Source organism: Actinomadura graeca, from assembly GCF_019175365.1.
Taxonomy (GTDB): Bacteria; Actinomycetota; Actinomycetes; order Streptosporangiales; family Streptosporangiaceae; genus Spirillospora; species Spirillospora graeca.
In genome coordinates this window covers 8,713,571-8,771,241 of record NZ_CP059572.1, presented here as the reverse complement: position 1 = coordinate 8,771,241, position 57,671 = coordinate 8,713,571, and the positions used below count along the sequence as shown (strand labels likewise).

Below are 57,671 nucleotides of genomic sequence, written 5' to 3'. Positions count from 1 at the left end.
GACGACCAGTCGACGTTGCGGGTCGGCTCGTCGACGTTGAGCGAGGCGGGCAGCGTCCCGTGCCGCATCGCCATGACCGTCTTGATGATCCCCGCGACGCCGGCGGCGCCCTGGGTGTGCCCGATGTTCGACTTGATCGAGCCGAGGAGGAGCGGACGGTCCGCCGGCCGGTCCCGGCCGTAGGTCGCGAGGAGCGCCTGCGCCTCCAGGGGGTCGCCGAGCGCGGTGCCGGTGCCGTGGGCCTCCACGGCGTCGACCTCGGACGCCGAGAGCCCGGCGCCGGCGAGCGCCCGCGCGATCACCCGCTGCTGGGCGAGCCCGCTCGGGGCGGTCAGCCCGTTGCTGGTGCCGTCCTGGTTGACCGCCGAGCCCCGGACCACGGCGAGGACGCGGTGGCCGTTGCGGCGGGCGTCCGACAGCCGCTCCAGCAGCACCAGGCCGGCGCCCTCGGAGAACACGGTGCCGTTGGCCGCCTCCGCGAACGGGCTGCACCGCTCGTCGGGCGACAGGACCCGATGCCGGGAGAACTCGGTGAACATGGTCGGCGCAGGCATCACCGTCACCCCGCCCGCCATCGCCAGGTCGCACTCCCCCTGGCGGAGGGCGTGGCAGGCCAGGTGCACCGCCACCAGGGACGACGAGCACGCCGTGTCCACCGTCACCGCCGGGCCCTCCAGGCCGAGCGCGTAGGAGATCCGTCCCGACAGCACGCTGAGGGCGTTGCCGGTCGCCAGATGCCCCTCCACGTCGCGGTCGGCGTGCGAGGTCCCGAACCCGGGGACGCCCGCGCCCGCGTACACGCCGGTCAGGGTGGACCTGAGCGAGGTGGGGTCGATGCGGGCCCGTTCGAGGAGTTCCCACGCGACCTCCAGCAGCACCCGGTGCTGCGGGTTCATCGCCTTGGCCTCGCGCGGGCTGATGCCGAAGAACGCGGCGTCGAACTCGTCGGCGTCGTACAGGAAACCGCCGCGCCGCACGTAGCTGCCGCCGGGATGGTCGGGGTCGGGGTGGTACAGCCCGTCGAGGTCCCAGCCCCGGTTGGACGGGAACCCGCCGATCGCGTCCCGTCCCGAGGCCACCAGGTCCCACAGGTCCTCGGGCGACCCGACCCCGCCGGGGAACCGGCAGGCCATGCCGACCACGGCGACCGGCTCGTGGTGCCGCTCCTCGGCCTCGCGCAGCCGCTGCCTGGCGCGGCCCAGGTCCGCCGTCACCCGCCTCAGGTACTGTCGGAGTTTCTCTTCCGTACCCGGCATCAGTCCTCACTTCCGTTCGAGCGGGTCACAGTTCGCGGTCGATGAACTCGAACATCTCCTCGTCGGACGCGCCGTCGAGGAGGCCGTCGCCGGTCGCCCCGGCGTCGGCGTCGAGCGTGGCCAGCAGCGCGGTGAGACGCCGCGCGACCCTCTCGCGCGCGTCCCCCTCGACGGGGAGCGCGGTCAGGGCGCCCTCGATCCTTCCGAGGTCGCTGAGCAGCGGGTCGGCGGCGTCGCCGGGCGCCGGCGCCTCCCCGCCGGGTGCCAGCTCCCGCCGCAGGTGGGCGGCCAGGACGGTCGCCTCCGGGTAGTCGAACACCAGCGCGGGCGGCAGGCGCAGCCCGGTCGCCGCGGCGAGCCGGTTGCGCAGCTCGACGGCCGTCAGCGAGTCGAAGCCCAGGTCCTTGAAGGGCGTCCCGGCGCTGACCGCGGCCGGGCCGGAGTGCCCGAGGACGGTCGCCGCGTGCGTCCGCACCAGTGCCAGCAGCACCCGCTCCTGTTCGGCGGGGGGCAGCCCGGCCAGCCGTCCGGCCAGGCCGCCGGGCCGCTCCCCCGCCGCGGCGGCGGACGCCCGGGACCGGCCTGGGCCGTGCGCGGCGGCGAGGGCGCGCAGCGGCGCGGGGACGGTGCCGGGCGGGCCGGAGGCGAGGACGCGGGCGTCGAGGTCCACGGCCAGCAGGTGCGGCCGGCCGTCCCGGCGGGCCGCGTCCAGCAGCGCGAGCCCGCGCTCGTCGCCGAGCGGGGTGAACCCGGTGCGGCCCATCCGGGACAGGTCGCCCTCGGTCAGGTGCCCGGTCATCGCGCTCGCCGACGCCCACAGCCCCCATCCGATCGACTGCCCCGCCAGCCCGGCGGCGCGGCGGCGGGCGGCCAGCGCGTCGCAGTAGGCGTTGGCGGCGGCGTAGCCGCCCTGCCCCGGGCTGCCCGCCGCGGCGGCCGCCGACGAGAAGATCACGAACAGGCCGAGGCGCAGGTCCGCGGTCGCGGCGTGCAGGTTCGCGGCGGCCGCCGCCTTCGCCGCCCAGACGGGGGCGAGCCGCCCGGGGGTGAGCGAGGCGACCGTCGCGTCGTCCAGGACGCCGGCGGCGTGCACCACGCCGGTCAGCGGGTGCGCCGGGTCGATCCCGGCGACCGCGGCGGTCACGGCCGCCGCGTCGGTGACGTCGACGGCGGCGATGGTCACGTCCGCGCCGAGCGCCTCCAGCCGGGAGGCCAGTTCCGCCGCGCCGGGGGCGGCGGGGCCGCGGCGCCCGGCCAGCAGCAGCCGCCTGACGTTCCAGGTGCGCACCAGGTGCTCGGCGACCAGGCCGCCGAGGGTGCCGGTGCCGCCGGTGATGAGCACGGTGCCGTCGGGGTCCAGCGGCGCGGGCACGTCCAGGACGAGCTTGCCGGTGTGCCGGGCCTGGCTCATGTGCCGCAGCGCCTCGCGGGCCCGGCCCAGGGGCCACGGCTCCACCGGGAGGGGGGCCAGCGTCCCGTCACGGAAGAGGCCCGTCAGTGTCGTGAGCATCTCGCCGACCCGTTCGGGCCCGGCGTCGCCGACCAGGTCGAACGAGCGGTACCGCACTCCCGGACGGTCCTCGGCGATCCGCGCCGGGTCGCGCAGGTCGGTCTTGCCCATCTCGACGAACCGGCCGCCGTCCGCCAGCAGCCGCAACGACGCATCGGTGAACTCACCCGCCAGGCTGTTCAGCACCACATCCACACCACGCCCGCCCGTCGCACCACGGAACCCGCCCTCGAAATCCAGATCCCGCGACGACGCACGGTGCGCGGCGTCGATGCCCATCTCCTCCAGCACGCCCTGCTTGCCAGGACCCGCCGTCGCATACACCTCCGCCCCCAGATACCGGGCGATCCGCACCGCCGCCATCCCCACACCACCGGTCGCCGCATGCACCAGCACCGACTCACCGGCACGCAGACCACCCAGGTCGACCAGCCCGTACCACGCCGTCAGGTACGCCACGGGGACGCCGGCCGCCATCCGCGGGGTCCATCCGGGCGGCACCGGCACCACCATCCGGGCGTCCGCCACCGCGACGGTGCCGAACGCACCCTCGAACAGGCCCATCACCAGGTCCCCCGCCGCGAGGCCGGTCACGCCGGGCCCGGCGTCGAGGACCGTCCCGGCGCCCTCGCTGCCCGCGAACACGCCGTCGTCCGGGTACATCCCGAGCGCGATCAGCACGTCCCGGAAGTTGACTCCGGCGGCGTGCACGGCGACGCGCACCTGGCCGGGGCCGAGGGGTTCCAGCGCCTCCGGGCACGGCACGGGCGACACGTTCTCCAGGGTCGCCGTCCCGGCGGCGGCCAGCCGCCAGGCGGACTCCCCGGCGGGCGCCGTCAGCTCCGCCGGCGGTCCCGCGGGCGCCCAGCGCGGCACCAGCAAGGCGCCGTCACGCAGCGCGGCCTGCGGCTCGTCGGCGTCCAGGGCCCTGGCCACCGCGGCGGCGGCCTCCTCCGGCACGGCCCCCGGCCGGGGGTCCAGGTCGAGGAGGACGAAGCGGCCGGGATGCTCGGACTGGGCGCTGCGGACCAGGCCCCACACTCCTGCGCCGGACGGGTCCGCGTCGCCCTCGGCCGACACCGCTCCCCTGGTCAGGACCACCAGCGTGGCGTCGGCGAGCCGCGGCTCGCCCAGCCAGCCGCGCAGCAGCTCCAGGACCGTCTCGACCACCGCGAGCCCGGCGTCGCCGTCCTGCGGCCCGGCCTCGGCGAAGACGAGCGAGGGTGGCGCGGCGCCGGCTTCGAGCGCCGTGACGAGGGCGCCCAGATCCGCGTGGGCGGTCAGGCCCCAACCGTCCGGCGCCGCGCCCAGCACCGCCCAGCCGCGGGTGTCCGGCGGGACGCCCGCACCGTCGGCGGGCGCGGGAACCTCCGTCCATTCCACGACGTAGAGACCGTCCGCCGGGCGTTCCCCGGCGGCCCTGAGCCGCTCGGCGTCCGCCTGGCGGAGCACGACGGACTCCACCTCCAGCACCGGAGCACCGAGCGGATCGGTGATGGTCATCCGGACGCCCTGGTCGAGTCCTTCGCCGAGTGGAGACAGCCGGACGCGGACCGACGTGGCCCCCACCGCGTGCAGGGTCACCCCGTTCCACGTGAACGGAAGCCAGGCCCGCCCGTCGCCGAACCGGCCGATCAGCAGCAGGGCGTGCAGCGCGGCGTCCACCAGCACCGGATGGACGCCGTACCCGTCGCGGTCCTCCACCTGCTCGGGCAGCTCGATCTCGGCGAGCACGTCCCGGCCGTCCCGCCACACCGCGCGGAGCCCCTGGAACGCGGGCCCGTACCCGTAGCCCGCCGCCTCGGTGCGCTCGTAGAAGCCGTCGACGCCGACCGGCTCGGCTCCCGGAGGCGGCCACGCGGAGTCCGGGGCCCCATCATTACCGTCCGGTGTGGCGCCGATCGGCGACGCGCTGAGGATGCCGGTCGCGTGCCGCGTCCAGCCCGCGGCGGCGCGCGAGTAGACGCCCACGTCGCGGCGGCCGTCTTCACCGGGCTCCCCGACCACCACCTGAACGCTCAGGCCGCCCTGCTCGGGCACCACCAGGGGCGTCTGGAGGACGAGTTCCTCCACGGCGGCGCAGCCGCTCTCGTCCGCCGCCCGCAGCACCCATTCGAGTTGCGCCGCCCCCGGGACCGGCACGCTGCCGAGGACGACATGGTCGGTCAGCCAGGCCGGCCGCTGCCGCGTGACACGTCCCGTGAGCACGTGCCCGTCGCCGTCGGCGTGCCGCATGGCGGCCCCGAGGACGGGGTGGCCGGTCGGGTCCAGCCCGAGGTCCGCGACGTCCGGTGCCCCGCTCTCCCCGGTGAGCCAGAACCGCCGGCGTTGGAAGGCATAGGTCGGGAGATCGACCGTCTCCGGGCGCGGGCCGGCGGGGAACCAGGGCCGCCAGTCCACATCGGCGCCCGCCACGAACGCCTCGGCCAGCGACAACCCCACCCGGGTCAGATCACCCTCGTCACGGCGCAGCGTGGGCACGGCGGCCGCGGTCACCCCGGCCCGCTCGAAGCACTCGCTCATGCCGACCGTGAGCACCGGGTGTGGGCTGGATTCAATGAACACCCGGTGCCCCTCGGCCAGCAGAGCCTCGATCGCCTCGGCGAACCGAACCGGCTCGCGAAGGTTGCTCACCCAATAACCCGCATCCAAACCACCGGGATCAAAACGGCCACCGGTAACCGACGACACAAACCCCACACCGGTTGGCAAAGGCCGGATCCCGCCCAGGTCCCGCAGCAGCCCACCGGTGATCTCATCCACCTGCGGACCATGCGAGGCATAATCCACATCCACCAGCCGCGCCCGCCACCCCCCGCCACGCACAGCCGCCACCACCGACCGCACCTCATCCGGCGGCCCCGACACCACCGTCGACGACGGCCCGTTGATCCCGGCGACCACCACACCGTCCGCGCGGTCGCCCAGCCGGGAGATCAGCGCAGTGGCCTCTTCCCGCGAGACCCCGAGCGACGCCATCGCGCCCCGGCCCGACAACCGCCGCAAAGCCTTGCTGCGAACAGCCACCACACGGGCGGCGTCCTCCAGGGACAATGCGCCCGCCACGCACGCCGCGGCGATCTCACCCTGGCTGTGACCCACCACCGCCGCAGGCCGCACCCCGAACCCCTCCCACACCGCAGCCAACGACACCATCACCGCCCACAACACCGGCTGCACCACATCCACCCGCCCCAGATCGGCCGCACTCACCCCACCCCGCAACACCTCCGACAACGACCAATCCACGTACGGCGCCAACGCCCGCTCACACTCACCCACACGCCCCGCAAACACCGCCGACGACCCCAGCAACCCCGCACCCATCCCCACCCACTGCGAACCCTGACCCCCAAACACCAACACCACACCACCACCACCACCGGCACCGGCACCGGCACCGGCACCGGCACCGGCCAGCACACGACCCGACACCACCGAACCCCCCACACCACCCCCACCCAACCCAGCAACACCCCCGCACAACACATCCCACCCACCCACCACCACCGCACGATGCTCAAACACCGAACGCGCCGACACCAACGACCACCCGATCTGGGCGGCCGTGACGTCGTCGGCGCCGTCGACGTAGTCGCCCAGGCGTCTTGCCTGGTCGCGCAGTGCCTCGTCGCTGCGCGCCGTGAGGACCCAGGGCATGACGCCCTCGGCGGGTTCGGGGACGGAGGGCTCCGGTGAGGGGGCCTCCTCGGCGGGCTGCTCGATGATCACGTGGGCGTTGGTCCCTGAGAAGCCGAACGAGGAGACGCCCGCGCGGCGGGGACGACCGTCCCCGCGCCACTCCACGGGCTCTGTCAGCAGCCGCACCGCACCCGCGTTCCAATCCACATGCGGAGACGGCTCATCGATGTGCAACGACGCAGGCAGCGTCCCGTGCCGCATCGCCATCACCATCTTGATCACACCCGCCACACCCGCAGCAGCCTGCGCATGCCCGATGTTGGACTTCACCGACCCCAGCCACAACGGGCCACCATCCCCGCGGCCCTGTCCATAGGCCGCCAGCAACGCCTGCGCCTCGATCGGGTCGCCCAGCCTCGTCCCCGTCCCATGGGCCTCCACCGCGTCCACCTCGCTGGGCGGCAGGCCCGCGGCGGCCAGTGCGGCGCCGATCACGCGTCCCTGAGCGAGTCCGTTCGGGGCCGTGAGGCCGTTGCTCGCGCCGTCCTGGTTCACCGCCGAGCCGCGGACGACCGCCAGCACCCGATGACCGTTGCGACGCGCGTCCGACAACCGCTCCAGCAACACCAGACCCACACCCTCCGACCACCCCGTCCCATCCGCACCCGCCGCGAACGCCTTGCACCGCCCATCCACCGCCAACCCGCCCTGACGCGAGAACTCCACGAAGGTGTTGGGGGTGGACATGACGGTCACGCCGCCCGCGAGGGCGAGGGTGGATTCGCCCTGCCGCAGCGACCGGCACGCCAGATGGATCGCCACCAGCGACGACGAACACGCCGTGTCCACCGTCAACGCCGGACCCTCCAGACCGAACGTGTACGCCACGCGGCCGGACGCGACGCTGGGCGTGCTGCCGGGCATGAGCCGGCCCTCGACGCCCTTGGGGATGCGGCCGAGGAAGCGGGAGCCGTAGTCGTCGTACATGACGCCGGTGATCACCGCGGTGGGGGTGCCGCGGAGGTCCGCGGGGTCGATACCCGCGCGTTCGAACGCCTGCCAGGCGGTCTCCAGCAGCAGCCGCTGCTGCGGATCCATCGCCAGCGCCTCGCGCGGGCTGATCCCGAAGAATTCCGCATCGAACCGGTCGGCGTCGTACAGGAAACCGCCTTCGCGGGTGTAACTGTGGCCTTCCCTTTCGGGGTCGGGGTCGTAGAGGCCGGCCAGGTCCCAGCCGCGGCCCGCGGGGAACCCGCCTATCGCGTCCCGTCCCGAGGCGACGAGCTCCCACAGGTCCTCGGGCGAGGCGACACCGCCCGGATAACGGCAGGCCATCCCGATGATCGCGATCGGCTCGTCGGCGTCGGCCGCGGTGCGCGCCACGGCCGGGGACGGCCGGGCCGCGGCCTCGCCGGTGAGGCGGGTGCGCAGGAGCCGGATGAGGGCACCGGGGGTGGGGTGGTCGAAGACGACCGTACTGGGCAGGCTGACCCCGGTCGCCGCGTTGAGCCTGTTGCGCAGTTCCAGTGCGGTCAGCGAGTCGAATCCGAGGTCGTTGAACGCGCGTGCCAGGTCGAGGGTCTCCGGTTCGGGGTGCGCGAGGACGGTGGCGACCTGGTCGCGCACGACTCCGCCGATGATCCGGTCCTGCTCGGCGGGGGGCAGCCCGGCGAGGCGTCCGGGCAGCGACGTGGCGGCGGGGCCGCGCGCGGGGGTGCGGACCTGGCCGCGCAGCACCGGGGGCAATGTGCCCGCGGCGGCTTGCTCGCGCAGCGAGGCGCGGTCGAGCCGGACGGGCACGAGGACGGGGTGCGGGCCGGTGAGCGCGGCGTCGAGGAGGGCGAGCGCCTCCTGGTCCGGGAGCGCGGCGACGCCGGAGCGGGTGATCCGGGCCAGGTCGGCGTCCTCCAGCCCGGCGGCCATGCCGCCGGACGTCTCCCACAGGCCCCAGGCGAGCGCGGTGCCCGGGAGGCCCGCGGCGCGGCGGTGCTCGGCCAAGGTGTTGAGAAAGGTGTTGGCCGCCGCGTAGTTGCCCTGGCCGCCACCGCCGAAGACGGACACGGCGGAGGAGAACAGCACGAACGCCGCGAGGTCGTGGTCGCGGGTCAGCCGGTGCAGGTTCCAGGCCCCGTCCAGCTTGGACGCCAGGACGGCGTCGAGCCGCCCGGGGGTCAGCGCGGTGACCACGCCGTCGTCGATGATCCCGGCGGCGTGGACGACGGCGGTCAGGGGGTGCTCGTCGGGAACGGAGGCGAGGAGCGCCTCCAGCGCGCCGGGGTCGGTGACGTCGCAGGCGGCGACACGGACGTCGGCGTCCAGGTCGTCCAGGCCGGGGTCGCCGCCTCGGCGGCCGGTCAGCAGCAGGTGCCGCGCGCCGTGCCGCGCCACGAGGTGCCGGGCGACGAGGCGGCCGAGCGCCCCGGTGCCGCCGACGATGAGGACGGTGCCGTCCGGGTCCAGCGCGGGCGCAGCGGTGTCGGCCTCCGCGGGCACGCGCACCAGTCTCGGCACGAGGACGGTCCCGCCGCGCACCACGGCCTGTGGCTCGGCCTCGGTGACGAGGTCCCGCAGGACGTCGCGGGGGACGTCGTCCTCGTCGGTGTCGACGAGGAGGATCCGGCCGGGGTGCTCGGCCTGCGCGGCGCGCACCAGGCCCCAGATGGGCGCGGTGGCGAGGTCGGCGGGCGGGTCGCCGTCGGCGGCGGCGACCGCTCCCGCGGTCACGATCGCGAAGCGGCCGCCGTGCCCGCCGCCGGACGGCTCACCGGACAGCCGGTCCTGGAGGAGGGCGAGCGTCCGGTGGAGGGCGGCGCGCGCCTGCGCGGGCACGCCGCCGTCGTCTTGGCCGCGCGGGCACCGCAGGATCTCGATGTCGTCCTCGTCCGGGGACGGGCCTTCCTCCGGCGCGTGCCCCGCCCGCGCGGCGAGCGGCCGCCATTCCACCCGGTAGAGGGAGTCGCCGGTGATCGCCTGGGCGGAGCGCCACCGCTCGGCGGAGACCGTCCGGAGGCCCAGTGCGTCGATGGTGAGCGCCGGTGCGCCGTCCTCGCCGCCCAGCGCCAGCCCGAAGGTCCCGGCGTCGCCGGGCGTGAGGCGGGCGCGCAGCCGGGACGGGCCCGCCGCGTGCAGCCGCACGCCGCTGAACGAGAACGGCAGCCGCACCGTCCGGTCGTCGTCCTCGCGCAGCTCCCCGATCACGTGGAGCGCGCCGTCGAGCAGGGCCGGGTGGATCCCGTACCCGGCCGCGTCCTCGCGCTGCTCCGGTGCGAGCGCCACGTCCATGACGACCTCGTCCCCGAGGCGCCACGCGGACCGCACGCAGCGGAAGGCGGGGCCGTAGCGGTAGCCCTGGTCGGCGAGGCGGTCGTACATGGCCTCGACGTCGATTTCCACGGCGCCGGGCGGCGGCCAGGCGGCGGACGGCGCCGCCTGCGGAGCGGGGGCGCCGGTCGTCTCGGCGAAGGTCCCGGCGGCGTGCCGGCGCCAGGCCGGCGCGTCGCCGGATTCGCCGTCGGCGGCGGGACGGGAGTAGACCGTGACCGCGCGCCGTCCGTTCTCGTCCGGTACCGCCACCGCGACCTGGATGTCGGCGGCGCCGGTTTCGGGCAGCGGCAGCGGCGTCTCCAGCGTCAGGTCCTCGATCAGGTCGCAGCCGGCCCGCTCCGCGGCGGCCAGGGCGACCTCCAGGAAGGCGGTGCCGGGCAGGGGGACGGCGTCGGCGACGGCGTGGTCGGCCAGCCAGCCGTGGGCACGCCGCGACAACCGGCCGGTGAGCAGGAGCTCACCCGTGGCGGGTTCGACGGTGGCCTGGAGCAGCGGGTGGCCGGCGGGCCGGACACCGGAGGCGTTCACCCCGGCCCCGTCCGGGACGGGCCGCCAGTAGCGGCGCCGCTGGAACCGGTAGGTGGGCAGCGGGACCATCCCGGCGCCCTCGGGCAGCGCGGCGGCGAGGTCGGCCTCGGCGCCGTCGACGTGCAGGGCCGCCACGGCGGCCAGGAAGGTGCGGGCCTCGTCGTGGTCCCGCCGCAGTGCGGCGGCGAAGATCGGCGCGCCGTCCGGGGCGGGTCCGTCCTCTCCGGCCGCGAGGGCGTCCTGCGCGATGGCGGTGAGGACGGGGTCGGGGCCGAGTTCGAGGTAGCGGACGACGCCCTCGCCGTGGAGGGCGCGCAGGCCGTCGTGGAACCGCACCGGCTCGCGGACGTGCCGCACCCAGTACTCGGGGTCGGTGAGCCGCGCGGCTTCGGCCGTCCGCCCGGTGAGGTTGGAGATGACGGGGATGCGGGGCGCCTCGTAGGACAGGCTCCGGGCGACCTCGCGGAAGTCGTCGAGCATCGGCTCCAGGAGGTGGGAGTGGAAGGCGTGGCTGACGCGGAGCCGCCGCGTCCTGCGCCCCCGGTCCCGCAGCCGGTCCGCGATCTGCCCGACGGCGTCCTCGTCACCGGTCACGACGACGGCCGCGGGCCCGTTCACGGCGGCGAGCGAGGCGCGGCCGCCGGTCTCGGCGAGCAGCGGGACGACCTCGTCCTCGGCGGCCTGGACGGCGGCCATCGCCCCGCCGGGCGGCAGCGCCTCCATCAGCCGCCCGCGCGCGGCGACGAGCGCGCACGCGTCGGGCAGCGACATCACGCCCGCGGCGTGCGCGGCGGCGATCTCGCCGACGGAGTGGCCGGTGAGATGGCCGGGGACGAGCCCGAACGCCCCGGCCAGCCGGAACAGCGCGACCTCGACCGCGAACAGCGCGGCCTGGGTCACGCCGGTCCGGTCGAGGTCGGCGGCGTCGGCGGGCTCGAACACCAGGTCGCGGACGGAGCGTCCGAGCAGCGGGTCCAGGTGCGCGCACGCCTCGTCGAACGCCTCCGCGAACGCCGCGTAGCGCTCGTGGAGCCCGCGGCCCATGCCGGGTCGCTGGCTGCCCTGCCCGGTGAACATGAACGCGGTGCCGCCGGGTCGCGCCGGGCCCGCGGCGCGTGTCAGGCCGGGATGGTCGCGGCCGCCGGCCAGCGCGTCCAGTCCGGCGCGCAGGTCCCCGCGTCCGGAGCCGAGGATCACCGCGCGGTGCTCGAACGCCGTCCTGGTCCTCGCGAGCGACCAGCCGACGTCCGCGACGGGCAGGTCCGGGTGCGCGTCGAGATGCGCGGTGAGCGCGGCGGCCTGGGCGTCGAGCGCCTTGGGCGTGCGCGCCGACAGCACCCAGGGCACCGGCCCGGCGGCCGGTTCCTCCGCCCGTTCCCCGGGGTCCGCGCCGGGCGGCTCCTCCAGGATCAGGTGGGCGTTGGTGCCGGAGATGCCGAACGACGACACGCCGGTCCGGCGGGGGCGGGCGCCGCGCGGCCACGCGACCGGGCCGGTGAGCAGCCGCACCGCCCCGGCGTCCCAGTCGACGTGCGGGGTCGGCTCGGCGGCGTGGAGGGTGGCGGGCAGCCGCCCGTGCCGCATCGCCATGACCATCTTCATCAGGCCGGCCACGCCCGCGGCGCCCTGGGTGTGCCCGATGTTCGACTTGACCGACCCCAGCCACAGCGGCCGGCCGGGCGCGCGGTCCGCGCCGTAGACGTCCAGCAGCGCCCGCGCCTCGATCGGGTCGCCCAGCCGGGTGCCGGTGCCGTGCGCCTCCACGGCGTCCACGTCGGACGGCGACAGCCGCGCCGCGTCGAGGGCCTGGCGGATCACGCGCCGCTGCGACGCCCCGCTGGGCGCGGTGAGGCCGTTGCTCGCGCCGTCCTGGTTGAGCGCCGAGCCGCGGACGACCGCCAGCACCCGGTGCCCGTTGCGGCGCGCGTCCGACAGGCGCTCCAGCAGCACCAGGCCGACGCCCTCGGAGAAGCCGGTGCCGTCGGCGGACGCGGAGAACGCCTTGCACCGCCCGTCGGGCGCGAGGCCGCGCTGGCGGGAGAACTCGGTGAACACGTTCGGGACGGCCATCACGGTCACGCCGCCCGCGAGCGCCAGCGTGCACTCGCCCTGCCGCAGCGCGTGGCACGCGAGGTGGATCGCCGCCAGCGACGACGAGCACGCCGTGTCGATCGTCACGGCCGGGCCCTCCAGCCCGAGCGTGTACGACAGGCGGCCGGACAGGACGCTGGGCGCGTTACCGGTGACCAGGTGGCCCTCGGCGGCCCGGTCGGCGTGGGGGGTGCCGAAGCCGGGGAGGGCGGCCCCGGCGTACACGCCGGTCCGGCTGCCCTTGAGCGTGACGGGGTCGATGCCCGCCCGTTCCAGCAGCTCCCACGCCACCTCCAGCAGCAGGCGCTGCTGGGGGTCGAGCACCCGGGTCTCGCGGGGGCTGATCCCGAAGAACTCGGGGTCGAACAGGTCCGCGTCGTACAGGAAGCCGCCCTCACGGGCCACGCTGGTGCCGGGGTGGGCGGGGTCGGGGTGGAACAGGCGGTCCAGGTCCCAGCCGCGGTCGCCGGGGAACGGGCCCATCGCGTCGCCGCCGGAGTCCACGAGGTCCCACAGGTCCTCCGGGGTGCGGACGCCGCCCGGGAACCGGCACGCCATCTCCACCACGGCCACCGGCTCGGCGTGCCGCTCCTCGGCCTCGCGCAGCCGCCGCCGGGTGTCGTGCAGGTCGGCGGTGACACGCCGCAGGTAGTCGACCAGCGTCTCTTCGTTGACCGTCTCGTTGCCCATCCGCGATCACACGCCCAGCTCGTTGTCGATGAAGTCGAGGATCTGGCCCGCGTCGGCCGTGCGCAGCCGGTCCGCGGCGTCGTCCATGGCGTCGTCCACGCCGTCGGCGGACGGTGCGCGCGCCGCCTTCCACCGGGCCAGCAGCGCCTCCAGCCGCGCCGTGACCACGTCGGCGTCCAGGCCCCTGTCCGGACGCGCGGCGTCGGTGAGGGTGTTCTCCAGGCGGGCCAGGTCGTCCAGGACCGGGACGGTGGCGTCCGCGGCCGGGGCCGCCTCGCCGCCGGGCGCGAGCTGCTCCAGCAGGTGCCCGGCGAGCAGGGAGGCGTCGGGGTGGTCGAAGACGAGCGCCGCGTGCAGCCGCAGGCCGGTGGCGGCGGCGAGCCTGTTGCGCAGCTCGACGCCGGTGAGGGAGTCGAAGCCGAGTTCCTTGAACGAGGCTCCGGCGCCCACCCTCGCGGGGTCGGCGTGGCCGAGCACGGCGGCGGCGTGCGTGCGGACGAGGTCGAGCAGCGCCCTGCGCCGGCCGGGCGGGGCCATGCCGGAGAGCCGCGCGGCCCAGTCGCCGGGACCGCCGCCCGCCGCGCCCGCGGCGGCCGTGTCAGCCGCCCGGCGGACGGCGCGGCCGCCGGGGGCGGCCAGGGCGCGCAGCGGCACGGGCAGGTCCGCGGGGGACGGCCCGCCAGCGCCCGGGCGTCGAACGTCAGGGCGAGCAGCGCGGGGTCCCCGTGGCGGCGCGCGGCCTCCAGCAGCGCCAGCCCCTCCCCGGCGGGCGTGGGGCCGATGCCGTAGCGGCCGATGCGCGCCAGGTCGGTGCCGGCCAGGTTCCCGGTCAGGCCGCTGCCGTCCGCCCACAGGCCCCACGCCAGCGCCAGCCCCGGCAGCCCGGCGGCGCGGCGGCGGGCCGCGAGGGCGTCGAGGTAGGCGTTGGCCGCCGCGTAGTTGCCCTGCCCGGGCGTGCCGAGCGTGGAGGCGAACGAGGAGAAGAGCACGAACAGGCCGAGCCGCATACCGGCCGTCGCCTCGTGCAGGTGCCGCGCCGCGCCGGCCTTGCCGGCCCACACCCGCGGCAGCCAGCCCGGTCCCGCCGAGGTGACCAGCGCGTCGTCGAGGGTCCCGGCGGCGTGGACGACGCCGGTGAGCGGGTGCGCCGGATCGATCCCGGCGACCAGGTCCCGCACAGCGTCCCCGTCGGAGACGTCCGCGGCGACGATCCTGGCCTCGGCGCCGAGGCCGGCCAGCCGCGCGGCCAGTTCCGCCGCGCCCGGGGCGTCCGGTCCCCGGCGTCCCGCCAGGACCAGGCGCGTGACCTGCCGCGTCCGCACCAGGTGCTCGGCCACGGCCGCGCCGATCGTCCCGGTGCCGCCGGTGATGAGGACGGTGCCGCCGGGGTCCAGCGGCGCGGGCACGTCCAGGACGAGCTTGCCGGTGTGCCCGGCCCGGCTCATGAGCCGCAGCGCGTCCCGCGCCCGGCCGAGCGGCCACGCCCGCAGCGGCAGCGGCCCCAGCGTCCCGTCGGCGAACAGGCCCGAGAGCGTCGCGAAAGTCGCGGCGATCCGGTCGGGCCCGGCGTCGGCGAGCAGATCGAACGCCGTGTAGGAGACCCCGGGGTGGTCCGCGGCGATCCGCGCCGGGTCGCGCAGGTCGGTCTTGCCCATCTCGACGAACCGGCCGCCGTCCGCCAGCAGCCGCAACGACGCATCGGTGAACTCACCCGCCAGGCTGTTCAGCACCACATCCACACCACGCCCGCCCGTCGCAGCACGGAACCCGCCCTCGAAATCCAGATCCCGCGACGACGCACGGTGCGCGGCGTCGATGCCCATCTCCTCCAGCACGCCCTGCTTGCCAGGACCCGCCGTCGCATACACCTCCGCCCCCAGATACCGGGCGATCCGCACCGCCGCCATCCCCACACCACCGGTCGCCGCATGCACCAGCACCGACTCACCGGCACGCAGACCACCCAGCTCCGCGAGGGCGTACCAGGCGGTCAGGTAGGCGACCGGGACCGTCGCCGCCTGCCGGGCGTCCCAGCCGTCCGGGATCTGGGCCAGCGTCCGCGCGTCGGCGATCGCGACCGGGCCGAATGCGCCGTCGAACACGCCCATGACACGGTCGCCCGGCACAAGGCCGGTGACGCCGGGCCCGGCTTCGAGGACCACCCCGGCGCCCTCGTTGCCGATGGGCGCCTCCGCGTCCGGGTACATGCCGAGCGCGATGAGCGTGTCCCGGAAGTTGATCCCGGCGGCGTGCACCGCGACGCGCACCTGGCCGGGGCCGAGGGGTTCCAGCGCCTCCGGGCACGGCACCACGCTGACGGCCTCAAGGGTCGCGTCCGTCCCGGCGGCCACGCGCCACGCGCGCTCCCCGGCCGGGGCCGACAGCTCCCGCGAGGCCGCCGCGCGGGTCCAGCGCGGGACGAGGACGCGGCCGCCGCGGACGGCGACCTGTGGCTCGTCCGCGGCCACCGACCATCGCAGCCCGAGGGGGATGTCGCGGTCGTCCTCGACGTCCAGCAGGATGAACCGGCCCGGGTTCTCCGACTGGGCGCTTCGCACCAGGCCCCACACCCCGGCGCCGCCGAGGTCGGGGATGTCGGACGCGACGGCGCCCCGGGTCACCAGCGCCAGCCGGGATCCGGCGGGCCGGTCCTCCGACAGCCGGTCCTGGAGCACGGCGAGGACCCGTTCCGACGCCTCCGGGCCACCGCCGCCGTCCGTGTCCACGTGCTCGACGGCGACGTCCGGTACGTCCGCCGGGAGGGCCGCGGGCTCCGGCAGCGGCGTCCACTCCAGCGTGAACAGGCCGTCAGGGACGCGCCGCAGCCGCTCGGCGTCCGCCGGGCGGAACACCACCGACTCCACGGTGAGCACCGGCGCGCCCGCCGTGTCGGCGAGCGCGACCCGCACCCCCTGGTCGGGGTGCTCACCGTGTGGTGAGAGGGCGACTCTGACGGTGCGGGCCCCGGTGGCGTGCAGCGACACCCCGGACCAGGAGAACGGGAGCCACAGGCGCCCGCCGTCGAGCGCGCCGTGGAGCAGGAGCGGGTGCAGCGCCGCGTCCAGCAGCGCCGGATGGACGCCGAAGCCGCCGCCGTCACCGGCCTCGTCCGGGAGCGTCACCTCGCCGAACAGGTCCCGGCCGCGCCGCCACGCCGCGCGCAGCCCGCGGAACGCCGGGCCGTACTCGTAGCCGTCGTCGGCCACGCGCTCGTAGAAGCCGTCCAGATCGACCGGCTCGGCACCCGGGGGCGGCCATGCGGGCGTCTCTTCGGCGGGTGGCGCGGACGGGCCCGGAGCGAGCCTTCCGGTGGCGTGGCACGCCCAGTCGGCCGCGTCGGCGTCGGGGCTGGAGTAGACCCGCGCCTCACGTCCGCCGTCGGCGCCGGCGGCGCCGACGAGCACCTGGACGTGCAGGGAACCCGATTCGGGGAGCGCCAAAGGCTCGTGGAGGAGCAGTTCCTCCACCGTTCCGCAGCCGGCCTCGTCGGCGGCGCGCAGGACCCATTCCGCGAGGGCGGCGCCGGGCAGCAGGGCCGTCCCCGCGACGACGTGCTGCGCCGTCCAGGGGGCGTCGGCGGCACCGAGGCGGCCGGTCAGCATGCGGCCGCCGTCGGCCATCGCCACGGAGGCCGGCAGCAGCGGATGCCCCGAGCCCGTGCCCGTCTGCCCCGGGCCCCGGTCGGCCAGCCAGTACCGCTCCCGCTGGAACGCGTAGGTGGGCAGATCGACGGTCCGGGGCGCCGGGTCGGACGGGAACCACGAGGCCCAGTCCACCGAGGCGCCAGCGGCGAACGCCTCGCCGAGCGAGAGCGCGATCCGGGTGAGGCCGCCCTCGTCCCGGCGCAGGGTCGGGACGGCGGCGGCCGGGACCCCCGCCTGGTCGAAGCACTCCTCCATCCCGACCGTCAGCACCGGATGCGGGCTGGCCTCGATGAAGACGCGGTGGCCCGCGCCGAGGAGGGCGCCGATCGCGTCGGCGAACCTGACCGGGCGCCGCAGGTTCGCCACCCAGTAGCCGGTGTCCAGGTCGGCGGCGTCGATCCGGGTGCCGGTGACGGTGGAGTAGAACGCCGTCCCGCCGCCGGCCGGCGCGATCCCGGCGAGGGCCTCGGTCAGCCCGCCGGTGATCCGGTCGACCTGCGGGCCGTGGGAGGCGTAGTCGACGTCGACGGTCCGCGCCCGCCCGCCCCGCTCCCGGACGGCGGCCACGACGGCGGCGACCCGGCCGGGCGGCCCGGAGACCACGGTGGACGAGGGGCCGTTCACCGCCGCGACGACCACGTCCCCCGACCCGTCCAGCAGGTGCCGGGCCTCCTCTTCGGAGATCCCCAGGGACGCCATCGCGCCGCCGCCGGAGAGCCGCCGCAGTGCGCGGCTCCGCACGGCGACGATCGCGGCGGCGTCCTCGACCGACAGCGCCCCGGCGACGCAGGCCGCGGCGATCTCGCCCTGGCTGTGGCCGACGACCGCGGCGGGCTCGACGCCGTGCCCGGCCCAGACGGCGGCGAGCGACACCATCACCGCCCACAACGCCGGTTGCACCACGTCCACACGGGCGAGTTCCTCACCGCCGCCGCGCAGGACCGCTTCCAGGGACCAGTCGACGTGCGGTGCCAGGGCCCGCTCACAGTCGGCGATCCGCCCGGCGAACACCGGCGACTCCTCCAGCAGCCGCGCGCCCATGGCCGGCCACTGCGACCCCTGGCCGGGGAACACCAGCACCGGCCCCGCCTCCGCCGGGCGCGCCTCGCCCGACACCACCGCCGGGTGCGGGCCGCCGGACGCCACCGCGTCCAGGCCCGCCCTCAGCTCCTCCGCCCCGCCGCCCACGATCACGGCGCGGTGCCCGAACACCGAGCGGGTCGTCGCCAGCGACCACCCCACCTCGGTGTCCGTGCCGGGCGGCCCGTCCGCGAGGAACCCGCCGAGCCGCGCGGCCTGGGCACGCAGCGCCTCGGCGCCGCGGGCCGTCACCACCCACGGTGTCACCGCCCGCCCCGCTCCGGCCTGCGCGGAGCCCGCGCCCGCGGCGGCGTCCGGGTCCGCGGGGGCCTCCTCCACGATCAGGTGCGCGTTCGTGCCCGAGATGCCGAACGACGACACCCCGGCGCGGCGCGGGCGGTCGCCGCGCGGCCAGGGGACGGCCTCGGTGAGCAGCCGGACGGAGCCCGTGGACCAGTCCACGTGCGGGGTCGGCTCGTCGATGTGCAGGGTGGCGGGCAGCGTCTCGTGCCGCATCGCCATGATCATGCTGATGAGGCCGGCCACCCCCGCGGTCGCGTGGGTGTGCCCGATGCTGGACTTGACCGAGCCCAGCCGCAGCGGCCGGTCCGCCGGGCGGTCCCGCCCGTAGGTCGCCAGCAGCGCCTGCGCCTCGATCGGGTCGCCCAGCCGGGTGCCGGTGCCGTGCGCCTCCACCGCGTCCACCTCGGCCGCCGCGAGCCGGGCGTTGGCCAGCGCGCGGCGGATCACGCTCTCCTGCGCGGCGTCGTTGGGGGCGGTCAGGCCGTTGCTGGCGCCGTCCTGGTTGATCGCCGAGCCGCGGATCAGCGCCAGGACGCGGCGGCCCTTGCGGCGCGCGTCCGACAGCCGTTCCAGCAGCAGCAGCCCGACGCCCTCGGAGAAGCCGGTGCCGTCCGCCGCCGCCGCGAACGGCTTGCAGCGGCCGTCGGGGGCCAGGCCGCGCTGACGGGAGAACTCGGTGAACATGAGCGGGGAGGACAGGATCAGCACCCCGCCCGCGACCGCCAGCGAGCAGTCGTCCTGCCGCAGCGCCTGCGACGCCAGGTGGACGGCCACGAGCGACGCCGAGCAGGCGGTGTCCACCGTCACCGCCGGCCCCTCCAGGCCGAACGTGTACGCCACGCGGCCCGACACGACGCTGGCGAGGTTGCCGGTGGTGGCGTGCCCCTCGAAACCCTCGGGGACGCGCGGCAGCCCCGACATGTAGTCCTCGCTGGACACGCCCGCGTACACGCCGGTCCGGCTGCCCTTCAGCGTGACCGGGTCGATCCCGGCCCTCTCGAACAGCTCCCAGGACACCTCCAGCATCTGCCGCTGCTGGGGGTCCATGGCGAGCGCCTCGCGCGGGCTGATCCCGAAGAACCCGGCGTCGAACTTGTCCGCGTCGGTCACGAAGCCGCCCTCGCGGACGTAGCTGGTCCACGGCTGCGCGGGGTCCGGGTGGTAGAGGGCGTCCAGGTCCCAGCCGCGGTCGGCGGGGAACCCGGTGATGGCGTCGCCGCCGGCGGCCACCAGCCGCCACAGCGCCTCGGGCGAGCCGACCCCGCCGGGGAAACGGCAGGCGATGCCGACCACGGCCACCGGCTCGGCGTGCCGCTCCTCCGCCTCGCGCAGGCGCCGGCGCGTCTCGTGCAGGTCGGCGGCGGTGCGCTTGAGGTAGTCGACCAGCTTCTCTTCATTCGCCATGGCGCATTCCCCTTCAGGAAACTCCCAGCTCGTTGTCGATGAAGTCGAGGACCTGCTCGGCGGAGGCCGCGCGCAGCCGGTCCACCGCGCCGCCCTCGTCCTCGGACCCGGGGGCCTGCTTCCACTTCGCCAGGAGCTCCTCCAGACGTGCCGTCACCGCGCCGCGTTCGCCGTCCCCGACGTCGGCACCTGCCAGGGCGGTCTCCAGCCGCGCCACCTCGGTGAGGAGCGGTTCCGCCGCGTCCCGCCCCGCGGGCGCCTCCCCGCCGCCGGGGGCGAGGCGGCGCAGCAGCTCGGCGGCGACGTCCTGCGGTGTCGGATGCCGGAAGACCAGTGCCGTGGGAAGGCGGAGCCCGGTGGCCGTGGCGAGCCGGCCGCGCAGCTCCACCGCCGTCACCGAGCCGAGGCCGAGGTCCTTGAAGGTCGCGTCGGGACGGATCGCGGCCGCGTCGGCGTGCCCCAGCACGGCGGCGGAGTGGCCGCGGACGAGGTCCATGACCGTCCGCCGCCGCTCGTCCGGGGCGAGCCCGGCCAGCCCCGCCGCCCAGTCCCCCTGTCCTCCGTCGGCTCCGCCCCCGGCACGCCGGCGCCGGGTGGACCCGTTCGACCGGACGGAACCGTCCCGTGCGCCGCGTGACGGATCCGCCGCTCGCGTGCCCGCCTCCCGCAGCCGATCGGCGGGGACCGGCCGCAGCACCACCGACTCAGCGGTCAGGACCGGAGCGCCCAGCGCGTCCGCCATCACCGCCTCCAGCACGCCCTCCCCCTGGATGGACAGCCGGACCCGCGCCGTCGTTGCCTCTCCGGCCCACAGCGACACCCCGGCCCAGGTGAACGGCACCCACACATGCCCGTCGGGGGGTGTGAACCGGTCGTCGAGCAGCGCCGGGTGCAGCGCCGCGTCCAGCAGCACCGGGTGGATGCCGTACGCCGCAGGGGCCTCCGCGTCTCCGGGCAGCGCGACCTCGGCCAGCAGGTCGTCCCCGTGCCGCCACAGCGCCCGGAGCCCCCGTGACGCCGGGCCGTACGCGTACCCCGCCGCCTCGGCGCGCTCGTAGAAGTCGCCTAACTCCACCGGCTCCGCGCCCGCTGGAGGCCACGCGCCGTCGAGCGTGCCCGGCTCGTCCTCCGCATGCGGACCGAGGACGCCCACGGCGTGGCAGGTCCACGCTGAGTCCTCACCGGCCGGACGGGAGTGGATCCGCACCTCACGCTCGTCCCCGGGCCCGGCGGTGTCCACGGCGACGCGGATCAGCAGAGCGCCGGACCCGGGCAGGACGAGAGGCTCCTGGAACATCAGCTCCCGGACCGCTTCGGATCCGCACTCGTCGGCGGCGCGCAGAGCCCATTCCACCAGCACAGACCCGGGTACCAGCGACGTGCCCGCCACCGAGTGCGCGAGACAGGGCCCCGAATCCGCCGAGATCCGTCCGGTCAGGGTCAGCTCGCCGTCCGCCAGGTCGATCGCCGCGGGGAGGAGGGGGTGCCCGGTCGGGCGCAAACCCGACGCGCCCATGTCACTGCCGCCATCGGACCCGGTGAGCCAGAACCGCTGGCGTTGGAAGGCGTAGGTGGGAAGATCGACCGTCTCGGGGCGCGGGTCGGCGGGGAACCAGGGCCGCCAGTCCACATCGGCGCCCGCCACGAACGCCTCGGCCAGCGACAACCCCACCCGGGTCAGATCACCCTCGTCGCGGCGCAGCGTGGGCACGGCGGCCGCGGTCACCCCGGCCCGCTCGAAGCACTCGCTCATGCCGACCGTGAGCACCGGGTGTGGGCTGGATTCAATGAACACCCGGTGCCCCTCGGCCAGCAGAGCCTCGATCGCCTCGGCGAACCGAACCGGCTCGCGAAGGTTGCTCACCCAATAACCCGCATCCAAACCACCGGGATCAAAACGGCCACCGGTAACCGACGAGAAGAACGCCACCCCTCCGTCCACCGGCTCCACCCCAGCCAGGTCCCGCAGCAGCTCACCGGTGATCTCATCCACCTGCGGACCATGCGAGGCATAATCCACATCCACCAGCCGCGCCCGCCAGCCCCCGCCACGTACAGCCGCCACCACCGACCGCACCTCATCCGGCGGCCCCGACACCACCGTCGACGACGGCCCGTTCACCGCCGCCACCACCACGCCCTCGGCACCCTCCGCCAGCCGCTCGGCCTCTGCGGCACTCACACCCAGCGACGCCATCGCCCCGCGCCCTGACAGCCGCCGCAACGCCCGCGCCCGCACCGCGACGATCCTGGCCGCGTCCTCCAACGTCAGCGCACCCGCCACGCACGCCGCCGCGATCTCACCCTGGCTATGACCCACCACCGCCGCAGGCCGCACCCCGAACCCCTCCCACACCGCAGCCAACGACACCATCACCGCCCACAACACCGGCTGCACCACATCCACCCGCCCCAGATCGGCCGCACTCACCCCACCCCGCAACACCTCCGACAACGACCAATCCACGTACGGCGCCAACGCCCGCTCACACTCACCCACACGCCCCGCAAACACCGCCGACGACCCCAGCAACCCCGCGCCCATCCCCACCCACTGCGAACCCTGACCCCCAAACACCAACACCACACCACCACCACCGCTGCCGCTGCCGCCGCCCAGCACACGACCCGACACCACCGAACCCCCCACACCACCCCCACCCAACCCAGCAACACCCCCGCACAACACATCCCACCCACCCACCACCACCGCACGATGCTCAAACACCGAACGCGCCGACACCAACGACCACCCGATCTCCTCCGGGGACGGCTCGGGGGCGGACTCCACGTACTGGGCCAGTGCACGCGCCTGCCCGCGAAGGGCTTGTTCGCTGCGCGCCGAGAGCACCCACGGCACCACGGACGCTTCGGCGACCGGGCGGAGCTTCTCGGATGGCGCCGGGGCTTCCTCGACGATGAGATGGGCGTTCGTCCCGGAGATACCGAACGAGGAGACGCCCGCGCGGCGGGGACGGCCCTCCCCGCTCCACTCCACGGACTCGGTCAGCAACCGCACGGCACCGGCGTCCCAGTCCACATGCGGAGTCGGCTCATCGATGTGCAGCGACGCGGGCAGCATGCCGTGCCGCATCGCCATCACCATCTTGATCACACCCGCCACACCCGCAGCAGCCTGCGCATGCCCGATGTTGGACTTCACCGACCCCAGCCACAACGGGCCACCATCCCCGCGGCCCTGTCCATAGGCCGCCAGCAACGCCTGCGCCTCGATCGGATCACCCAGCCTCGTCCCCGTGCCATGCGCCTCCACCGCATCCACGTCGGAAGCCGACAGGCGGGCGTCGGCCAGCGCCTGGCCGATCACGCGCTGCTGCGAGGGGCCGTTGGGTGCCGACAGGCCGTTCGACGCGCCGTCCTGGTTGACCGCCGAGCCGCGGACGACCGCCAGCACCCGGCGACCGTTGCGACGCGCGTCCGACAACCGCTCCAGCAACACCAGACCCACACCCTCCGACCACCCCGTCCCATCCGCACCCGCCGCGAACGCCTTGCACCGCCCATCCACCGCCAACCCGCCCTGACGCGAGAACTCGGTGAACATGCCGGGGGTGGCGAGGACGGTGGCGCCGCCCGCCAGCGCCAGTGCGGACTCGCCCTGCCGCAGCGACCGGCACGCCAGATGGATCGCCACCAGCGACGACGAACACGCCGTGTCCACCGTCAACGCCGGACCCTCCAGACCGAACGTGAACGCGACGCGGCCGGCCGCGACGCTGGGGGTCGTGCCCGTCAGCAGGTGGCCGTCGAGGCCGTCGGGCGCCTCGTGCAGGCGCGGGCCGTAGTCCTGGGCGGTCGCGCCGACGAAGACGCCGGTCAGGCTGCGCCGCAGGGCCGTGGCGCCTATGCCCGCGCGTTCGAACGCCTCCCAGGCGGTCTCCAGCAGCAGCCGCTGCTGCGGATCCATCGCCAGCGCCTCACGCGGGCTGATCCCGAAGAACCCCGCATCGAACCGGTCGGCGTCGTACAGGAAACCGCCCTCGCGGGTGTGGCTGGTGCCGGTCGCGCCGGGGGCGCCGGAGAACAGGCCCGCCAGGTCCCAGCCACGGTCGCGCGGGAACTCCCCCACCGCGTCGATGCCGCCGCTGACGAGGTCCCACAGGTCCTCGGGCGAGGCGACACCGCCCGGATAACGGCAGGCCATCCCGACGATGGCGATCGGCTCGTCGGCGTCGGCAGCGGTGCGCGGCCGGTCGAGAGGGGCGGGCGGTGCCGCCGGATCGTCATCGAGGAGCAGTGCGCGCAGGTGGTCGGTGACGGCGGCGGGCGTCGGATGGTCGAACGTCAGGGTGGCGGCCAGGGGCAGGCCGGTCGCGGCGCCGAGGCGCTCGCTCAGCTCCGCCGCGGCGACCGAGTCGAAACCGAGGGCCTTGAAGGACGTGCCGGGGTCGATGGCGTCGGCGCCCGCGTGGCCGAGGACGAGGGCCGTCTGCTTCCGCACGGTGTCGGCGAGGACCCGGCGCCGCTCGGCGTCACCGAGCCCGGCGGGAAGCAGCACCGGCCGCGCGGCGGGGATCGCGGACTCCGGGGCCGCCGGTTCCGTGCCGGCCACGTCCGCCGGTTCACCGGCCCAGTGGCGCCGCCGCTGGAAGGCGTAGGTCGGCAGGGGGACGCGCCGCCGCGGGCCGGCGCCGAAGGCGTGCTCCCAGCCGAGGGCGGCTCCGCGCACGTGCACCCCGGCCATGGCGGTTACGAAGGTCTCCGCCTCGTGACGGTCGCGGCGCAGGACCGCCAGCACCGCGGGGCGAGGGCCGCCCTCGTCGTGCGTCTCCGCGAGGCACTCGCGGGCCATGGCGGTCAGGACGGCGTCGGGCCCCAGCTCGACGAACGTGGAGACGCCCTCCCCGCGCATCCACCGCACGCCGTCCATGAACCGCACGGCCCTGCGGGCGTGCTCGGCCCAGTAGCCGGGGTCGGCGAGTTCCCCGGCGGTCAGCGGCCGGCCGGTCACGTTGGAGATGACGGGGATCCGCGGCGCGGCGAAGGGGAGCCCGGCGGCGACGTCCCTCAGCGCGTCGAGCACGCCGTCCATGTGCGGCGAGTGGAACGCGTGGCTGGTGCGCAGCAGCCTGGTCCGCCGCCCGCCGTCCCGCCAGGCGCGGGTCGCCTCGCGGACGGCGTCGCGGTCACCGGACACCACCACCGCGGAGGGCCCGTTGACCGCGGCGATCCCGACCCGCCCGCCCGTGCCCGCGACGGCCTCGGCGGCCTCCTCCTCGGTGGCCTGCCAGGCGGCCATCGCACCGGCGGCGGTGACCGCCTGCATGAGGCGGCCCCGCGCGGCGGCCAGCGTGGCGGCGTCCGAGAGGCCGAGGGCCCCGGAGACGTGGACGGCGGCGATCTCGCCCACCGAATGGCCCATCAGGTGGCCGGGGCGCAGGCCCCACCGCTCGGCCAGCCGGTACAGGGCCACCTCGATCGCGAACAGCGCGGGCTGGGTGTACGCCGTCTGGTCCAGCGGCGCGGTGCGGTCCGACGGCGCGGTGTGGTCCGACGGCACGGCGAACATCATCGGGCGCAGCGGCCGGTCCAGGTGGGGGTCGAGCGCGGCGCACGCCTCGTCGAGGGCGTCGGCGAAGGCGGGGTAGGCGGCGTGCAGTTCGCGTCCCATTCCCGGGCGCTGGCTCCCCTGGCCGCTGAAGAGGACGGCGACGCCGCCGCCGGTCGCCTCGCCCCGGATCACCCCGGGCTCCTCGTCGTCCCGCGCGACCGCGTCCAGCCGGCCGAGCAGGGTCGCGCGGCCGCCTCCCAGGACGACCGCGCGGTGGGCGTGCGCAGTGCGGGTCGTGGCCAGCGCGTGCCCGACGTCCGCGAGGTCGGCGTCCGGGTCCGCCGTCACGTGCGCGTGGAGCCGTCCTGCCTGGGCGCGCAGGGCGTCCGGGGTCGCCCCCGAGATGGTCCACGGGACGATCGGCGGCGCGTCCGGCGACGCTTCGGGTGGCACCTGTGCGGGCGCCTCGGTGAGGACGAGGTGGCAGTTCGTGCCGCCCATCCCGAAGGCGCTGACCCCGGCGACGAGGGGACGTCCCGGATCCGGCCAGCCGGTCGTCTCCCGCTGCACCCGCAGCCCCAGTCGCCCTAGCGGGATGCGCGGGTTCGGTGTGGTGAAGTTGAGACTCGGCGGGAGGCGCCGGTGCGCCATGCTGAGGATCACCTTGAGGAGGCCGGTGATCCCCGCCGCGCCCTCCAGATGCCCGACGTTGGTCTTGACGGACCCGACGCGCGTGGGGTCCGAGCCTGGGCCGGGCCTGCCCAGCACCTCGCCGAGCGCCGCCGCCTCCACGGGGTCGCCGACCGGCGTCCCGGTGCCGTGCAGTTCGACGTACTGCACCTCGGCTGGCGGCACGCCCGCGTTCCGGTAGGCGAGCCGGAGCACCTCTTCCTGCGCCCGCCGCCCGGGGGCGGTCAGCCCGTCGGTCGCGCCGTCGTTGTTGACGGCGCCGCCGCGGATCACGCAGTACACCCGGTCGCCGTCGCGGAGGGCGGTGTCCAGGCGTTTGAGCAGCACCGCGCCGCCGCCCTCGCCGCGGACGAACCCGTTGGCCCGGGCGTCGAAGGTGTGGCAGCGCCCGTCCGGGGACAGGCCGCCGAACTGGGCGGCCGCGGCGTCCATGCTGTCCTCGCCCAGGATCAGGTTGACCCCGCCGGCGAGGGCCGCGTCGCACTCCCCGCGCCGCAGGCTCTCGCATGCGGTGTGCACGGCCACCAGCGACGACGACTGCGCCGTGTCCACCGTCAGGCTGGGCCCGCGCAGCCCGAGGGTGTAGGAGACGCGGTTGGCGATGATGCTGCGGTGCACGCCGGTCATCGCGTACCGGTTCCCGGCGGCCGTGCCGTTCCGGAGCAGGATCGAGGCGTACTCGTCCCAGATCGCGGCGGCGAAGACGCCCGTCCGGCTCCCGGCGAGCGCGTCCGGGCGGATCCCGGCGTCCTCCAGCGCCTCCCAGGCCAGTTCCAGCATGAGGCGCTGCTGCGGGTCCATGGCGGCCGCCTCGCGCGGGGTGATGCCGAAGAACGCGGCGTCGAACGTGTCGACCGAGTCGAGGAACCCGCCCCGCGGGGGCGGCCCTGAGCGGCCCGCGCGCCGCCGGTCGGACGGCATCGGCCCGATCGCGTCGCGGCCCTCGCCGAGCAGCCGCCAGAACGCGTCGGGATCCGCGGCGCCCGGCAGCCTGCACGACAATCCCACGACCGCGATGGAAATACCCGCCATCACACTCCACGCCATTCAAGAGGAACAGGGTCCGGCCACCGAAGGCACTGTCTTCGCCCAGATCAGGCGCTCGGCCTCGCCATCCTCGAAGAGAGGTCTAAAGTGCCGTCAAAGCGGCCCGGGACGGCACCGGGCGATTTTTTCCAGCTGAATTCAGGCAGCACGAAATCACTTTCACGCCTCGTACCGTGGTCCTCGCTCCTTCCCGCCCCCGGGGCGGCGCCTACGAGGCCGCGAGGAGGTCGAGGCGCTCGTCCGCCGTCAGGATCGCCCGCTGGAGGTCGCGCAGCGCCCGGCAGGGCTCCAGCCCCAGTTCCTCCCTCAGCGTGGAGCGCGCGGACTGGTACACCTTCAGCGCGTCGGCCTGCCGGTCGGAGCGGTACAGCGCCAGCATCAGCTGGTGGTAGTAGGACTCCCGCAGCGGGTTCTCGGTGACCAGCGAGTACAGCCGTCCGATCACCTCGCGGTGCCGGCCGAGCCGCAGGTGGGCGTCCGCGAGCAGTTCCAGGCACTCCAGCCGCGACTCCGTCATCCACGTCACGAAGCCCTCGATGATCGGGCCGCTGCGCAGGTCGCCCAGCACCGGGCCGCGCCACATGCCGAGGGCGTCCTCCAGCGCGTCCGCCGCCTCCTCGTGCAGGCCCTCCCGCATCAGGGCACGCCCCCGCCCCACGGCGTCGAAGAAAAGGTGGAAGTCGATATCGTCGGGGCCCTTGCGCAGCAGGTATCCGGGGGGCCGCGTCACGACCGGGCTCTCCGCGTGCCAGGGCCGGTTCAGGAACTTGCGGACCTGGGAGATGTAGACGTGCAGCCCGGCCATCGCGCGGCGCGGAGGCGCGTCCCCCCAGATCTCGGTGATGAGCTGGTCCAGCGCCACCACCTGGTCCGACCGGATGAGCAGCACGGTCAGGACGGTCTCGATCTTGCGTGCGCTGATGGCGGCGCACCCGTCGCCGTCGACGACGCGCAGCGGCCCCAGGACCTCGTATCTCACGATGCTCTCCCCTCAAGCGGGCCGCGGCCGCACGGCCGTGGCCCTCGTCCCACGCGGCGGCCCGGTGGTGCGCGCGCACCGGCCCGGCGGAAGCCCGGCTGCCCGACCCCGGCGCGTCGCGCACCCGGAGGCCCGCGGCGCCCGGTGGATCCTGGAAGCGGGTCCCGCAGGAGGTCAGGACACCTCTCAGATCATGTGACGGCGGAACGCCGAGTGGTACCCGTAAAACACAGCCCCTACGACGAGGCCCCCGGAAGAGGGCGCGCCCCCCTCCGACGCGCGCCACACCCCTATCGCGGTGTTAAAGCCACACCAAACCGCCCTTACCGCACCGGCGTGCCGTGAACGCGTCCTCCCGGGCGTGTCGCCCTCGGCCGACGCGGCGGTCTCTGTGGGTGCCGGTACAGTGCGCGGCCGCCGCACCCGCCGCAGGGCGGCGCGGATAATTCACTTCGCCGTGAATTAATGGGCGGGACGGTGAATTCCGTTAATAACGGGGAGGTCACATGGGGCCGCGGACGGCCGGCGCCTCTTCTCGGGCGACCGGTCGGACAACAGGGGCGGCCAGTGGCCCTTGCATTCCTTCTCCGAGGATGCCCCCGAGGGCCGCGAAGAGGCCGGGACCAGCCTGCACTCACGCACCCGGAGGGGCAATGTCGACTTCGCGTCCGGTCCGGCACGCAGAGAAGTCACCCCTGGTCAGAGAAGCGTCTGGTATCACCTTTCGGGTACTTTAGGGGTCCCCCTACCGGACCACCACGGACAGGGGGAGGAGGCCCGAGGCGTCCGCCGGGACGACCGGGCGCGGGAGGGCGGGCCACCGGCCGACCGCGCACTGTACAGGCGATCTGTGATCTTGAAGAGGCTTCATACGTCCGGCCCGGGGAGGAAATCCATAGGCGGCGCCTCCCTATCGTCCGACCCTTGAACGCGGCCCTACATTATCCCCCGTCCGGCCGAAACTTACCTAAAGTCTACATTCGCCTGACCTGTGTGGCACACATGCCGAAAGTGCCTATCACTGCACCTCTCACAAGCCCGGAATCGATCGCCCAAGGTGACCGGTTGCCGCATGAGAGGAGAATCGGTAGATTTACTTCGGGCGCGTTCCTTCGGCCATGTGACGGCGACCGCGGGGCCTGGCGACACGGCCTGACATTCGGAAGAACGGGCAGTCGGGGGAGAGTTCGTGAGTCCGGTGAAACGGAACGAAGAAGTCGCCGTTCTCGAAGAATTGCTGACGGATTCACTGCTGGTGCGCAGCAGGGTGGCGGTCATCAGCGGCGGCGTCGCCACGGGCAAGAGCTCGCTCCTGTGCTCCCTGGAGAGAAGGGCGCGCGAGTCCGGCGCCATCGTCCTCGGCGCCGTCGCCTCGCCCCTGGAGACCGGCCTGCCGGTGGGGGTGCTGGAGCAGCTCTTCAGCAGTCCCGAGCTCCCCGACGCGATGGCCGAGCGCGCGACACGGCTGCTGAACTCGCACCGGCTGCCCCTGCTGGTGTGGTTCCGCGGGATGTGGGACCTGCTGCGCGGCCTGACCGAGCACCGGCCCGTCGTGATCGGCGTCGACGACGTCCACCACGCCGACGAGACCTCGCTGCGGTGCCTGCTGTACCTCGTCCGCCGCCTGCGCTCCGCGCGGCTGCTCACAGTGCTCACCGAGCGGACGCGGCCCCACACCGCGAAGGCCCCGCTGCACACCGAGTTCCTCCACGAGCCCCACTCCCGCCTGATCGAGCTCGGCCCGATGTCGGCCGCCGACGTGGCGGACCTCCTGCGCAGCCGCTTCGACGCGGGCACGGCCCGGCGCCTGGCGCCCGCCCTGCACGAGACGAGCGCCGGCAACCCGGCGCTCGTGGAGGCGCTCCTGGAGGACTACGCGGCCGGGCCCCAGCCGCTCGTCCCCGAGGGCCTCGCGGGCCGGGCCTTCGGCCGCGCGGTCGTCGGCTTCCTGCGGCGCCACGAGTTCCCCGTCCTGGACGCGGCCCGCGCGCTGGCCGTCCTGAACAAGCCGCTGCCGCCGAGGCTGCTCGGGATGCTGCTCGACATCGACGCCGAGTCGGCCGCACGGGCCGTCGCCACGCTCGCCTCGGCGGGCGTCCTGCACGGCGGCCGCTTCCGCCACGGGGTGGCGCAGGCCGCCGTCGCCGACGGCATGCCCGCCGGGGAACGGCGGGACCTGCACCTGCGGGCGGCCCAGCTGCTGCACTCCGAGGGCGCGGCGGCCGCGGAGGTGGCCGAGCACATCGTCGCGTCCAACCACGGCGAGCCGCCCTGGGCCCTGCCCACGCTGCGGGAGGCCGCCGAGCAGGCGCTGATCCGCGACGACCTCGACACCGGCATCCGCTACCTCAGGGCCGCCCACCAGATGTGCGGCGACGAGCGGCGGCGCGCGGTCATCGCCGCCGTGCTCGCCGACGCCGAATGGCGCGTCGACCCCACGATGGTGCTGCGGCGGCTGCCGGAATGCGACCTCGCCATCCGCGAGAACCTGCTCGACGAGCGGTACGCGACGGCCCCGCTCACCTCGCTGATGTGGCAGGGACGGCTGTCGGAGGCGCTGCGGACCGTCGGCACGATGCTGCGGAACGGGCTCGGCGCGCAGAGCGACGAGCACCCGGCCGTCCTCGACCTCATCCCCCTCCAGCACTGGCCGTCCTACCTGTACCCCGAGCTGCTGCCCCCCGCGTGGCCGGGGGACGCCGTGCAGCCCGGCAACCCCGTGCAGCCCGGGACCACCGTGCGGCACGGCCCCCTACCGCACGGTCCCGCGCGCCCCGGGACGATCGCCCGGCCCGCACCACCCTCGGCCGCGGCGCCCCCGTCCGACGGCGGGGACCACGCGGAGCCCCTGCTCGTGACCAGGCTCCGCCGAGGCGACATCGACGGGGCGCTGGGCGCGGCCGAGCGCATCCTGGAACGCTCTCGCCTCAGCGAGCAGACGTTCGTGCCGCTGTCGATCGCGCTGGGCACGCTCGTCTACGGCGCCCGCCCGGCCAGGTCCGCGCCGTGGTGCGACCTCCTCGTCGAGGAGGCGGCGACCCGCCGCAGCCCGACGTGGCTCGCGCTGTTCACGGCGCTGCGGTCACTGATCGACCTCCGGCAGGGAGACCTCGCCGGCGCCGGGGAGCGGGCCGAGACGGCGTGGAACCTGATCCCCCGCAAAGGCTGGGGCGTCGTCGCCGGGCTGCCGCTCTCCTGCATGATCCAGGTCTGGACCTCCACCGGACGGCACGACGACGCGGCCGCCCTCCTGGAGACCTCGGTGCCCGAGGCCATGTTCCGGACCCCGATGGGCCAGCACTACTACTACGCCCGCGGACGCCACCACCTGGCGGCGAAGCGGTACCACGCCGCCCTGTACGACTTCCGCGCGTGCGGATCGATGCGGGCCGACGCGTCCATCGAGCCGTGGCGGCTCGGCGCCGCCCAGACGCTCCTCGCGCTGGGGCGGGAACCACGCGAGGCGAGGAGGCTCGCCGACGAGCAGCTGGCCCTCGTGTCACCGATCCATCTGCGGACCCGCGGCATGTCGCTGCGCGTGAAGGCCGCCACCCTCGGCCTCCCCGACCGGCGGCCGCTGCTCGAACGGTCGGCCGAGCTGCTCGAACGCTACGGCGACCGGCTGGAGCTGGCGCACACGCTGCGCGACCTCGGCGACCTCCACTCCCGCACCGGCGGGCACGAACGCGCCCGGGAACTGGGCGCCAAGGCCGACGCCCTCGCCCGGCAGTGCGGGATCCCATGCAGGGCCGCCCCTCCGGACGGCGACGAGGGCCCCGGCGTCCCCGGTCTCAGGCTCAGCGACGCCGAGCGGAGGGTGGCGTCCCTGGCCGCGGACGGCTACACCAACCGCGAGATCTCGAAGAAGCTCTACATCACGATCAGCACGGTGGAGCAGCACCTGACCAACACCTACCGCAAGCTCAACGTGAAACGCTTCGATCTCAAGGGCGCCCTGCAGGCCGGAGAAATCGTGCTGCCGCCGTCCGGCCCCGCGCTGGGGACGGGGGGCCGGCACGTCCGCGACGCGGACGTCCGGCACTGACGCGGACCTCCGGCACTGCCGTCACGGGCGCGGAAGTCCGATGTGCGGCCGCCTCACCGGCGGGCGGGCCGCCTCACCCGCAGCCGTTGCACGCGGCGACGCTCCGGTTTGCCGGCCACAGCTTGCGGCCGCCGCCCTGCTGCGGCCGGGGCTCGTCCCCCACGAGGCGGACCTTCCCGTCCTCGCGCGGGACGCCGGGAGCCGGATCGTCCGCCATGTCGGCACCGGACCGCTGGAGGGCGGACCGCAGGTCGAAGCGCTTCACGTTGAGCTTGCGGTAGATCTTGGTCAGGTGCTGCTCCACCGTGCTGATCGTGATGTACAGGCGCTCGGAGATCTCCCGGTTGGTGTAGCCGTCCGCGGCCAGGGCCGCGACCCGCTGCTCGGCGTCGCTCAGCTCCGTCGCCCGGCCCGCGTCGGGGTCGGCCTCCGCGGGCTCGGCGGCGTCCCCCCGGTCCGGCAGGTCGATCCCGCACGTGCGGGCGAGGTCGCAGGCCCGGCGGGCCAGCGCGCGGGCGTCCCGGGCCTCGCCCCGCGCCCTGCACGCATCGCCCAGGTCGGCCAGCGCGTAGGCCAGCTCCAGCTGGTCGCCGCCGCGTTCCAGGACGGCCACGGCCTCGCGCAGCAGCGCGGGACGGGCGTCGACGTCACGGGTCGCGGCCTGGACGCGCAGCGAGATCCCGCGCGTGCGCAGGTGCGCGGGCGACAGCAGCGCGAGCTGGCCGTCGATGAGCCGCCTGGCCTCCAGCTCCTCCCCGAGCAGCAGGTGGGCCTGGGCCGCCCCGGCGCGCCACGGCTCGACGGCGGGCAGGTCGATGCCCCATCCCGCCATCAGCTTCCCGCAGGCCCGGAAGTCGGACAGGGCGGCGTGGGGACGGCCCGCCTCCAGATGGTGGCGGCCACGCGCGCACAGGTAGTGCAGGCCCATCCGGGTCTGGAACATCGCCTCGCGGACGGGGACGTCGAGGTAGGTCGCCGCGTCCTCGACGTCGCCCATGGCCGTCGCGGCGTGGACCATCGCCGCGAGCGGCAGCCCGACCGCGACGCCCCAGCTCGCCGGGGGGATCAGGCGCAGCGCGAAGTCGGCGTACCGCCGGGCGGCGGCCAGGTCGCCCCGCCGGACCGCGATCAGCGCGCGCTCGGCCGAGAACAGCGCGTGCCAGGTGGGGCTGGACCGGGCGGCGGCCTCTTCCAGCAGGGAGTCGCACCAGGCCGCCGCCTGGTCGAGCCGGTCGTTGTAGATCAGGAGGGCGAGCGCGCTCGTGAGCGGCGCGAACGTCCGGTGGTTCAGGCGGGAGCGCTGGAGTATCCCCTCCGCGGTGTCCAGGATGCCGTTCGCGCTGCCGTGGACCAGCCCGGACGCCAGCATCGCGGCGCCCTGCAGCTCCGGGTTCGGCGCCGCCGCCCACCCCGCCCCGTGCGCCGTGGGGCCGGGGTGCTCGGCGAAGTGGTCCCGCAGCAGGCCGGGGTACAGGTAGGCGGCCCAGAGCCGCGGGGTCTCCAGATCGGCCGCGGACGGCACGCCGTCACGGTCGTGGGGGGAGGTGCCGACGATGTCGAGGGCCTCGGCCATGCGGCCGTGCCAGAGCAGGTACGTCACCGGCGTGAAGCCGTCGTAGCCGTCCATCCCGTCCAGGGGGTGGCCGTTCGCGGCGGGGTTGATCTCGTGCAGGTGGCGCAGCACCCGGGCGGGGTCGACGCGCCACTCGGCGTCGGCGAGGGCGGAGGCGATCGCCGGCCGCTGGCGCTCGTCGTCGCACAGCTGGTACGCGGCCCGCAGGTAGTGCAGGCTCGTGAGCACGTTGTCGTTCGCGAGGGCGTGCTCGGCGGCCTCGCGCAGGATCGGGATCACCCAGGGCGCCTCGATGTGGTCGGCCGCCACGATGTGCGCGGCCACCTCCGCCGCCGCGACGCCCTCGTTGTTGAGCAGCTCGGCGGCCCGGCCGTGCGTGACCATGCGCGCGGTCGGCGGGGTGCCGTCCAGGATCGCCGCGGGCAGGGCCGCGTGGCGGAAGCGGCCGTCCGCCCAGATGCCCGCGCCCGTGAGCGTGTTGAGGGCCTGCGCCACCGACCCGGCGTCGATGTCGAGGATGCGGCCCAGCAGCTTCACCGACGCGTGCTCGCCCAGGATGGCGGTGGCGCGCGCGACCTCCATCACCGGGGGCTCGTAGCGGTAGAGCAGGTTCAGCACCGCCCGGCCGAACGCGTCGCCGCCGGCGGGCGCCGCCGCCGCCATCCCCGGGTCCGCGCGATGGTCCTCGATCAGCGCCTGGACGAGCGGCGGGTAGCCGGCGCTCGCCTCGTGGAAGGCGGGGGCGAGGTCCCGGGCGTCCTGCGTGCCGAGACGCGCCGCGACCATGTCCGCGACGCCCTCCCTCGACAGCGGCTCCAGCCGTATCCGGCACAGCGACGGGTCGCGCAGGACCTCGCTGTGCAGCAGCGCGTTCGCGGCGGCCAGGTGGGTGCACTCGCTGAAGACCAGGTGGAGCCGCGCCGACCGCAGCCGGCGCAGCAGGTAGAACAGGCACCCCAGCGACGTCTCGTCGGCGTAGTGGGCGTCGTCCACGCCGATCACCACGGGCCGGCCGTCGGTCAGGCCGCGCAGGACGTCGCACAGCCCGCGCAGGACGGGCGAGCTCAGCCGGCCGGCGTCGGCGGCGGGTCCCGTCCCGTCCGGGGACGCGCCGCGCACACCGGCGTCCAGCCACCGCATCGCCGCCTCCGCGCTGGCGTCGGGCAGGTCCGGGCTCCGGAAGAGCTGCTCCAGGACGCCGAAGGGGACGTTGCGCTCAAGGCGGGACGCGACCGCGCCGAGGTAGAGTGCCCCGCGGCCCGCCGCACGCTCCGCGAAGGTCCGCAGCAGCACGGTCTTGCCGGTGGCGATCCCGCCGCTCACCAGCACCACCGAGCCGCGCGTCCGTGTGAACCCGGCGAGCAGCCCGTCCAGCGCCGCGAGTTCCTCGTCCCGTTCGACCAGTTTCACAGGGTCCCCCTGTGTGGTGATCACCTTTCTCCTCACCCGCATATCGCGACGATGGCCGGAACACGGCGGCACCATTGGCGAGCTACCGGATGGAAAGGATACTGACACCGGCCCGCTCTCCTGGCAACGAACGTCGAGTCGGCCCCTGACTTCAGAACGTGAGAACTCCGGTCCTGACCTGTGCCGTCTGATCAGCGAGATTCATGGATGCGCCCCCTGGTCACCCGTCTCCGGCGACTCGGCGACAAAAGCGGTCAGCAGATAATCGAATGCCCGTCACGGTCGCCGGTAATACGCGAGGAGAAGCCCGTGCCGGCGTCTGCCGCGTACGGCCGGACGGCCGGGCGGCGCCCTCGGCACCGGCGCGCCGCGCCCGGGGGCGGCGCACCACCCCATGGGCCCGGCGGCGCATTCCCGATACGCCGGTCCAGGGCCGAATGCCCGCCCTACTCCAGACGCCTGCCGACATGGGAGGGATCCCCGGTATCCACGATGCCAATTCCGTCTGTATTCGCGGTTGCCGCCCGGCGGCGGCCGCCCGTACTCCGCCGCCCGGTTACCCGGCGCCGCCCCGATCTCAACATCCCAGCGTCCACTAAAGCGTGACTAAAGACCCCAAGACAAGGCCCTCGGACAGTTTGGTGGGACTTGCTTAGGGTAAACTTGACCGGAACTATACGGGAATTACCGGGCTGTTCGGCGGGGCGATGCGGGCCGGGGTGATCCGGTCCCCCGCCCGGCCGCGTCAGGAGAGCGTGGCGGCCAGCGCCTTCTTGCTGATCTTGCCCACGGGCGTGCGGGGGAAGCCCTCCACGGTCTCGACGCGGTCGGGGTACTTGTAGGCGGCCACGCCGCGGGCGCGCAGGAAGTCCTTGAGCTCGCGCAGGGTGGGCGCGGTGTGCCGGACCACCAGGAACGCGCAGGTCCGCTCCCCCATCAGCGGGTCGGGGACGCCGACCACCGCGGCGTCGTGGACCGCCGGGTGGGCCAGCAGGTGGTTCTCCAGCTCCTCGGCGGAGATCTTGTCGCCGCCGCGGTTGATCTGGTCCTTCTCGCGGCCCTCGACGACGAGGTGCCCGGACGGGAGCTCGCGGACGAGGTCGCCGGTGCGGTAGAAGCCGTCGGGGGTGAAGGAGCGGGCGTTGTGCTCGGGCGCGCGGTAGTAGCCGCGGAGGGTGTAGGGGCCCCGGGTGAGGAGCTCGCCCACCTCCCCCGGCGCGACCGGCGCGCCGTCCTCGCCGACGACGCGGATCTCGTCGGCGGGTGACAGCGGGCGGCCCTGGGTCCGCTCGACCAGCTCGGGCGGGTCGTCCAGGCGCGTGTAGTTGAGGAGGCCCTCGGCCATCCCGAAGACCTGCTGCACCTTGCAGCCGAGGTCGGAGGGGACCTCGGCGGCGCGTTCGGCGGCGAACTTGGCGCCGCCGACCTGGAGGAGCTCCAGGGACGACAGGTCCTCGCCCGACCAGCTCGCCGCGTCCAGCCAGAGCAGGGCTATCGGCGGGACGACCGCGCAGACCGTCGCGCGCTCGCGCTCGATGAGGGGGAACGCGTCGTCGGGGGATCCGGAGGGCGCGAGCACGACCGTGCCGCCCGTCGCGAACACGCCGAGGATGCCGGGGCAGGCCAGCGCGAAGTTGTGCGCGGCGGGGAGGACGACGAGGTAGACGGTCTCCGGCCCGAAGCCGCACACCCCGGCGCTGGCCTCCAGGTTGTAGACGTAGTCGCGGTGGGTCCGGGGGATCAGCTTCGGCAGGCCGGTGGTGCCGCCGGAGAGGAGGAAGACGCCGACGTCGGACGGCTCGGGACGGGGCGCCTCGACGGGGTCGGCGTCGACGCCGGCGAGGGCGGTGAACTCCTGGGGGTCGCCGTCGACGATGACCTGCTCGACCGGGAGGGCCCGCGCCATCTCGCGGTAGTCGAAGTCGCCGTCGTTCTCGGCGCAGACGTAGGCGCGGGCCTCCGACAGCTCGCACAGGTAGCGGATCTCGCTCTCGCGGTGCGCGGGGAGGGCGAGGACGGGCGCGGCGCCGACGCGGACGAGGGCGAGGAACGTCACGACGAAGCCCGCGGTGTTCGGCAGCTGCAGGACGACGCGGTCCCCCCGGCGGATGCCGAGCCGCAGCAGGCCGGCGGCGGTGCGGTCGGCGCGGCGGTCCAGCTCGGCGTAGGTGAGGCGGTCGTCGCCGGCGACCAGGGCCAGGCCCGCGGGCTCTCCCCGCAGGACGTCGCCGAGCAGGGAAGCGCCCCAGTAGCCCTCGGCCACGTACCTGGCCTCCAGGTCCGGCGGCCAGGGGGTGAAGCCCTCCACCGTCACCTCCCGGCCAGCTGGGCGGGGGCGCCCGGGACGGGCTCGGCCGGGTCGGAGCCGAGGGCGACGACGCGGTTGCCGCCGTCCACGTGGACGACGCGGGGGCGGTGCCCGCGCCGCTCCTCCTCGTCCAGCGACGCGTAGGTGATGATGATGACGAGGTCGCCGGGCCGCACCTGGTGGGCGGCGGCGCCGTTGACGCCGATGACGCCGCTGCCGCGCTCGCCGGTGATGGCGTAGGTGACCAGGCGCGCGCCGTTGGTGATGTCGACGACGTGGACCTGCTCGCCCTCCACGATGTCGGCCGCCTCCATCAGGCCGGCGTCGATCGTGAGCGAGCCCACGTAGTGCAGGTCCGCCTGCGTGACGGTCGCACGATGGATCTTTCCGTTCATCAGCGTTCGCTGCACCGGTCCATCCTCTTCTTTTCAACCTACTAAGGCTAGGCTTACCTTAGCCATGCCCCCAGGCGGAGGAGAACCCCCCACCATGCTCAGGCGCCTCGCGATGGACATCGGCCCGCTGCGCACCAGCAGGCCGTTCCGCAACGTCTTCATCGCGCGCACGGTCTCGGTCTTCGGGATCGGGATGCTGATGGTGGCGGTCCCCGTCCAGGTGTACGACCTGACCGGGTCGACGGTGCACGTCGGCGCGGTGTCGGCGGCCGAGGGGTTCGCGCTCCTGGCGGGCTTCCTGTGGGGCGGGGTGCTGGCCGACGCGCACGACCGGCGGCGGCTGATGCTGCTCGCGCGGACCGCCGCGGGGGCCGGCTTCGCGCTGCTGACCGTCAACGCGTTCCTGCCGTCCCCGTCGGCGGCGGCGCTGTACGTGCTGGCGGCCTGGGACGGGCTCGCGACGGGCGTCAGCGTGACGGCGCTGCTCGCCGCGACGCCCGCGCTGGTCGGGCCGGACAAGCTCGTCGCGGCGGGCGCGCTCAACGCGCTGACCGTCCGGCTCGGGTCGATGCTCTCCCCCGCCCTCGGCGGCCTGGTCGTGTCCGCGTTCGGCGTCGGCTGGAACTACGCCGCCGCGGCGGCCGGGACGTTCGGGACGCTCGGCCTGCTCACCGGCCTGCCGCCGCTCAGGCCGGGCGGGCAGGAGCCCCCGGGCCGTCCGCTGAAGGCGATCGGCGCCGGGTTCCGCTTCGTGGCGTCCCACCGCGTCGTGGGCTCGCTCATGCTGCTCGGGCTGCTGTTCATGGTCGCGGGCGGGATCCCGGTGCTGATGCCCGCGTTCGCGACGCGCAGCCTGGACGGCGGGCCCGCCACGGTCGGCCTCCTGTACGCCGCCCCGGCGTGCGGCGCGGTGCTGGCGTCGGTGACCAGCGGGTGGGCCGGGTCGCTCAGGACGCCGGGCCGGGCGCTGCTCATCGCGTCCGTCGGCGGGTTCGCCGCGCTCGCGTGCCTGGGCCTCACGCGCCACCCCGCCACCGCCGTCGCGGTGCTGCTCGTGTACGGGTTCGTCGCGTCCATCGAGGAGATCCTGCGGTACGGCCTCATCCAGTCGCACACCCCCGACTCCCATCTCGGGCGGGTGAACGCCCTCTGGGCCGCGCAGGAGACCGGAGGCGGCGCGGTCGGCGCGCTGGGCGCCGGGGCGCTCGGCCGCTACCTGTCCCCCAGCACCGCCATCGTCGTGTACGGGACGGTCAGCGCCGCGCTGGCCCTGGCGCTCGCGGTCACCCTCACCGGCCTGCGCACCGCCATCCTGCGTCCCGCAGAGGACACCGGCCCGGAGGACGTCCGCCAGGAGGACACCGGCCCGTCCCTGGACGCGGCGACGGGGCACAGCCCGGAGCCGGAGCCCTCAGCCGGTGGTTAGCCGGGCCGCGACCTGCTCCTCGGTCATGGACTCGACCTCCAGCCAGATCTCGGCCACCGCCTCCAGGCGGCCCGGTACCTCCTGCATCTCGGTGAAGCGGCGGCAGGTGCGGGCGATCGTCCGCTCGGCGAACAGCACGCGGACGGGCAGCGCGGCGGTGTCGAGCGCCTCGCGCAGCCGCGCGATCACGGTCGTCGCGAGAACGGAGTCGCCGCCGAGGGCGAAGAAGTCGGCGTCCGCGCCAACGTCGTCCACCTCCAGCACCTCGGCGGCGATCCGGCTCAGGACCCTCTCCAGGGGCGTGCTCGGCTCGGCGGCGGGCGCGCGCCCGCCCGTCTCGGCCGTGGCGAGGGCGGTGAGCGCCTTGCGGTCCACCTTCGCGTTGGGCGTCAGCGGCAGCGCTGTCAGGGGGATCAGCAGCTCCGGGACCATGTGCGGGGGCAGCAGGCCGCGGGCGTGGCCGAGGATCGCCTCCCGGTCGGGCTCGGCGTCCGCCGTGACGATCGCGGCGGCCAGGCGGTTGCCGGCGAGGAGCGCCACGGCCCGCGTCACCGCGGGGTGGCCGCTCAGGGCGGCCTCGATCTCGCCGAGCTCGACACGGAATCCGCGCACCTTGACCTGGTGGTCGCGGCGGCCGAGGAACTCCAGGGTGCCGTCCGGGCGGTAGCGGGCCAGGTCGCCCGTCCGGTACCAGCGGACGCCCTCGTGGACGACGAAGCGGTCGGCGGTGCGGCCGGGGTCGCCGGTGTAGCCGTCGGCGACGCCTCCGCCGCCGATCCACAGCTCGCCGGGCACCCAGTCGGGGCGGTCGCGGCCCTGCTCGTCCACGACGCGGCAGGCGACCCCGCCGAGCGGCACGCCGTACGGGACGGCCCGCCAGTCGGCCGGGACGTCCCCGGCGACCTCCTGCACGGTGGAGTGGATAGCCGTCTCGGTGGTGCCGCCCAGTGCCACGAAGCGGGCGCCCGGCGCGCGCTCCTCCAGCAGGGCGGGCAGGTGCGTGCCGACCCAGTCGCCGCCCAGCAGCACCAGCCGCAGGCTCTCCGCCGGGCCCGAGCGCAGCAGCATCTCCAGGACGGACGGGACGCAGTTGAGCACGGTCACCGACCAGCGCCGGGCCAGCTCGGCCCAGCGGGCGGCGTCGCGCCGCTCGTCCTCCTCCGGGATCACGACGGCGCCACCGGCCGACCAGGGCGCGAACAGGTCGTAGACCGACAGGTCGAAGTCGAGCGCCGACACCGCGAGCGTGACGTCGCCCGGCCCGAGCGCGTACCGCGCGTTCAGGTCGCCGATGGTGTTCATGGCCGCGCCGTGCGAGACCTCGACGCCCTTCGGCTCGCCGGTGGAGCCGGACGTGAACAGCACGTAGGCGACCTGGTCGGGGCGCACCTCGGCCGGGGCATCCAGGGGACCGGCGGGCGGCTCCCCGCCGGCGACGCCGTCCGGGGTGATCGAGGCGGCGACGGCGGCGCCCGCGCGGATCCGCGCGCGCCGGGCCTCGGGCTGCTCGACGCCGATCGGGACGTAGGCGGCGCCGGCCGCGAGGACGCCGAGGACCGCGGCGGCCTGGCCCGGTCCCTTCGGCAGCTCGACCGACACGCGGTCGCCGGGGCGCACGCCTTGCGCGGTGAGCGCCGCGGCCGTGCGCAGGGCGCGGCCTGCCAGTTCCCCGTACGTCATCGTGCCGTCGTCGCCCCAGTGCAGTGCCGGGGCGTCGGGGGTGCGGCGGGCGTGGCCGAAGAAGCCCTCGGACAGGGTGCGCGGTGGCGGCGGCGGGGTGGAGTTGAGCGCGGCCCGGACGCGGAGCTGCTCCGGCGGCGCGGCGACCCCGAGCGGCACGTCCCAGTCCGCGCCGGGCGCCCCGAGCCGCGTGATCGCGGCGGTGTAGGCGCCGAACATCGCCTCGGCGACGCCGTCGGGGAACGCGGGACGGCGCACGTCCCAGTTCAGCAGCAGCCCGCCGGACACCTCCGTCACCTGCGCGTCCAGCAGCACCTGCGGGCCCTGCGAGATGATCCACCCGGGTTCGCCGAACCGCTCGCGGACGGCCTCGCCGAACAGCTCGCCGAGGTTCAGGGCGCTGGTGTAGACGATCGGCGCGAGGATCTGCTCGCCGCGCAGCCGGGACAGGTCGCGCAGCACCTCAAGGCCCGAGTAGTCGCTGTGCGCGCCCGCGGTGTGCAGCGCCGCCTGGATCGCGCGGGCGCGCGCGGTGAACGGGAGCCCGGCCGTGAGGTCGGCCTCCAGCATGATGGAGCCGGTGAAGTCCCCGACGATCGCGTCGACGTCGGGGTGCACCGGCTCGCGGTGGAACAGCGGCAGGTTCAGCAGGAACCGGGGCGTCGCCGACCACGCGCCGATCACCTCGGCGAACACCGCGGCGAGGGCCATCGCGGGGGTGACGCCCTCGGCGTGGGCGCGGGCGATGAAGCGGTGCTTGTCCTCCGGCGACAGCCAGTGGTGCTTGCGCTCGACCCGGTCCCCCGGCTCGGCCACGACGGGCAGCTCGGGCGGGCCGGGCAGGTCGGGCAGCCGCCCGGCCCACCACAGCCGGTCCTTCTCCCGCGCCTCGGCGCGCGGGTCGTCGGCGAGGTAGCGGGCGTACCCGTACCGGATGGGCGCGAGGCTCTCCCCCTCGTACAGCGCGGCGAGGTCGGCCAGCATGACGCGGTAGCTCATCGCGTCGGCGGCGACCATGTCCACGTCCAGGTGGAGACGTGCGGTCCCGGCGGGCAGCAGGCTCAGCCGGGCGTCGAAGACACGCCCCTCCTCGATGGGGAGCCGCTGCTCGGACATCTCCGCGCGGATCCGCTCCAGCTCCGCGCCGGGGAGGGCGACCCCGCGCAGGTCGTGGACCGTCACCGCGGGCCCGGGACGCTCGGGCAGGACGCGCTGGGTGCCGTCGTCCAGGACGGCGACGCGGAGCATCGGGTGCCGGCGGACGAGCGCCCTGACGGCCGCCTCGAAACGCTCGGGGTCGATGGCGCGCCCGTCCAGCTCGACGTACAGGTGCGCGGCGACGGAGCCGAGCGACTGCCCGGAGTCGCGCCCGATCCAGTAGGCGTGCTGCATCAGCGCCAGCGGGAACGGCTCGGACGCCTCGGGCCCGGTGTCGGGCGCTGCGGCGCCGGACGGGACGGGCCCGGCCGACGCCTCGACCTGCCCGCGCCCGGCGAGGAGGTCCCACCACCCGGCGAGGGTGGGGCGCTCGGCCAGCTCGGCGAAGCGGACCTCGATGCCGCGGCGGCGCAGCCGGCCGGTGAGCTGCATCAGCCGGATGGAGTCCATCCCGAGCTCGATGAGGTTGTCGTCCGGAGCGGCGTGGCCGCCCGGCGCGTCGGGCAGGACGTCGGGCAGCACCCCGGCCAGCTCGGTCTGCAGCTCTTCCCAGGTCAGCACGGAACCCCTTCCGAATTAGGCAAGGCTAACCTAATTCACAGGGTCTTTCGGCGTCAACGCCCGCCGCCGGTCCGCCGGGACGATGAGCGGCGTGCCGGTCTCCGGGTCGTCGATGACGCGGCACGGGAGGCCGAACACGCGCTCGACGAGGTCCGCCGTGACGATCTCCTCCGGCGGTCCCTGGGCGACGATCTCGCCGCCGCGCATCGCGATGAGGTGCGTGGCGTACCGGCAGGCGTGGTTGAGGTCGTGCAGCACGGCGACGAGGGTGCGGCCCTCCTCGTGCAGGCGCGAGCACAGGTCCAGCACCTCGATCTGGTGCGCGATGTCCAGGTAGGTCGTCGGCTCGTCCAGCAGCAGGATCCCGGTCCGCTGCGCCAGGACGAGCGCGAGCCACACCCGCTGCCGCTGGCCGCCCGACAGCTCGTCGACGACGCGGTCGGCCAGGTCGGCGACGCCCACCGCGGCGAGCGCGTCGCCGACCACGCGCTCGTCCTCGCGCGACCACTGGCGCAGCAGGCCCTGGTAGGGGTAGCGGCCGCGCGCCACCAGATCGGCGACGGTGATGCCGTCGGGGGTGAGCGGCGACTGCGGCAGCAGCCCGAGCCGCCGCGCGAGGCGCTTGGACGGCAGGGCGGTGATCGGCGCGCCGTCGAGGTGGACGGCGCCCTCGCGCGGCCGCAGCAGCCTCGCCAGCGCGCGCAGCAGCGTCGACTTGCCGCAGGCGTTGGGGCCGACGATGACCGTGAACGACTCGTCGGGGATCTCCACGCCGAGCCCCTCGGCGACGACCCTGCGTTCGTAGGCGAGCGTGAGACCCTCCGCGCGCAGCCTCGTCATACCATCCCCTTCCGTCCCGTGATCGACAGCAGCCACGCCAGGTACGCGCCGCCGAGCACACCCGTCACCACGCCGACCGGCAGCGCGACCGGCAGGTGCAGTGAGATCAGGTCGCCGCACGCCAGCAGCGCGGCGCCGGTCAGCGCGGCGGGCAGCAGCTGCGCGCCGGCGCGGCGGGTCAGCCGCCGGGCGAGCTGCGGTGCCGCGAGCGCGACGAACGGCACCGGCCCGGCCGCGGCGGTCGCCGCGGCGACCAGCCCCACGCCGACGGCCACGAGCATCGCCCGCGTCCGCTGGACGGGCACGCCGAGCGCCTGCGCCGCGTCGTCGCCGAGCTCCCCCATGCCGAGGCGCCCGCCGAGCGCGAGCGCCGCCGGGACGAGCACGGCCAGCGCGATCCCCAGCGGGACGGCCTGGTCCCAGCCGCGCCCGTTCAGGCTCCCGGTGAGCCAGAAGGCCGCCTCGTACGCCTCGCGCAGCTCGGCGCGGGTGATGAGGTAGGAGTTGAGGGCCTCCAGCATGGCCGCCGCGCCGACGCCCACCAGCACCAGCCGGACGCCGTGCACGCCGCCGCCGGGGCGGTAGGCCACCAGGTAGACGGCCAGCGCGGTGAGGACGGCGCCCGCCGCCGAGCTGACCGTGATGGCGACCGCTCCTCCGCCGAACACCAGGATCTGCAGCAGCGCGCCGGTCGCCGAGCCGGTGGTGAACCCGATGAGATCGGGGCTGCCGAGCGGGTTGCGGGACATGCTCTGGAAGATGGCGCCGCTGAGCCCCAGGGCGAGCCCGGCGAGCAGCCCGGTGACGGCCCGGGGCAGCCGCAGTGTCGTGACGATGAACTCCGTCGCCCGGTCGCCCTGCCCGAGGAGCGCCTTCACGACGTCCGGCGCGGGAATCGGGAACTCGCCGGAGCCGACGACGAACACCGCCGCGCCGGCCGCGACCAGCGCCAGCACGCCGCACACCAGCGCGGAACGCGGCTCCCACCGCAGCGACAGCGAACCCGCGCGCAGGGACCGGCTCACAGGTCGCGTGTCCTTCCCCGGCGGACCATCAGCATGAACAGCGGCGCTCCGAGGAAGGCGGTGACGATGCCGGTCTCCAGTTCTCCGGGGGCGACGACGCGCCCGGCGATGTCGGCGCCGAGCAGCAGGACGGGGGCGAGGACCAGCGAGTAGGGCAGCACCCACCGCTGGTCCGGCCCGACGGCCGCGCGGACGATGAAGGGCACGGCCAGGCCGAGGAACGCGATGGGCCCCGCGGCGGCCGTGGCGGACCCGCACAGCAGCACCACCGCGGCGGCGCCGAGGGCGCGGGCGCGGGCGGGGCTCGCGCCGAGGGACCGCCCGGCGTCCTCGCCGAGGCCGAGCGCGTTCAGCGGGCGCGCCAGCAGCAGCGCCAGCACCGCGCCGACGGCGATGAACGGGAGCACGCGGGCCAGGACGCCCAGGTCGCGGCCGCCGAGGGTGCCCACCTGCCAGAACCGGAAGCCGTTGAAGGTGCGGGGGGTGAGCAGCATCAGGCCCGCCGTCAGCGCGACGAAGACGGCGTTGACGGCGGCGCCCGCCAGCACCAGCCGGGCCGGGGACGCGCCGCCCCGGCCGCGCGCGCCGATCAGGTGGACCAGGACGGCCGCGCCCGCCGCGCCCGCGAACGCCGCCCACACGTAGACGAGGACCTCGTCCACGCGGAACGCGGCGATGACGGCGACGACCGCGAGCGAGGCGCCGCCGTTCACGCCGAGCAGCCCCGGCTCGGCGAGGGGGTTGCGGGTGAGGGCCTGCATCACGGCGCCCGCCAGCCCGAGCGCGGCGCCGACGGCGATGCCGAGCAGGGTGCGGGGCAGCCGCAGTTCCTGGACGATCAGCGCGTCCTGGGAGCCGTCCGGGGAGAACAGGCCGGACCACACCCGCGCGGGCGGGATGTCCTCGGCCCCGATGGCGAGGCTCGCCACGACCGTCAGCAGAAGCGCGCCGGCGAGCAGGACCAGCCCGCCCCACCGGAGGCGGCGGCGCGGGACGTCCGCCGGTACCGGGGTGCGGAGGGGGGTTCTTCGCGCGGACGACAGCACGAGTTAAGGCTAGCCTAAGCTAACTAACTTGGTGAAGGGGCCCTGTCGCGCGGCGCAACAATACGTGTGTATGGTATACGTGCATATTGGAAGCCATACGAATGTATTGGACGTGGCCATGGCACCGGACGGCCGGGGCAGGGCCCCCGCACCCGAGGACCTGACGGCGCGTTCGCGCATCAGGGACGCGGCGCTCCTCCAGTTCGCCCGGCACGGGACGAAGGGCGCGACCTTCCGGGGGATCGCCGAGGCCGCCGGGGTGTCGGTCGGCCTCGTCCAGCACCACTTCGGGTCCAAGGACGCGCTGCGCCAGGCGTGCGACGCCTACGCGCTCGACGTCGTCCGCGCCAACGGCGCCCGGTCGACGAGCGACGAGGCGGGCGACCCGGGGTTCCTCGCGGCGGCCATGCGCGCGGACCTGCCCGTCCGCCGCTATCTCGCCCGCGCGCTCGTCGACGGCTCGCCCGCCGCCGCACGGCTGTTCGACGACATGGTGGACCTGACGGAGCGCTACCTCCGCGCCCCGCCGCCCGGCGTCTCCGAGCCGGACACGCGCGACCTGCGCGCCTACTGCGCGGCGATGGCGGCGATGACCGCCGGAGTCGTGGTGCTGCACGAGCACCTGTCGCGGGTGCTCGGCACCGACACGCTCACCGCCGAGGGGGCGCCGCGGCTCCGCCGCGCCGTCCTGGAGGTGTTCGACGACCGGCTGCTGAGCCGGGAGATCGTGGCCCGGGCCCACGCCGGGCTGGACGAGTACGAGGCGGCCCCCGCCGCCGAGGGAGATGACGATGACTGAGGCGATCCAGGTCACCGGCCTGGTCAAGACCTTCGGCCCCACGCGCGCGCTCGACGGCCTGGACCTCACGGTCCGGACCGGCGAGGTGCACGGGTTCCTGGGTCCCAACGGGGCCGGGAAGTCCACCACCATGCGCGTCCTGCTCGGGCTCATGCGCGCGGACGCCGGCACCGCGCGGCTCCTCGGCGGAGACCCCTGGCACGACGCGACGGCCCTGCACCGGCGGCTGGCGTACGTCCCCGGCGACGTCACCCTGTGGCCGAACCTGTCCGGCGGGGAGGTCATCGACCTGCTCGGGCGGCTGCGCGGCGGCCTCGACGAGAACCGGCGCGAGGAGCTGCTGGAACGTTTCGAGCTCGACCCGAGGAAGAAGGGCCGCGCCTACTCCAAGGGCAACCGCCAGAAGGTCGCGCTCGTCGCCGCGTTCGCCTCCGACGCCGAGCTGCTCATCCTCGACGAGCCCACCTCCGGCCTGGACCCGCTCATGGAGGAGATGTTCCGCGAGTGCGTCGGCGAGGAGCGGCGCGCCGGGCGGACGGTGCTGCTGTCCAGCCACATCCTCAGCGAGGTCGAGGCGCTCTGCGACCGCGTCACCATCATCCGCAAGGGGCGGACCGCCGAGACCGGCACCCTCGACGAGCTGCGGCACCTGACCCGCACGGCGGTCACCGCCGAGCTGGCCGCCGACCCCGGCGGCCTGGACCGGCTGCCCGGCGTCCAGGACCTGGACGTCCGTCACCTGGACGGTCAGGGCGTGCAGATCCGCTGCGAGGTCGACACCGACCGGCTCGGGACGCTGCTGGAGCGGCTCACCCCGGCGGGCGTGCGGAGCATGACCAGCCGCCCGCCCACCCTCGAAGAGCTGTTCCTGCGCCACTACCAGGACGACCTCACCGGCGCGGAGGCGTCATGACCGCCGTCACGGCCACGCCGCTCCCGGTCGCGCGTCCCGGCCGGCTGGCCGGGACCGGGCTGCTGCTGAAGATCTGGCTGCGCCGCGACCGGATCATGATGCCGGCCTGGATCTACGCGCTCACCGCCCTGGTCTCCAGCACCGTCTACGGCTTCAAGACCGGCTACGACGAGCCGGGCGCGCTGGAGAAGTTCGCGCGCGGCATCAACGACAACCCCTCCGCCAGGGCTCTGTACGGGCCGGTGCTCAACGACCACAGCGCCCCGGCGATGGCGGCCTGGCGCGTCGGCGCGACCGGCACCGCGATGGTCGCCATCATGTGCGTCCTGCTCGTCGTGCGGCACTCCCGGGCCGAGGAGGAGAGCGGGCGGCTGGAGCTGGTCGGCGCCGGCGTCCTCGGCCGCCGTGCGCCGCTGACCGCCGCGCTGCTCGTGGCCGGGTCGGCGGCCGCCTCGCTCGCCGTCCTGGCGGCGCTCGTGATGATCGTCTTCGGTGCGCCGGTGGACGGCGCGGTCGCGTTCGCCCTGTCCTGGCTCGGCGCGGGCCTGGTGTTCTCGGGCGTCGCGGCCGTCACCGCGCAGCTCGCCGAGACGTCCCGGCTGGCCAACGGGCTGGCGCTGGCCGTCCTCGCGGCGAGCTTCCTGGTGCGCGCGGTCGGCGACGTCGGCTCGGCGGGCTGGGTGTCGTGGCTGTCGCCCATCGGATGGGCCCAGCGGGTGCGGCCGTTCGCGGGCGACCACTGGGCCGTGCTGCTCCTGCCGCTGCTGGCCTTCGCGCTGCTGGCCACCGCCGCGTACGCGCTGACCGAGCGCCGCGACCTCGGCGCGGGCGTCCTCGCCGCGTCCCTCGGCCCGGACCGCGCGGCCCCGTCCCTGCGCGGCCCCCTCGCGCTGGCGTGGCGGCTGCAGCGCGGCACCCTCGCCGCCTGGGCGGCCGGCTTCTTCGTCTACGGCCTGGCCATCGGCGGCGTCGCGGACGGCGTGGGCGACCTCGTCGGCGACAGCGACTCCGCCGCCAAGAGCATCCGCGAGATGGGCGGCCAGCAGAACCTCACCGACGCGTTCCTCACCACGGCCATGGGCCTCATGGCGCTGCTCGCCGCCGCCTACGCCGTCCAGGGCGTGCTCAGGCTGCGCGCCGAGGAGTCGGCGCAGCGGCTGGAGCCGCTGCTGGCCACGGCGGTCGGGCGGCTGCGCTGGGCGCTGGCCCAGCTCGCCGTGACCGTCGCGGGCACCGCCGCCCTGCTCGCCCTCACCGGCGTCGCCGTCGGGCTCGTGCACGGCACGCGGTCGGGTGACCTGGGCGGGCAGCTCCCCCGCGTGACCGCCGCGGCGCTCGCGCAGCTCCCGGCCGTGTGGGTGATCACGGCGATGACCGTGCTGCTGTTCGGCCTGCTCCCCCGCTTCACGAGCGGCGGCTGGGGCGTGCTCACCGTCTGCGTGATGCTCGGCCAGGTGGGCCCGGTGCTGAACCTGCCGCAGGCCGTCCTGGACGTCTCGCCGTTCACCCACACGCCGAAGCTCCCGGGCGGCGGGTTCTCCGCGCTGCCCCTCGTCTCCCTCACCGCCGTGGCAATGGCCGCCGCCGCGGCCGGTCTCCTCGCCTTCCGCCGCCGCGACATCGGCTGATCCGCCCTGCTCCGGCGCGGCGCCGCCCGCCGCCCTCCCGGCCTGGTCACCCGTCCGGGAGGGTGATGGTCAGCGTCGTGCCGGTCGCGGGCCTGCTCGTGATGTCCACGTGGCCGCGGAGCGCGCGGACGCGGTCGGTGAGCCCCGCGCGCTGCGCGACACGGCCGGCGCGCTGCCGTCACGACGCCGGACCCCCGCCCACAGCGCCGCCAGGAGAGGGGCCCGGGCGCTTCGGTGACGGCCGCGGGCTCCCCGCTGCGGCGGTGCGGGACGGGGGTCCAGGACAGGGACGGGGGTCCGGGGACAGGGGCCTACGGGCCCTCGGGGTCCACGATCCCGCGGTCGACCCAGAACGGCTCCATCAGGGAGCGCAGCCGCTCGGCGCCGACGCGCTCCAGGACGTCCAGCGCCTCGATGTTGCCGGTCAGCTGCTCCAGGCTGGTCGACCCGAACAGCACCGTGCTCGTGGACGGGTGCGTGAGGGTGAACGCGATGCACAGCTGCGCGGGCGTCGCGTCCAGCTCCTTCGCCAGGTCCGCGATGCCCTTGGCGGCCTCCTGGATGCGGGGGCGGATCTCGCCCGGGTCGCGGCCGATCTGCCGGGACGCGCCGGACTTGCCGGCGAGGATGCCGCCCTCCAGGACGTCGGACGCCTGCATCGACACGCCCGCCGCGAAGACGTCCGCGAACGGCTCGCCGTCGGGGATGGAACGGCGGCACGGGCTGTACTTGAGCTGCGCGAGCTGCGGGCCGGGGGAACCGGCGGCCAGGGCGTGCTCGCGGATCTCCCGGATCGTGGTCGCCGACCAGTTGTTGACGCCCCAGCAGCCGAGCAGCCCCTCCCGCTCCAGCTCCGCGAGCTCCTCGGCGAGGCCGCGCAGGTCGAGGTCGTCGCTGCGGATGTCGCCGAGGACGGCGACGTCGGCGTGGTCGGCGCCGGCGCGGAACAGCGCGTTGGCGAGCTGGTCGCGCATGGGGATCCCGGGATACCCCTCCAGCCACAGCTTGGTGGACAGCAGGTAGTCCTCCCGGGCGATCCCGGCGGCCCGCACCATCGCCGAGAACAGCACGTCGGTGAAGACCGGCGGGTGGCCGGGCATGCCGTAGACGGCGACGTCGAACAGGTTGATCCCGGCGTCGACGGCGTGGCGGAGCATCGCGACGGCGTCGCCGAAGTCCATCCGGTCGTAGGTGTGCCAGGACCCGAGGGACAGGACCGACGTCTCGGGACCGGCCGTGCCGAGACGGCGGCGGGGAATGCGGTTGGACACGGTGTTCCTCATCGGTGTGGGTGGATGACGGCCTTGACCTGCTCGAGCCGGGACATGGCGGCGAGGGCCGAGGAGGCCCCCTCCAGGCCGTCCGGCGCGCTGAAGAGGTCGTCCCAGACGAAACGGTCCTGGAACGTCCGCAGGAACTCGACCGACCGGTGGTAGTCGCCGACGTCGCCGTTCAGCGAGCCGAGCACGTTCAGCTCCTTGCCCATGATCGCGCCGAGCGCGAGCTGCTCCGGCTGCGGGCCGGTGCTGCCGACGATGACGAACCGGCCGCCGAACGCGGCCATGCCGACGGCCTCGGCGCCGACGCCCGGCGCGCCGGCGAGGTCGAGGACGAGCTCGGCGCCGCGGCCGCCGGTGGCCTCCATGACCTCGGCGTTGCGCGACTCGGCGTCCCCGTCCAGGCCGATGGTCACGTCGGCGCCGAACGCGCGGGCGAGCTCCAGCCGCTCGTCCGGCGCGCCGACGGTGATGACCTTGCCGGCGCCGGAGACGCTGGCGACGGCGGTGGCGACCATGCCGAGCGCGCCCGCGCCCTGCACCACCACGGACGATCCCGGGCGCACCCCCCCGGCCCGGTCGAAGGCGTGCAGGACGGTCTTGACCGCGCATCCCGCGGCCGCCGCCCAGGTGTCCTTCACGTCGTCGGGCAGCACGACCTTCAGCGCGCCCGGCGTCACGTAGTTGTGCCCGGCGAGGCCGCCCGTGGCGTACGGGGGGCGGTCGGCGCGCTGCAGGAACCCGTAGCCGCGCTCGGCGCAGGCGACGGGGTTGCGCAGCACGGTGCAGCCGTAGCAGTGCCCGCACACCGACTCAGACCACCCGATGCGGTCGCCCACCTTGACGGTGCGGCCGAGCGCGTCGCGCGTCCCCGGGCCCACGGCGCACACCGTGCCCATCATCTCGTGCCCGAGGACGATCGGCAGCATGTCGGGGAACGACATGTGCCCGGCCCACAGGTGCACGTCCGTCGCGCACAGCGTCGCGCAGTCGACGCGGACGACGGCCGCGCCCGGCTCGACCTCGGCCGGCAGCGGGAGCTCCTCGATGCTCAGGGCGGCGCCGTGCTCGCGCAGCACCGCCGCCCTGGTCGACGTCAGATCGGGCATGGGTCGTCTCCTCGATTCGTCATCTGCTGTGGGCGGTGTCCCAGACCTCGCGGCGGCTGCGCCACCACAGGAGCACGAGGATCACCAGGAAGGGCACGACACCCTGGTACTTCTGGATGGAGTCCACGGAGGACGACAGGCCCTCCAGGCATCCGAGGATCAGCCCGCCGACGAGGGTCAGCGGCAGGCTGCGGAACGCGCCGACCATCGCGACGGCCAGCGCGGTGCTGATCAGCCCGGACAGGGCGCCGAAGTCGCCGCCGAGCCGGGGCGCGACCAGCACGATCACCAGCATCGTGATGGCGCCGACGCCCGCCCACACGCCCACGGCGAGGCGGGGCGCGGGGATCCCGACGACCTCGGCGGTGCTGGGCCGCTCCGACAGCGCCTGCAGCTTCAGCCCGATCCGCGTGCGGGTGAGCAGCAGGCCGACCGCGAGCGTGATGAGCAGCGCGAACGCCAGCGACACGAGCACCGACTGCGGGACGACGACGCCGCCCACGGTGAAGACGGGGTCGCCGAACGGGTTCGGGAACTGGTGCGCGCCGGTGGAGTTGCTTCCGAACAGCCGCAGGCCGATCGCGCTGAGCGCCACGAATAGCGCGACCGTGACGGCGGCCTTCGTCCGCTCCCGGTGCCCGGAGAACCAGCGGACCAGCGCCGCGCCGAGCAGCCCGGACAGCAGGGCCGCCGACAGGGCCCCGATCGGCAGGGCGAGCCAGACGTTCATCCCGTCGTCGGTCAGCGAGACCATCACGAACGCGCCCATCGCGCCGACCGCCGTCATCGCGAAGTTGACGACGGCGACCAGCCGGTAGGTCAGGACGACGCACAGGCCGAGCAGGGCGTAACCGCCGCCGCTGGTCAGCCCGGCGATCACAGAGTTCACCATAGGGTTCCTCCGGGTGGGGCCGGGCGCGCGCGGAGGCCGCGCGCGCCCGGACGAACGAGGCTCAGTTCTTGCCCGGGACGGTGAAGCCGCCGGGCAGGACCTTCCAGCCGCCCTTGTCGGCCTTGACGAACCGGCTGCCCTGGATCGGGTTGTGCTCGTTGCCCGGCCCGAACACGTACGGGGTGCCGACCATCGGGTAGTTGATCGGCTTCATCTCCTTGAACGCCTTGGTCACCGACTCGCGGGTGATGTCGCCCTTGATGGTCTTGAGCACCTGGACGAAGATGTCCGCCGCCATGACCGCGCCCTGGCTGAACGCCGTCTTCTGGATGCCGTTGCTCTCGACGATCTTCGCCCAGCGGTCGTTGCCCGGCAGGGTCGGGTCGGTGTAGGGCTGCCACTCGGTGCCCGCCCAGGCGGTCATGTCCGCGGGGATCGTCTTGGCGTTGGCGTCGGTGTAGCTGTTGGCCGCCAGGATGAAGTCGACCTTCTGCATGCCCTGGGTCTTGGCCTGCGCGAACCACGGGCCGACGGTGGCGTTGTAGAGCACGGCCTGGCAGCCGGCGTTCTTGTCCGCGACGAGGTAGCGGGTGGGGTCGCCCTGGCCGACGGCGAGGTTCTTGTGGGTGAGGGTCTTGCCGGTGATCTCGGTCCACTTCTTGATGGCGCCCTCGATGCCGCCGCCGCTGCCGGGCAGGACGGTGTAGTCGAGGCAGACCTTGTCCCGCTTGAGCGTCTCGGACGCGTAGTACAGCATCGCCGTGGTCAGCGCGTACGGGCCGGGGTTGACCGGCGCGATGTTCGGGCTGGTGAAGCAGGCCGGGTCGACGCCGATCGCCGGGACCGAGACGATCTTCTCCTTGCTGTAGGTGGCGCGGTTCAGGCCGCAGTCCACGGCGCTGGACGAGCCGGCGAGCGCGACGACGCCGTTGGACTGGATCAGCTCGCGGGCGGCCTGCCCGGACCGGGACGGGTCCATGGCGTCGTCCTTGCTGATCAGCTCCAGCTTGCGGCCGTTGATGCCGCCGGCGGCGTTGACCTCCTCGAAGACCGCCTTGACGGCCTTCGGGACCTCGGGCGTCTGGAACAGCCCGGTGATGCCGTTGATGGAACCGACCTTGATCGGCCCGTCGGAGCCGCCGTCGGAGGAGTTACAGGCGGAGGTGAGGGACACGGCGAGCACTGTGGCGGCCGCGGCGGACAGGTATGTGAGTTTCTTCATGGCTGAGGCCCTTGTTTCGCGGGGGTGGGATGGCTGGCGGGGTCTTTGTCAGGACGCCGGGACGTCCGCGGCACCGAGGTAGGCGGCCCGGACCGCGGGATCCGCGAGGACCTCGCCGGTGGGACCGGAGGCGATCACGTGCCCGAAGTCCAGGACGGTGACCTGCTCGCAGGTGGCCTGCACGAGCTCCATGTCGTGCTCGACCAGCAGGATCGACACCCCGAAGCGCCCGGGCACCTCGGTGAGCCTGGAGCCGAGCCGCAGCGACTCGGCGGCCGACTGCCCGGCGGCCGGCTCGTCCAGCAGGGCGACCTTGGGCCGGGCCGCGATGGCCGCGGCCACGTCCAGGAGACGCCGGGTGCCGGCGTCGACGATGGACACCGGGACCTCCCCGGGCGGACAGCCGAAGAACTCCAGCAGCTCGTCCGCCTCGGCCTGGGGCAGCCTGCGCCCGGCGCCGATCGCCAGGTACTCGTACTGGGTGAGTTCCGGGGCGATGGCCGTCGTCTGGAAGGTGCGACGCAGGCCGCGCTTGGCCCGCGTACTGGGATCAATCTTGTCAAGTGCCTGACCAGCGAGTTCCACCTTACCTTCGTAGCCGGTGACGAAGCCGGTCACGGCGGAGATGAAGGTGGACTTGCCCGCGCCGTTGGGCCCGATCAGCCCCACGACGGCACCCTCCGGGACGGTCAGGTCGACCGCGTCGAGCGCGACGACCTCCCCGAACCGGACGGTCAGGCCCGTCACCGACAGGCACGGCTTCCGGTCGCCCGGGTCGCGCGGCGGCGTGAGCACCGGCGCGGCCTCGGCCCCCTTCTCCGTCCCGGCCTCCTCGGTCTCCTTCATCAGCTTGCGCGCCGAGCGCTCGCGCTTGCGCATCCGGGTGAGGTCGGTCTGGCTGAGCCCGCTGCGCAGCGCCAGCAGGGCGCCGACGCCGAACAGCACGCCGCCGAAGTCCTGCGGCAGCGAGACCTTGTCCATGATCGTCGGCATGATCGCGCCGAAGATCCCGCCCATCACCGCGCCCTCCGGGTGGTGGGGGCCGATCATGATGGCGACGGCGAACAGCGCCAGGGACTGGCCCATCGCGAAGTTGCTCGGCACCACCAGGCTCAGCTGCCCGGCCAGCAGGCCGCCGCCGATCCCGGCGATGAACGCGCTGATCGCGAACGCGGCGAGCTTGCTGCGCGCCACCGAGATGCCGTGCGAGGCGGCGGAGCGCTCGGAGTGCCGCAGCTCGTACCACGACAGGCCGAGCCGCGTCTTGCCGATCACGCCGAGGATGACGGCGAGCACGGTGAAGACGATCACCACGAACACGAAGTACGCGCCGTCGGTGACGAACGGCTCCGGCCGGTCGAGCATCTTCAGGTCCTTGGCACCGGGGAACGGGTTGGCGTTCCACACGATGTCCGCCGAGACGGCGAACCCGAAGGTGACGACGGCGAGGTTGACGCCGCGGATCCGCAGCGCCGGCAGGCCGATCGCGACGCCGACGGGCACCGCCGCCAGGCCGCCGAGGAGCAGCCAGACGAAGAACCCGCCCGGCGCCTCCGCCACGTTCAGCCGCAGCACGACCCACGCGCCGATCGCCGCGAAGGACATCTGGCACAGCGACATGATGCCGACCCGCCCGACGATCACACCGAAGCTCTGCATGATCACGGCGCTCACCACGGCGCTGATGGCGAGGTAGATCCAGTAGGGCGACAGCACCGCCGGGAGGGCGACGCAGGCCAGCGCGGCCAGGCCGATCCCGATGCCGAGCCCGCGCTTGTCGACGAGGTTCATGGCCGCTCGCTCTCTGCCGGGCCGGCGTCCCGGTCGGCGGTGGTCAGGGGCGGCCCGCCGAAGTAGAGCCGGTGCAGCCGCTCGTCGTCGCCGCGCAGCTCGGCGCACGGCCCGGAGAACACGACACCGCCCTTGCGCAGCACGTGGGCCTGGGTGCCGACCTCCAGCGCCAGGTTCGCGAACTGCTCGATGAGCACCACCGCGATCCCCATCCCGGCGAGCTCGCCGATCGTGGTCATGAGCCGGCGCACCACCATCGGGGCCAGTCCCAGCGACATCTCGTCGATCAGGACGACCTTCGGCTCGGACACCAGGGCCCGGCCGAGCACGACCATCTGCTGCTCGCCGCCCGAGAGGTAGCCGGCCTGCAGGTTGCGGCGCTTGTCCAGTTCGGGGAACAGCTTGTAGACGGTGGACAGCTCGCCGCCTCCGGACTGGGAGACCAGCAGGTTCTGCTCGACCGTCAGCGTCCGGAAGGTGGTGCGGGCCTGTTCCACGTAGCCGAGGCCCGCCCTCGCCCTGCGGTAGGGGGCCATCTTCTCGATGGGCGTCCCGTCCAGGCGGATCGCGCCGGACTTGACCTTCGCGAGGCCCGCGATGCCGTCCATGAGGGTGGTCTTGCCGGCGCCGTTGGCACCGAGGATGACGGTGACCGCGCCCGGGGCCGCGTCGAGCGAGACGTCGTGGATCACCGGGACCTCCGCCCGGTCGACGCTGACGCCCTCCAGGGCCAGGGCCGGAGCGGTCATCACTCGCCGCCGAACGCGGAACGCAGGGCCGCGGCCGTCCGGGCGTGCGCGTCCTTGGCGACCGACAGCTCGGTCGCGAGCGGGCCGAAGAACGCGTGGATCATGCCGTCGTAGCGGACGAGCTCGGTCGGGACGCCCGCCTCCTCCAGCCGCCGGGCGTACTCCTCGCCCTCGTCGCGGAGCACGTCGCACTCCGCCCCGAGCACGAGCGCGGGCGCCAGGCCGGACAGGTCGTCCGAGCGCAGCGGCAGCAGGTACGGATCGTCCAGGTCGCGGGCGTCGGAGGGGTAGGTCGTGAAGAACCAGTCCATGCTGGACTTGGAGAGGAAGAAGCCCTCCGAGTACTCGCTGTAGGACGCGCGGCCGTCGTCGGGGTGTCCGAGGACCGGCGACACGAGGACCTGCAACGCCAGGTCCGGGCCGCCGAGGTCGCGGGCCTTCAGCGCGGCGACGGCGGCGAGGTTGCCGCCGGCGCTCTCGCCGCCCACCGCGATCCGGGCGGGGTCGGCGCCGATCTCGGAGCCGTGCGCGGCGATCCAGGCGACGACGGCGTAGGCGTCGTCGGCGGCCGCGGGGAAGGGGTTCTCGGGGGCGAGCCGGTAGTCGACGGACACGACCATGGCGCCCGCGGCCGTACAGACGGTGCGACAGGAGAACTCGTTCTCCTCAAGGCTGCCGATCGTCCAGCCGCCGCCGTGGAACCAGACGAACGCGGGGAACGGGCCCTCACCCTCGGGCTTGTACACGCGCACGGGGATGTCGCCGGCCGGTCCCGGGACGGTGGTCTCGGTGACGGAGCCGACGGGCGGCCGGTCCTCCTCCGGCAGAGTCCACATCAGACGGAACTGCTCGCGCATGGTGGCCACGTCGAGCGGTGCCGCGCTGTTCGGGTCCTCGGCGGGTGTGCGGTCGATGATCCGCTGCGCCTCGGGATCCAGGGGCATCGTTAACCTCCGAAGGCCCGGTGTGCCCGCTCACGCGGGCCGGGCACTCCAAAATCGTATCTGATTCCGTGTACGTTAATTGCATCCCATCGACGGTGTCCAGAGTTGGAGCACGATATGACCGAGGAATCCAAGCCTGCCGACCTCGTCTTTACCGGCGGACGGGTGCACACCGTCGACGCACGCGACCGGATCGCCGAGGCGGTCGCGGTCCACGCCGGCAAGATCACACGCGTCGGGACCGACGGCGAGATATTGCCGCTGGTCGGCAAGGGTACGCGGATCGTCCGCCTTCAGGGGCGCTCTCTGGTCCCCGGTATCAACGACTCGCACCTCCACGGCGTCTGGCTCGGCCTCATGTGGCCGGGCCTGCTCATGGACCAGCTCGCCGGGACCGGCGGCCACACCCACGACGCGCCGGCCCGGCTGGAGGGGGCCGAGCAGCGGCGGCGGGCGATCCTGCGGACCGCCGACCTGCTCGCCTCGTTCGGCGTCACCAGCTACACCGAGCCCGGCCTCGGCCCCGGCGAGGACGAGGGGGCGAGCGGCTGCTTCGGCTCGGCCGCGCTGCGCGACTACGCCGACCTGGCCGCGGAGGGCCTGCTCAAGGCCCGCGTGACGGCCCTGATGCTGTTCGGGGAGCTCGACGGCCCCAGCTCGGCCGCCGCGTTCGAGGAGGGGCTGCGCGACTTCAAGCCCCCGGCCGACGTCCCCGGGCGGTTCCGGGTCGCGGGCGTGAAGATCTTCGCCGACGGCATCCCGCCGATGCGGACCGCCTGGACCGACCGTCCCTACGACGACGGCACCCACGGCTCACTGCTGATCGACGGCGGGTCGGACGCCGAGCGGGAGGCGGCGCTGCGCGCGATGATCGGCGCGGCGCACGCCGCCGGCCACCAGATCGGCGTGCACGCCACCGGCGACCGGACCACCCGGGTCGTGGCGGACGCGTTCGCCGCCGCCCTGGCCGGGAACGCCCGCGACGCCCGGCACTACATCATCCACGGCGACCTGCTCTCGCCGCAGACCCTGACCCTCCTCGCGTCCGCGGGGATCGGCCTCAACACCCAGGCCGGCATCCCGGTCGCGACCGAGCCGATGCTCGCCGCGGCGCTCGGGGAGGACGCGCTGCGCGACGCCTGGCCGACCCGCGACGCGCTGGACGCCGGCGTCCGGCTCT

The 57,671-nt window shown here is 74.8% G+C and carries 25 protein-coding genes and 1 pseudogene (2 of these 26 running past the window's edge); 6 read left to right on the top strand and 20 right to left on the bottom strand.

Annotation, left to right across the window (positions count from 1 at the left end; genetic code table 11):
• From AGRA3207_RS38900 to AGRA3207_RS38875, 6 genes and pseudogenes are all read right to left on the bottom strand, one after another.
• Window positions 1-1,214 carry the 5' portion of a type I polyketide synthase gene (locus AGRA3207_RS38900; RefSeq protein WP_273699979.1) on the bottom strand. 10,417 nt of this gene lie to the left of the window's left edge, so the window shows 1,214 of its 11,631 coding nt (coding positions 1-1,214); the start codon lies at window positions 1,212-1,214; its stop codon lies off the left edge, out of view.
• A 67-nt stretch (window positions 1,215-1,281) separates the two neighbouring features.
• Entirely contained in the window at window positions 1,282-13,041 is an 11,760-nt protein-coding gene (locus AGRA3207_RS38895; protein ID WP_231332357.1) for a type I polyketide synthase, read from the bottom strand.
• A gap of 6 nt (window positions 13,042-13,047) precedes the next feature.
• On the bottom strand, window positions 13,048-13,578 hold the full coding sequence (locus tag AGRA3207_RS40445) for an acyl carrier protein (RefSeq protein WP_420830932.1): 531 nt from the start codon (window positions 13,576-13,578) through the stop codon (window positions 13,048-13,050).
• Window positions 13,579-13,943: 365 nt separating this feature from the next.
• Window positions 13,944-19,472, bottom strand: a pseudogene (locus tag AGRA3207_RS38890) (beta-ketoacyl synthase N-terminal-like domain-containing protein); the annotation flags it as partial.
• Window positions 19,473-19,485: 13 nt separating this feature from the next.
• The gene (locus tag AGRA3207_RS40035) at window positions 19,486-26,706 is read right to left on the bottom strand and encodes a type I polyketide synthase (RefSeq protein WP_273699978.1); all 7,221 of its coding nucleotides are present in this window, start codon (window positions 26,704-26,706) and stop codon (window positions 19,486-19,488) included.
• Window positions 26,707-26,929: 223 nt separating this feature from the next.
• Window positions 26,930-27,700 (bottom strand): AfsR/SARP family transcriptional regulator, encoded by a 771-nt coding sequence (locus tag AGRA3207_RS38875; protein WP_231332356.1) that lies wholly within the window; start codon window positions 27,698-27,700, stop codon window positions 26,930-26,932.
• Between the two features lie 1,189 nt (window positions 27,701-28,889).
• On the opposite strand from AGRA3207_RS38875, the gene AGRA3207_RS38870 reads away from it, so the two are divergent.
• A complete protein-coding gene (locus AGRA3207_RS38870) occupies window positions 28,890-31,745 on the top strand; it encodes a helix-turn-helix transcriptional regulator (protein ID WP_231332355.1) in 2,856 nt (951 codons plus the stop codon).
• A gap of 73 nt (window positions 31,746-31,818) precedes the next feature.
• Here the strand turns inward: AGRA3207_RS38870 and AGRA3207_RS38865 are convergent, their stop codons facing one another.
• The 3 genes from AGRA3207_RS38865 to panD all read right to left on the bottom strand — a co-directional run bounded on the left by AGRA3207_RS38865 (window position 31,819) and on the right by panD (window position 37,446).
• Complete coding sequence (locus AGRA3207_RS38865) at window positions 31,819-34,752, bottom strand: helix-turn-helix transcriptional regulator (protein ID WP_231332354.1); 2,934 nt, start codon at window positions 34,750-34,752, stop codon at window positions 31,819-31,821.
• Window positions 34,753-35,473: 721 nt separating this feature from the next.
• Window positions 35,474-37,036, bottom strand: coding sequence for a (2,3-dihydroxybenzoyl)adenylate synthase (locus tag AGRA3207_RS38860; RefSeq protein WP_231332353.1), 1,563 nt, complete (start codon window positions 37,034-37,036; stop codon window positions 35,474-35,476).
• A gap of 2 nt (window positions 37,037-37,038) precedes the next feature.
• A complete protein-coding gene (gene panD / locus AGRA3207_RS38855) occupies window positions 37,039-37,446 on the bottom strand; it encodes an aspartate 1-decarboxylase (protein ID WP_231332352.1) in 408 nt (135 codons plus the stop codon).
• A gap of 79 nt (window positions 37,447-37,525) precedes the next feature.
• Between panD and entS the strand changes: the two genes are divergently transcribed.
• Complete coding sequence (entS, locus tag AGRA3207_RS38850; RefSeq protein WP_231332351.1) at window positions 37,526-38,857, top strand: enterobactin transporter EntS; 1,332 nt, start codon at window positions 37,526-37,528, stop codon at window positions 38,855-38,857.
• On the opposite strand, the gene AGRA3207_RS38845 is transcribed toward entS, so the two are convergent.
• Genes AGRA3207_RS38845 through AGRA3207_RS38830 form a run of 4 tightly spaced genes read right to left on the bottom strand, consistent with a single transcriptional unit; the run spans window position 38,843 to window position 45,167 of the window.
• The gene (locus AGRA3207_RS38845; RefSeq protein ID WP_231332350.1) at window positions 38,843-42,256 is read right to left on the bottom strand and encodes a non-ribosomal peptide synthetase; all 3,414 of its coding nucleotides are present in this window, start codon (window positions 42,254-42,256) and stop codon (window positions 38,843-38,845) included. The two genes, entS and AGRA3207_RS38845, sit on opposite strands and share 15 nt — an antisense overlap.
• A gap of 30 nt (window positions 42,257-42,286) precedes the next feature.
• Window positions 42,287-43,096, bottom strand: a complete 810-nt coding sequence (locus AGRA3207_RS38840) for an ABC transporter ATP-binding protein (RefSeq protein ID WP_231332349.1) — start codon at window positions 43,094-43,096, stop codon at window positions 42,287-42,289.
• Complete coding sequence (locus AGRA3207_RS38835) at window positions 43,093-44,121, bottom strand: FecCD family ABC transporter permease (protein ID WP_231332348.1); 1,029 nt, start codon at window positions 44,119-44,121, stop codon at window positions 43,093-43,095. The genes AGRA3207_RS38840 and AGRA3207_RS38835 overlap by 4 nt, the downstream gene beginning before the upstream one ends.
• On the bottom strand, window positions 44,118-45,167 hold the full coding sequence (locus AGRA3207_RS38830; RefSeq protein ID WP_231332347.1) for a FecCD family ABC transporter permease: 1,050 nt from the start codon (window positions 45,165-45,167) through the stop codon (window positions 44,118-44,120). Before AGRA3207_RS38830 ends, AGRA3207_RS38835 begins: the two co-directional genes overlap by 4 nt.
• Before the next feature lie 118 nt (window positions 45,168-45,285).
• On the opposite strand from AGRA3207_RS38830, the gene AGRA3207_RS38825 reads away from it, so the two are divergent.
• The 3 genes from AGRA3207_RS38825 to AGRA3207_RS38815 are packed head-to-tail and all read left to right on the top strand — an operon-like array spanning window position 45,286 to window position 48,507.
• Window positions 45,286-45,966, top strand: a complete 681-nt coding sequence (locus tag AGRA3207_RS38825; protein WP_231336523.1) for a TetR/AcrR family transcriptional regulator — start codon at window positions 45,286-45,288, stop codon at window positions 45,964-45,966.
• Window positions 45,959-46,879, top strand: a complete 921-nt coding sequence (locus AGRA3207_RS38820) for an ABC transporter ATP-binding protein (protein ID WP_231332346.1) — start codon at window positions 45,959-45,961, stop codon at window positions 46,877-46,879. Before AGRA3207_RS38825 ends, AGRA3207_RS38820 begins: the two co-directional genes overlap by 8 nt.
• The gene (locus AGRA3207_RS38815; RefSeq protein WP_231332345.1) at window positions 46,876-48,507 is read left to right on the top strand and encodes an ABC transporter permease; all 1,632 of its coding nucleotides are present in this window, start codon (window positions 46,876-46,878) and stop codon (window positions 48,505-48,507) included. Before AGRA3207_RS38820 ends, AGRA3207_RS38815 begins: the two co-directional genes overlap by 4 nt.
• Window positions 48,508-48,818: 311 nt before the next feature.
• Here the strand turns inward: AGRA3207_RS38815 and AGRA3207_RS38810 are convergent, their stop codons facing one another.
• From AGRA3207_RS38810 to AGRA3207_RS38780, 7 genes are all read right to left on the bottom strand, one after another.
• Window positions 48,819-49,778 carry an aldo/keto reductase gene (locus AGRA3207_RS38810; RefSeq protein ID WP_231332344.1) on the bottom strand — a complete coding sequence of 320 codons (960 nt, stop codon included), beginning with the start codon at window positions 49,776-49,778 and terminating at the stop codon, window positions 48,819-48,821.
• A gap of 8 nt (window positions 49,779-49,786) precedes the next feature.
• Window positions 49,787-50,893 carry a zinc-binding dehydrogenase gene (locus tag AGRA3207_RS38805; RefSeq protein WP_231332343.1) on the bottom strand — a complete coding sequence of 369 codons (1,107 nt, stop codon included), beginning with the start codon at window positions 50,891-50,893 and terminating at the stop codon, window positions 49,787-49,789.
• Window positions 50,894-50,912: 19 nt separating this feature from the next.
• A complete protein-coding gene (locus tag AGRA3207_RS38800) occupies window positions 50,913-51,785 on the bottom strand; it encodes a branched-chain amino acid ABC transporter permease (protein ID WP_231332342.1) in 873 nt (290 codons plus the stop codon).
• 61 nt (window positions 51,786-51,846) lie between these two features.
• A complete protein-coding gene (locus AGRA3207_RS38795) occupies window positions 51,847-53,007 on the bottom strand; it encodes an ABC transporter substrate-binding protein (RefSeq protein ID WP_231332341.1) in 1,161 nt (386 codons plus the stop codon).
• Window positions 53,008-53,055: 48 nt separating this feature from the next.
• Window positions 53,056-54,798, bottom strand: a complete 1,743-nt coding sequence (locus AGRA3207_RS38790) for a branched-chain amino acid ABC transporter ATP-binding protein/permease (protein WP_231332340.1) — start codon at window positions 54,796-54,798, stop codon at window positions 53,056-53,058.
• The gene (locus AGRA3207_RS38785; protein WP_231332339.1) at window positions 54,795-55,547 is read right to left on the bottom strand and encodes an ABC transporter ATP-binding protein; all 753 of its coding nucleotides are present in this window, start codon (window positions 55,545-55,547) and stop codon (window positions 54,795-54,797) included. Before AGRA3207_RS38785 ends, AGRA3207_RS38790 begins: the two co-directional genes overlap by 4 nt.
• Window positions 55,547-56,491: an alpha/beta hydrolase gene (locus AGRA3207_RS38780; RefSeq protein ID WP_231332338.1), complete on the bottom strand. Its 945-nt coding sequence runs from the start codon at window positions 56,489-56,491 to the stop codon at window positions 55,547-55,549. Before AGRA3207_RS38780 ends, AGRA3207_RS38785 begins: the two co-directional genes overlap by 1 nt.
• A gap of 117 nt (window positions 56,492-56,608) precedes the next feature.
• Between AGRA3207_RS38780 and AGRA3207_RS38775 the strand changes: the two genes are divergently transcribed.
• Window positions 56,609-57,671: the 5' portion of an amidohydrolase gene (locus AGRA3207_RS38775; RefSeq protein ID WP_231332337.1), read on the top strand. 314 nt of this gene lie beyond the right edge of the window; the window shows 1,063 of its 1,377 coding nt (coding positions 1-1,063); the start codon lies at window positions 56,609-56,611; its stop codon lies off the right edge, out of view.

Excerpts from the sequence above, each read along its gene's own strand:
- AGRA3207_RS38895 (WP_231332357.1), bottom strand. The coding sequence starts at position 13,041 with ATGGGCAACGAGACGGTCAACGAAGAGACGCTGGTCGACTACCTGCGG.
- entS (WP_231332351.1), top strand. The coding sequence starts at position 37,526 with ATGCTCAGGCGCCTCGCGATGGACATCGGCCCGCTGCGCACCAGCAGG.
- AGRA3207_RS38840 (WP_231332349.1), bottom strand. The coding sequence starts at position 43,096 with ATGACGAGGCTGCGCGCGGAGGGTCTCACGCTCGCCTACGAACGCAGG.
- AGRA3207_RS38790 (WP_231332340.1), bottom strand. The coding sequence starts at position 54,798 with ATGAACCTCGTCGACAAGCGCGGGCTCGGCATCGGGATCGGCCTGGCC.
- AGRA3207_RS38820 (WP_231332346.1), top strand. The coding sequence starts at position 45,959 with ATGACTGAGGCGATCCAGGTCACCGGCCTGGTCAAGACCTTCGGCCCC.
- AGRA3207_RS38795 (WP_231332341.1), bottom strand. The coding sequence starts at position 53,007 with ATGAAGAAACTCACATACCTGTCCGCCGCGGCCGCCACAGTGCTCGCC.
- AGRA3207_RS40035 (WP_273699978.1), bottom strand. The coding sequence starts at position 26,706 with ATGGCGGGTATTTCCATCGCGGTCGTGGGATTGTCGTGCAGGCTGCCG.
- AGRA3207_RS38825 (WP_231336523.1), top strand. The coding sequence starts at position 45,286 with ATGGCACCGGACGGCCGGGGCAGGGCCCCCGCACCCGAGGACCTGACG.
- AGRA3207_RS38815 (WP_231332345.1), top strand. The coding sequence starts at position 46,876 with ATGACCGCCGTCACGGCCACGCCGCTCCCGGTCGCGCGTCCCGGCCGG.
- AGRA3207_RS38805 (WP_231332343.1), bottom strand. The coding sequence starts at position 50,893 with ATGCCCGATCTGACGTCGACCAGGGCGGCGGTGCTGCGCGAGCACGGC.
- AGRA3207_RS38780 (WP_231332338.1), bottom strand. The coding sequence starts at position 56,491 with ATGCCCCTGGATCCCGAGGCGCAGCGGATCATCGACCGCACACCCGCC.
- AGRA3207_RS40445 (WP_420830932.1), bottom strand. The coding sequence starts at position 13,578 with ATGGCCCCGCCCGGCCGGCGCAGGGCGCTGCTCGACCTCGTCCGCACG.
- AGRA3207_RS38800 (WP_231332342.1), bottom strand. The coding sequence starts at position 51,785 with ATGGTGAACTCTGTGATCGCCGGGCTGACCAGCGGCGGCGGTTACGCC.
- AGRA3207_RS38785 (WP_231332339.1), bottom strand. The coding sequence starts at position 55,547 with ATGACCGCTCCGGCCCTGGCCCTGGAGGGCGTCAGCGTCGACCGGGCG.